This window comes from Lysobacter sp. GCM10012299, from assembly GCF_042649405.1.
In the GTDB taxonomy this organism is placed as follows: Bacteria; Pseudomonadota; Gammaproteobacteria; order Xanthomonadales; family Xanthomonadaceae; genus Lysobacter_J.
The window spans coordinates 55,774-110,092 of the sequence record NZ_JBHRZC010000007.1; the positions used below are offsets into that span (position 1 = coordinate 55,774).

Sequence of the window (54,319 nt, forward strand, 5' to 3'; positions counted from 1 at the left end):
GCCTGATCGCCCGCGTCCGCGGCAGCGACTGGGTCTACACCTACCTGAAGTCGTTCTACCTGGACGAGTCGCGTCCGCTGGGCTGGAACAACCAGTTGTTCCCGAACGCCTCGATGCCGAACCCGCTGTGGGAACTGCAGGGCCTCCAGCACGCCGAGTTCGGCGAAGCCGACAAGAAGACCGGCGAGCGTCCGGTGCACGGACTGAAGGTGACCCAGCCGGGCAAGCTCGACGAGCAGGGCTTCAACCAGGCCGTGCGCGACATCACCACTTTCCTCGAGTACGCCGGCGAACCGGCCGCCATCAAGCGCCAGAGCCTTGGCGTTTGGGTGATCCTGTTCCTGGCGATGTTCACCATCATTGCCTACCTGCTCAAGATCGAGTACTGGCGAGACGTGGACAAGCACTGATCGCTGCTGTATCCCTTGGAGCCCGCCCAGTAATGTGCGGGCTCCTTGGTTGATGCGGCGGGCTGCGCGATCGAGGCCGTGACGACCGTCCACACGGGGTGGATGGCGTCTTGCCACCGGCGGATTCCGGTGGCTGGGAGAGGTCGATAATGGCGGCGAGTCCACGTATGCGTAATGCCCTGACGCTGTTTTCCTCCACCGACTGCGTGCTGTGCCATCGCGTGCGCCTGGTGCTAGCGGCCAAAGGCGTCACCTACGATCTGGTCCCGGTCGACCCGCAGAATCCGCCCGAAGATCTCGTCGATCTGAACCCTTACCACTCGGTGCCGACCCTGGTCGAGCGCGACCTGGTGCTCTATGCGGCCAGCGTGGTCAGCGAGTACCTCGACGAACGCTACCCGCATCCCCCGCTGATGCCGGTCGACCCGCTTTCGCGCGCACGCCTGCGTCTGGCGATGCTGCGCCTGGAGCACGACTGGGTGCCGCAGGTGCAGGCCATCCAGCTGGGCAACAAGGCCCAGGCCGAAGCCGGCCGCAAGCGCCTGAAAGAGCTGCTCACCGCCTCGGTGCCGCTGTTCAAGGCAAGCAAGTTCTTCCTCAATCCCGAGATGAGCCTGGCCGACTGCGCGATGGCGCCGATCATCTGGCGCCTGGACGCACTGGGCGTGCCGATGCCGAAGGACGGCAAGGCGATCGAGGACTACGGCAACCGCATTTTCCGCAACCCCGGCTTTACCCGCAGCCTGACCGAGCAGGAACGGAAACTGCGCGAAATGCCGGCCTGATCCGCGGCCGCTGCACCGATTCGACGAGCGGGCCACACGGCCCGCTCATTTCATTCCGGCGCCGTTTTCCACCTGCCCGCGACGCGACCGGGCTAAACTCGGCGCATGAGTCAGGACAGTCCCCCGATGACCAGTCACCGCCCTTATCTGCTGCGGGCGTTGTACGAATGGATCGCCGATAACGGCATGACCCCGCACCTGCTGGTCGATGCCGCCCGGCCGAACGTGCAGGTGCCCATGCACGCGGTGAAGGACGGCAAGATCGTGCTCAACATCGCCGAGCGTGCGGTCTCGCACCTGGAAATGGGCAACGACGCGATCCGCTTCAGTGCGCGATTCGGTGGCGTCAGCTATCCGGTGAGCGTGCCGGTGCAGGCGGTGCTGGCGATCTACGCCCGCGAGACCGGGCAGGGCATGGCGCTGCCGGACGACGTCCATGCCGCGGGCGACGACGGCGACCTCGACAGCGACATCGACAGCGCCGAAGAGGGCGTGACCACCACCCTCAGCGCGGTCCCCAGCGACCCGGCACCCGAGGGCGACGACGACGGCCCGCAATCTCCGACGCCGACACCGCGCCGCGGCGGGCATCTGCGCATCGTCAAATAATCCGTCCGTCATTCCCGCGAAGGCGGGAATCCATGGACGTAGAGGGACCGCGGTGAGAAGCAACGTCCTTGGATCCCCGCATTCGCGGGGATGACGGATCGTCGGTCAGTGCAACTGCGCAGGCGCCCGCGTCACCGGCCCACTAAAGGCAATCAAGCGATCCCCGCGCAGGACCATGCGGCCGACATGCCGGTCCTCGCCGTCGATCGAGTAGTCGAAGCGGAACGTACGCTCCCAGCCCAGCCAGCCGTTGTCATGCCGGCACAGGCGGATGCCCGTCGCGTGCACGCTCTGGTCCAGCCACTGCACCCCGGCCGCCTTGCAGGCGTCCCGACCGACCGCTTCGGCGCGCTCGGCGGCAGCCCGTCCGGCGCTCCAGAATGCGAACACCATCGCAGCGGCAATCATCAGGATCAGTAAAGTCGGCATGCAATTCGGGACCGCGGGATAGGATATTCAAGGTCCTAAATGTGGCGGCGCGCCGCGCCGGCCGCAAGGGGTACAGGACATTGCTGACAGGGGAGCAGGTCCAACAATGAAACTCGTCTTTCCGGGTGGCGAACACCCGCAGGTTCTGCTGGGCCACGGCATCAATCGCGTCGGCTCCGATCCACACTCCACCATCGTCATCGACCGCCCCGGCGTGCTGCCGCAGCACTGCCAGCTGCACGTGACCGCCCAGGGCGTGATGCTCGACGTCCCGCCCGGCACGGCAGTCACCGTCAACGGCCGCAAGGTCGCGGGACTGATCACCCTGCGGCCGGGCGACAGCGTCGGTTTCGACCAGGTCCAGGCCAAGCTGGCGGCGTTGGGCCCGGCACCGGTGGTCAGCCGGCAATCGCCGCCGGCCGGTCCCGACCTGATGCCGGCCAACGACGACCCGGGCGTGACCGCGGTGCGTCCGGTGGTGCCGCGCTTCTTCCTGCGCGGCGTGTCGGCGGACGTGTCAGGGCGCAGCGAAGCGCTGGTTGGCGTGATCACGGTCGGCCGCAGCAGCGAGAGCACGCTGCGTTTCGACTCACCGGGACTGTCGCGCAACCATGCCCGCTTGATGCCTACCGACAGCGGCGTGCAGGTCGAAGACCTGGGCTCCAGCAACGGCAGCTTCATCAACGGCAAGCGGGTGCTGCGCGGCGAGGCCAAAGTCGGCGACGAGATCGCCTTCGATACCCTGCGCTTCCGTCTCGCCGACACGGCGAAGTCCGAGCCGGTGCAGGTGCATGCGGCACCGCGCCCGGCACCGCGCAAGCGCCCGGTCTGGCCGTGGTTGCTGGCCATCGCGCTGGTCGTGGCCGCGGCTGCGGGCGCTTACGTGGTGATGGCGCCGGGCGGCCTGCAGATGCTTTAAGCAGGCCAGCGCAATGAGCAGGCCGCCGCCTCAGGCGGGCGCCGGGCCGAGCTTGAGCGACAGGTCGATGGCGCGGACGTGTTTGGTCAGTCCGCCGATGGAAATGCAGTCGACACCGTCCTCGGCGATGGCGCGCAGCGTCTGCATGTCGACGCCACCGGAGACCTCCAGCGGGATGCGCCGGTTGAACGGCGCGCCCGACGCGATGCGCACGGCCTCGCGGCGCGTGGCCGCATCGAAGTCGTCGATCAGGATGCGGTCGCAGCCTTCGTGCAGCGCTTCTTCCAGCTGCGCGATCGTCTCCACTTCCACGATCAGCGGCAGTTGCGGATGCATCGATCGTGCGGCGCGAATGGCGGCGGTCAGCGAACCGGCGGCGCGAACGTGGTTTTCCTTCAGCATCACCGCATCGAACAGGCCGATGCGGTGGTTGACGCCGCCGCCGACGCGCACCGCGTACTTCTGCGCCAGGCGCAGGCCCGGGATGGTCTTGCGCGTGTCGAGGATCTTGGCGCCGGTGCCTTGCACCGCGTCGACGTAGGCCGCGGTGGTGGTCGCGGTGCCGGACAAGGTCTGCAGGAAGTTCAGCGAGGCGCGCTCGGCACTCACCAGGGCGCGCGAGCGACCCTGCAGGATGGCCAGCACCGTGCCCTTGCCGACGCGGTCACCCTCAGTCACACGCCAGTCGATGCGCACGTCCGGATCGAGCGCGCGATGGCAGGCGTCAAACCAGGGCCGGCCACAGACCACGGCGTCTTCCTTGCACAGCAGGTAGGCGCTGTCGGCGGTATCGGGCAGCAGCGAGGCAGTGACGTCGCCGCTGCCGAGGTCCTCGGCCAGCGCTCGGGCGACGTCGGCGGCGATGACCTCCGCCGGCGGCGGGGCGGCTTCAAACGGGGACGTCATGGCGTGGTCATGCGCCGGGGAAGTCGGCGACCTGGGCGGTGGCGATGGCCTCTTCGGCCAGCAGCACCGGGATGCCGTCGTCGATACGGTAGGCGAGCTTGCGGTCGCGGGTGACCAGCGCCTCCTTGATGGCGTCGGCCTGGGCGCTGCCGTCGCCGCGGACGACCCCACCGGCCTGGATCGCGGCGTTCAGGGCCTGCAGGCCTCGGCTGTCGAGCAATTGCAGGGGCTGGCGGGTGGTCGGGCAGACGAGCAGGTCGAGCAGCTTGCGATCCATACGGTGTGATGCCGGGAGAACGGAACAGGCGGTTAGAATACGTCTTTGCACCAAGGCTCGACCAATGTCCGCTTCGACAAGTGACGCCCCGCTGGTGGGCATCGTGATGGGCTCGCGCTCCGACTGGGAGACGATGCAGCACGCCGCCGCCAAGCTGGAGGCGCTGGGCGTCCCGCATGAGATCCGGGTGGTCTCGGCGCACCGCACCCCCGACGTGCTGTTCGACTACGCCGCGACGGCGCAGTCGCGCGGGCTGCGCGCGATCATCGCCGGTGCCGGCGGAGCCGCCCACCTGCCGGGCATGCTCGCCGCCAAGACCGCCGTGCCGGTGCTGGGCGTGCCGGTGCAGAGCAAGGCGCTCAACGGCATGGACTCGCTGCTGTCGATCGTGCAGATGCCGGCCGGCATTCCGGTGGCGACCTTCGCCATCGGCAACGCCGGTGCCGCCAATGCCGCGCTGTTCGCCGCCGCGATGCTGTCCGCCGAACATCCGTCGATCGCCGCAGCGCTCGACACCTTCCGCACGCGCCAGACCGACGACGTGCTCGCCAACGACGACCCGCGGAAATGACCACCGTAGGCATCCTCGGCGGCGGGCAGCTGGCCCGCATGCTCGCGCTTTCCGGTGCACCGCTCGGCCTGCGCTTCCTGGTGATGGACAACGTCGCCGATGCCTGCGCGGGCCAGTTCGCGCCGATGGTAGTGGGTGACTACCGCGACGAAACCACGCTGGCCGAGTTCGCCTCGCGCGTCGACGTGGCCACGTTCGATTTCGAGAACGTGCCGTCCGAATCGGCGCAGTGGCTGAGCGAACGCGTGCAGGTGTTCCCGAACCCGCGCGCGCTGGCGACGGCGCAGGACCGGCTGGCCGAGAAGACGCTGTTCCAGCAGCTGGGCATCCCGGTGCCGCCTTTCGCCGCCATCGACACGCGCGAGCAGCTCGATGCCGCGATCGCGACGATCGGCACGCCGTGCATCCTCAAGACCCGCCGCCTTGGCTATGACGGCAAGGGCCAGTTCCGCATCAAGTCGCCGGCCGATGCCGATGCAGCGTGGGACGCGCTGGGCGCGCAGGCGAGCAAGGTCGGGCTGATCCTGGAAGGCTTCATCCATTTTGAGCGCGAGCTGTCGGTGGTCGCCGTGCGCGGCCGCGACGGCGAATTCCGCGCGTGGCCGTTGACCGAGAACTGGCACGTCGACGGCGTGCTCTCGGCCAGCCTGGCACCGGCGCGCGTCGACAGCGCGCTGGCCGAGCTGGCCTACGAGCATGCGCGCAAGCTCGGCGAGGCCCTCGACTACGTCGGCGTGTTCGCGCTGGAGCTGTTCTGCCGCGACGGCGAACTGCTCGCCAACGAGCTCGCGCCGCGCGTGCACAACTCCGGTCACTGGACGATCGAAGGCAGCGAAACCTCGCAGTTCCAGAACCACCTGCGCGCAGTGCTCGGCCTGCCGCTGGGCGACACCCGCATGGTCGGCCTGGCCTGCATGCTCAACTGGATCGGCGAAATGCCGTCGGCAACGCCGGTGCTGGCCGAACCGGGTGGCCACTGGCACGACTACGGCAAATCGTCGCGCGCCGGACGCAAGGTCGGCCACGCCACCGTGCGCGCCGACTCCGCGCAGGCGCTGGCGACGTCGCTGCAACGCATTGGCGAAAGCCTGGGCCGACAGGAGCAGGTCGATCCGGTGATCGCGGCGCTGTCGCGTTCGTAGCACTCGCCGACACCGCCCTGAAACGCAAACGGCCGGGTTTCCCCGGCCGTTCGCTTTTGCAGCGTTGAATCGCGCGCGGTTACTTCAGGTTCGCAGCCACGAAGTCCCAGTTGACCAGGTTCCAGAACGCCTCGAGGTACTTCGGACGGGCGTTGCGGTAATCGATGTAGTACGCGTGTTCCCACACGTCGCAGGTCAGCAGCGCGGTGTCGTCGCCGGTCAGCGGGGTGGCGGCGTTGGAGGTGCTGACCAGGGCCAGCGAACCGTCCGGACGCTGCACCAGCCAGCCCCAGCCCGAACCGAAGGTGCCGACCGACACCTTGGTGAACTCTTCCTTGAACTTGGCGAAGTCGCCGAAGGCCTTGTTGATCAGCTCGGCGAGCTTGCCGCCGGGCTCGCCGCCGCCGTTGGGCGCCAGGCAGTTCCAGTAGAAGGTGTGGTTCCAGATCTGCGCGGCGTTGTTGAACATGCCGCCCTGCGACTTGCGGATGATCTCCTCGAGCGACATGCCGGCGAACTCGGTGCCCTCGATCATCTTGTTGAGGTTGTCGACGTAGGTCTTGTGGTGCTTGCCGTAGTGGAAGTCGATGGTTTCGCCGGAGATGTGCGGCTCGAGCGCGGTGCGGTCGTAGGGCAGGGCGGGCAGTTCGATGGCCATTGCGGGCTCCAGAGGGCTGGCTAAGGGGAGGGCCGGGGGCGAGTTCCGGGTGGCCGGAGCGTCCGCGGCTCGGGAAGGCTTACAATTGGACATTCTATCCCCACGCTTCGTTGCCGTGCCGTCAAAGGTTCGCAACGCACCATCGCAGGAGTTGCACCCATGTCCGTAATGGAGCGGATCCAGGCTGAAGTCGAAAGCCATCCGATCGTCCTTTTCATGAAGGGGACGGCGCAGTTCCCGATGTGCGGCTTCTCCAGCCGCGCGGTGCAGGCGCTGAAGGCCGCCGGTGCGGACGAGCTGCACACCGTCAACGTGCTGGAGGATCCGGAGATCCGCGCCAACCTGCCGCGCTATTCGAACTGGCCGACGTTCCCGCAGTTGTTCATCCATGGCGAACTGATCGGCGGTTGCGACATCACCATGGAGCTGTTCGAGTCCGGTGAGCTGGCGCGCATGATCAGCGAGACCCACAGCCAGTGAGTGCGGCGGTTGACCGTGCGCTCGACGGGCGCGTCATTTTGGTGACCGGCGCCCACGGTGGCCTCGGCCAGGCCGCGGCGCTGGCCTGCGCGCGCGCCGGCGCGACGGTGGTGCTGCTCGGTCGCAAGCTGCCCAAGTTGAACCGCGTGTACGACGCGCTGGCCCAGGCCGGCGCGGAGCCGCTGCTGTATCCGCTCGACCTTGAAGGTGCTTCGCCCGACGACTTCGCCGAACTGGCGCAGCGACTGGAAAGCGAAGTGGGCCGCCTGGATGGCGTGCTGCACTGCGCCGCCGAGTTCACCGGCCTGACGCCGCTGGCGCAGACCGACCCCGCCGTGTTCGCCCGTGCGATCCACGTCAACCTCACCGCGCCGTGGTGGCTGACCCAGGCCTGCCTGCCGCTGCTGGGCAAGGCGCCCGATGCCTCTGTCGTGTTCGTGCTCGACGATCCCGCCCGCATCGGCAAGCCCTACTGGGGCGGTTATGGTGCGGCCAAGCAGGGTCTGGCCGGATTGGTCGGCATCCTCCATGGCGAGCTCGCCAACACGTCCGTGCGGGTGGCCGGGTTGCAGCCCGGTCCGATGCGCACGGCGCTGCGGGCCAAGGCCTATGTGGAAGACAACGACCGCGCCGCGATCGAGCCGGCGGCCTATGCCCCTGCCTGCGTCACCCTGCTGTCGCCCGCCGGTGCCGCCCATCGTGGCCAGGTCTGGAGCCCGCCGGCCGCCACGGCGCTGCCGACCCTCCCGACCCTCGGCCTCTGACGCCGTACCGATGACGCCACGCCCATGACGATTGCCTCGGCGGCCCTGCTGCTGTTCCTGATCCTGGACCCGCTCGGCAACGTGCCGGTGTTCCTGAGCCTGCTGCGCGGCCTGCCGCCCAGGCGCCAGCGGATCGTGCTCGCGCGCGAGCTGCTGATCGCGCTGGCCGTGCTGATGATGTTCCTGTGGGGCGGCAAGTACGCCCTCGAACTGATGCACCTGCGCCAGGAGTCGGTTTCCATTGCCGGCGGCATCGTCCTGTTCCTGATCGGCATCCGCATGATCTTCCCGCCGCCGGAAGGTCTGATGGGCGAGATCCCCGATGGCGAGCCTTTCATCGTGCCCATGGCCATCCCGCTGGTGGCGGGGCCGTCGGGCATGGCCGCCGTGATGCTGATGGGCAGCAACGAGCCCACCCGCCTGGGCGAATGGAGCCTGGCCTTGCTGATCGCCTGGGGCGCCACCGCCGCGATCCTTTTCAGCGCCACGTTGCTCTACAAGCTGATGGGCATCCGCGCGCTGACCGCGATCGAGCGCCTGATGGGCATGCTGCTGGTGGCCATCTCGGTGCAGATGTTCCTCGACGGCCTGGGCACGTACCTGCAGATCGCCCCCCCGTAGCGCCGGAAGAGGGCACCGAATGCTGCTGGCGCAAGGCCAGCGGCCGCCGACCCGGTACTTTGCCGCCCATGGCGTTTCTTGACAGTCGTCACGACTCTGTCACAAGCCCCACCTAGCCTGTTAAACTACTGTTAACAAACGGGTAGGGGGCCCCCACCCACCGGGTGTTGGGGCAACGCAATCTCGAAGTATCCAACGCGCGGAAGTCGCCCCGCGCAGGCAACGCTTTCCTTCCTTTGATCTGCATGAGGCCATCTGCAATGACCCATCCGAACCGCGTACGCATGTCCAAGCTAGCGCTTGGCCTGTTCGCCGCCCTCGCCACTTCTTCCGTGTTCGCCCAGGCCACTTCGGCCGGTATCGGTGGCCGCGTTGTTGCCGCAGACGGCCAGCCGGTCGCCGGCGCCGAAGTCGTCATCACCCACACCGAGTCGGGCACGGTCAGCCGCGCCGTCACCGGTGCCGACGGTCGCTACAACGCCCGCGGCCTGCGCGTCGGTGGTCCGTACACGGTCACCATCAACAAGGCCGGTGCTGGCTCCAACAGCCAGGACGGCGTCTACCTCAACCTCGACAAGGTCAACCAGGTCGACCTGTCGTTGAACCCCGAGGTCACCACGCTGGAATCGGTCCAGGCGATCTCGTACGGCGGCTCGGAAGTGTTCAGCGCCAACAAGATGGGCGCCGGCTCGCAGGTCACCCGCGAGCAGATCGAGACGATGCCGAGCATCAACCGCAACCTGCAGGACTTCGCGCGCCTCGACCCGCGCATCGTGCAGAGCGACAAGGCCCGCAACGAAATCACCGTTGGCGGCCAGAACCCGCGCTACAACGTGATCCGCGTCGACGGCATCAGCAGCGCCGACTCCTTCGGCCTGCAGGGCAACGGCCTGCCGACCCCGCGCCAGCCGTTCTCGATGGACACCATCGATGAAATCGCAGTCGACGTCGCCAACTACGACGTCACCATCTCCGGCGGCACCGGCGGCGTGATCAACGCGGTCACCAAGTCGGGCACCAACGAGTTCCACGGCTCGGTCTACGGCATCTACCGCGACAACGACTGGTCCGGCAAGAACCAGAACGACATCCGTCCGAAGCTGTTCGACAACGAGCAGACCTACGGCATGACGTTCGGTGGTCCGATCATCAAGGACAAGCTGTTCTTCTTCGCCAACTATGAGAACTACACCGGCAAGGACCTGTTCACGGGCAACTCCGGTTTTGGTCCGAGCGGCTCGGGCGAGAGCAACATCGTCACCATCACCCAGGACCAGATTGACCAGGTCATCGCGCTGTCGAAGGCCAAGGGCTTCGATCCGGGCACGCTGGCCAAGCCCTCGCTCGACACCGAGAGCGAAGAGTACGGCCTGAAGATCGATTGGAACATCACCGACGCCCAGCGCGCCAGCTTCCGCTACGGCAAGACCGAGCAGAGCACGCCGTTCCTGCAGGGCTTCAACAACACGTCGCTGGCCCTGAACACGTACCACTACGTGCAGGACTTCGAACTGGAGACCTACAGCGCGCAGCTGTTCAGCGACTGGACCGACACGTTCTCGACCGAAGCCAAGGTTTCGTACCGTGACTACTCGGCCGTGCGCAACCCGCTGGCCGACCTGCCGGCGATTGCCGTGCGCATCGGCAGCAACACGCTGAACTTCGGCACCGAAGAGAACACCCACGCCAACGTCCTCGGCACGAAGACCTGGAACGGCTTCTTCGCCGGCAACCTGTTCCTCGGCGACCACACCGTCAAGTTCGGTGCGGACTACGAGTCGAACGAGGTCTACAACCTGTTCGGCCGTCGCGTGAACGGTGTCTACACCTTCAACAGCATCGCCGCCTACGCAGCCAACCAGTCCAGCCGTTACCAGCTGTTCTACCCGCAGGGCGGCGACCTGGACAACATGGCCGCCGTGTTCACCCAAGAAAACCTGGGCCTGTTCGTGCAGGACAGCTGGGCCGTCAACAGCAACCTGACGCTGACCTACGGCCTGCGCTACGACCATTCGATCGTCGACGACAAGCCGGTGTTCAACGCCGCTGCCTCGTCGCTGTTCGGCGTGCGTAACGACAACACCATCGACGGCGCCGACCTGTGGTCGCCGCGCTTCGGCTTCAACTACACCATGGACACCGAGCGTCCGACCCAGGTCCGCGGCGGCGTCGGCCTGTTCAAGGGTGCAGCGGCAACCGTTTGGCTTGCCAACCCGTTCGCCAACAACGGCGTGACTTACACCGACTACTTCGACTCCAACGGCACCACGCTGTTCTCGCCTGATCCGCGCGGCCAGCTGGCCGTTGCCCAGAGCGGCGGCACGCCGGGCCAGCAGTCGGTCGACTTCATCGATTCCGATGTCGTCCAGCCGTCGGTGTGGAAGTCCAACCTGGCATTCGATACCGAGCTGCCGTGGTGGGGCGTGGTCGCATCGGCCGAGCTGGTGCTGACTTCGGTCAAGGACGGCATCTACTACCAGCAGCTCAACCTGGGTAACAACACCCGCCTTGGCCAGGACGGCCGCGCGCTGTTCTGGAACGCAGCTGGCTACAACGGTGCCAACTGGAACCGCGACGGCGTCTCCAGCGGCGGCGCCCTCGCACGTGCCAACCGCTCCCAGGCGTTCAACGACGCCATCATTGCCAAGAACACCGGCAAGGGCGAAAGCCAGCAGCTCACCATCGGCCTGAACAAGCCGTTCAACGACGGCGACTGGGCATGGGCGGCGTCGTACACCTACACCAACGCCAACGAAGTCAGCCCGCTGACCAGCTCGACCTCGAGCTCGAACCTGGGCAACGTGTCGGTGTTCCAGTCCAACGAAGAAGTCAGCGCGACCTCGAGCTACGAGATCAAGAACCGCTTTCTGGCCACGGCCCAGTGGAAGCACGCGTTCTTCGGCAACAGCAACACCATCGTCTCGCTCGTTTACGAAGGCCGTTCGGGTCGTCCGTACAGCTACACCTTCGACAACGACGCCAACGGCGACGGTCGCGTCAACGACCTGCTGTACATCCCGACCGGTCCGGGCGACGTGATCGTCGGCCAGGGCGCGACGAAGGCTTCGGAAGAAGCCGCGTTCTGGACGATCATCAACAGCGACGAGTACCTCAACTCGCACCGCGGCCAGGTGGCCGAGCGCAACGCCGTGACCAGCGACTGGGTCAACCAGTTCGACCTGCACATCGCCCAGGAATTCCCGGGCTTCATGGATGGTCACAAGGCCGAGATCTCGATCGACATCCTCAACGTCGGCAACCTGCTCAACAAGGACTGGGGTCGCGTCGAGGAAGTGGCCTTCCCGGCGATGCGCGGCATGGTCGAGTACGGCGGCGTCGACACCGCGACCGGCAAGTACATCTACCGCGTCAACACCCCGGATGCGCTGACCGTCTACGACGACAAGGGCATCTCGCGCTGGGCCGGCCAGATCAGCCTGCGTTACAAGTTCTGATCCCACGCGGATTGTCTGAAGCACCTGAAAACGGCCGGGTTTCCCGGCCGTTTTCTTTTGTGGGGGAGGCAGGCTAGAGTCACACCGGTAAACAGAAGAAAAGAAGAGAAAGATGAGCGCCACCATTGAAACCACCCTTCCGACCGTCAACGCCCGGATCTACCCGAAGGGCGGGCTCGACGTCCTTTCACGCGACGAGGTCGCGCGCCTGCGCGACGTGTCCACCGGCATGCACGACCTGCTGCGCCGCTGCGCGCTGGCGGTGCTGACCAGCGGCAGCGCCTCCGACGACCCGCGCGCCGCGCGCGAGCTGTACCCCGAATTCGACATCCAGGTGCACCAGCAGGATCGCGGCGTCCGCATCGACCTGACCCATGCGCCGGCGATGGCCTTCGTCGACGGCGAGATCATCCGCGGCGTCGCCGAACTGCTGTTCGCGGTCGTGCGCGACCTGGCCTACACGGCGATGGAACTCGGTCCGGATTCGAACCAGGACCTGGAGTCCTCCTCGGGCATCACCGACTCGGTGTTCGGCCTGCTGCGCAACGCGCGCATCCTGCATCCGACCGAACCCAACCTGGTGGTGTGCTGGGGCGGCCACTCGATCTCGCGCGACGAGTACGTCTACACCAAGCAGGTCGGCTACGAGCTCGGCCTGCGCGGCCTCGACATCTGCACCGGCTGCGGCCCGGGTGCGATGAAGGGCCCGATGAAGGGCGCCACCATCGCCCATGCCAAGCAGCGTCGCTCACGCACGCGCTACATCGGCATCACCGAGCCGGGCATCATCGCGGCCGAATCGCCGAACCCGATCGTCAATCACCTGGTGATCATGCCGGACATCGAGAAGCGCCTCGAGGCGTTCGTCCGGCTGGGACACGGCATCATCGTGTTCCCGGGTGGCGTCGGCACGGCGGAGGAAATCCTCTACCTGCTCGGCATCCTGCTGCGCGAAGAGAATGCGCACCTGCCGTTCCCGCTGATCTTCACCGGCCCGACCGCCTCGGCGCCGTACTTCGAGCAGATCGACAAGTTCATCCGCCTGACGCTGGGCGAGGAAGCCACCAAGCGCTACGAGATCATCGTCGGCGACCCGGACAAGGTCGCCAAGCGCATGTCGACCGGCATCCGCAAGGTCCGCGAGCACCGCATCGCGCAGAAGGACTCGTTCTTCTTCAACTGGTCGGTCGACATCCCGCTGGCGTTCCAGCGTCCGTTCGTGCCCACGCACGAGGCGATGGCCGCGCTCGACCTGCACCACGGCCGCAAGCCGCACGAACTGGCCGCCGACCTGCGCCGCGCGTTCTCGGGCATCGTCGCCGGCAACGTCAAGGAAGACGGCATGCGCCGGATCGAGGCGCACGGTCCGTTCGAGATCCACGGTGACGCCGACATGATGCAGTCGCTCGATGCGCTGCTGCGTGCGTTCGTCGAGCAGCGCCGCATGAAGATCGCCGGCGAGTACAAGCCCTGCTATCGCGTGGTTGCGTGATCGCACCGCGCCCTTCTCCCGTTCTCGGGAGGGGGGCGAGCGAAGCGGGCAGGGGTTAGCCCGGCGACACCGGCAAGCGCACGGTCGCGATGAAGCGCTTGCCTTCCTGCTGCGTGATCACGCTGCCGCGGCCGCCAGTCAGCGCCTCGATCCGCACCTGCGAGGCATTGAGGCCGACATGGTGGCCGGGGTTCTGCCCGCCTCCCGACGCCAGCGGATTGATGATGCGCACGATGGTCGTTTCCGGCGTGGTCGTGACCGCGATCTCGATCTGGCCGCCCTCGGCGCGGCGCTCGATGCCATGGCGGATCGCGTTCTCCACGAGCGGCTGGATCGACAGCGCCGGCACCGTCACCGCGGGTATCTCCCGTGGCAGCTGCCAGTCGACCTGCAGGCGATCGCCGAAGCGCAGCTGCTCGATTTCGAGGTAGCGACGAGCTAGCGCCAGTTCGTCCTCGAGCGAGATGTCGTGCGGTCCCGCCAGCGCCGCCCGGAACAGGTCGGCCAGGTCGAGCAGCAGGCGTTCGACTTCTTCCGGCTGCCGATGGACCAGGGCCGCGCCGGTGTTGAGCGTGTTGAAGAGGAAGTGGGGGCGGATGCGGGCCTGCAGGGCCAGCAGTTCGGACTGCTTGGCGCGGACCGCGTGCAGTTTGCCGCGCCAGTGGTTCTGGAAGGCGGCCACGCCGAGGAAACCCACGGTCAGGCAGATGCCGGTCAGGCGCAGGAACAGTGACGTCCAGCCGCCCTGGGTCAGCGGCCAGAGCTCGCGCACGGTCAGCCACGACAGACCGGCCACCAGCCAGGTGCTCAGCAGCAGCAGGCCCAGGGCAACGTACGTGAGCCGCTGCGGTCTGTAATCGCTCAGCTGGTGGCGCAGGAGGTACAGCCCACCCAGGGTCAGCAGGGCGACCCACTGGATCACCATCGAAGTCAGGCCGAAATAAACCCAGCGGTCGAGCCCGATGCCAGGTGCCAGCGCCAGCACGACGGCCAGGCCTTCGCCCGCCAGGACCACCCAGATCAAGGCCGGGGCCTGCCATAGGGTGTCGAGTGGCCGTGTCGGAGCAATGGGTGGCATGCGCGCATGATGCACGTCCGCCAAGGCAAATTCACCGACCCGACCGCTGGCCGGACAAAACGCCCCGCTCATCCCGATCCCGCTGGCAAGCGGCCCCGGGGTGCAATAGCTTTGACTCCGGGCAATTGGGGAGTGCACCGCCTTGCATCATATTGATGGCCTGTTCCGGTCGAATCCGGAGCGGCAACGGCGAATAGCGGGATTCAGTCTGATCGAGCTGATGATCACGGTCGTGGTCCTCGGAGTCGTGATGGGCATCGCCATCCCGAGCTTCCGCTACGTCCACAACTCCGGGCGGATCACCGCGCCGTCGAACGAGCTGGTGGCGAGCATCCAGCTGGCGCGCGCCGAGGCGATGCGACGCAACGCGCGCGTCGTCATGTGCAGTTCTGCCAACAACACGAGCTGCTCCAACAGCAGTAGCTGGGCGGGCTGGATCGTCTTTGCCGATACCGACCGCGATGGCACGGTCGATGCCGGCGAAACGATCATCAAGGCGTTCACGGTGGCCGCGCCGGCCACCGTCACGTCGAGCAGCAATGTCACCCAGGGCAAGCTCGTGTTCCGCTCCGACGGATTCCCGCGCAACACCGGCGGGACCCTGCTGCAGGCCAAGATCGGCGTGTGCGCGGCGGTGACGATGCCGGCCGAGAACGCGCGCGACGTCACGATCGGCCAGGGTGGCAGCCAGATCTTCGTTGTTCGCCGCAATGGCGGTGGCGCCTGCGCCGCGCCTTCCAACACCTGATAGCGGGAGCGATGCCATGACTTCACGAAACACAAGGCGGTCGATCTCGCATCCGCAGTCCAGCGCCGGCATGAGCCTGCTCGAAGTGCTGATCGCGGTGCTGGTGCTGGCCATCGGCCTGCTCGGCGTGGCCGCGCTGCAGGCCGCGGCACTCAAGAACAGCCAGAACTCGCTCGGCCGCAGCCAGGCCGTGATCGAGAGTTACGCGATCCTGGACGCGATCCGCGCCGCCGTGCCGGGCAGCGGCATCAGCAATCCGACGGCCAAGACTGCCGCGCTCGATGCGTACGACCTGGCGCGCCAGTGCACCGTGCCGACCGCAACCACGACGCTGGCGCAAAACGATGTCCGGCTGTGGATGACCACCATGCAGGCCAGCCTCGGCAGCAGTGCCTGCGGCACGATCGTTTGCGAGACCAGCGTCTGCACGGTCACCGTGGAATGGGACGAAAGCCGTTCCGCCGGCGGTAGCCAGACCTACTCGATCACCACCAGGAGCCAGATGTGAGCGCCGCTACCCGTAAACAGCCGGGATCCGGCGCGCGCAAGATTCGCGGCGTAACCCTGATCGAACTGATGGTGGCGCTGCTGCTCGGCCTGCTCGTGGTCGGCGGTGCCATCGCCATGTTCATGAGCAACCGCAAGACCTATATGGCGACCGAAAGTCTCGGCCGCATCCAGGAAGGCGGACGCATCGGCTTTGAGCTGTTCGCCCGCGACATCCGCGAGGCCGACGGCACCCCGTGCCGGCAGCCGCAGCCGTCGCCACCCACGTCCGCTTCGGTGATCATGCTGCCGATCGCCAACCTGCTGACTTCCACGGCATGGTGGGCGAACTGGGGCAACGGCCTGCTCGGCTATGACAACGGCGGCTTCACCGGCAGCGTGGCGGGCACCGATGCGATCGAGCTGCACTCGGCCAACGTCAACGCGGTCACCGTAACCAGCTTCGCGTCAGCCACATTCACCGCGAGCACGACTACGCATGGCATCGCGGCCAACGACGTCGTCCTCGCCTGCGACGGCAACCAGGGCACGATCTTCGTCGCCGGCACGACCAGCGCAGCCAGCATCCCGGTGGCCACTTCGGGCAATTGCGGCACGGGGCTGGGACTGGGCGCGACCTGCGGCGGCACGGCCTACACCTACGGCGCGGCCGCCAATGGCCAGGCCATGCTTGCGAAAGTCCGCGGCGTGCGCTGGTACGTCAAGGCCAACGGCCATGGCGGCAATTCGCTCTACCAGCAGAACATGGGCGATGCCGAAATCGAGATCATCGACGGCGTCCGCGACCTGCAGTTGACCTACCTGCTACCGGGCGCGAACACCTATGCGACCGCCGCTTCCGTGACCACGCAGAACCGCTGGAAGGATGTCAGCGCCGTGCGCATCGTGCTCGACCTCGAAGGCCAGCAGAGCAACAGCGACGACCGCATCAAGGCCGGCACCGACGGCAACGGCCTGCGCCGCCGGATCACCCACGTTGTAACCCTGCGGAATCGCAACGCATGAACCGCATCCCGACTTCCCGCCGATCCAACCCTTCCATGGCCGGCCGCGGCCAGCAGCATGGCATCGCCTTGCTGGTGGTCCTGGTCCTGCTGCTGATCATGACGCTGCTCGGGCTCGCCAGCCTACGCGGAACACTGCTCGAAGAGCGCATGAGCGGCAACCTGTTCGATCGCAGCCTGGCATTCCAGGCAGCGGAAACGGCATTGCGCCAGGGCGAGGCCATCGCCGCCAACCCGGCAACGGTGATCCCGAGTGGTTCCACCTGCGCCAGCGGCGTGTGCGGTCCGCCGACGGCAGGCCTGGACCGCTCGCTGGGCACCACCGGCTGGGTCGATGCAGCCGCCCTGACCGGCAACACGCTTGCGGTGCCCAATGCATCCGACCTGCAGTACCTGGTCGAGTACCTGGGCGAATACAACACCACCGCCAAGTGCGACCAGATCCTGGGTCCGAACGGAAAGCCAAAGGACCCGCTGTGCAAGGCCAAGCTGTTCCGCGTCAGTGCCAAGTACCAGTCCGCCGGACGCGCCAGCGTGCTTCTCCAGTCCGCCCTCCGCATTCCCTCGCCTTGAGTCGGACCCTGACATGACCACTCCTGCACGCAAGCGATCGAACGGCGCCGGCAAGCACCTGCTGTCGGCGGCGACCATCACCTTCCTGGCGACACTGCTGGGCGCACAGAGCCATGCTGCGCTGGTGATCCCCCCCAATCCGCTGCAATCGGGTACGCCGGTTGCACCGAACATCCTCTTCATCCTCGACGATTCCGGCTCGATGGCGGAAGACGAGATGCTCAACCAGGACGTCACGCGCATCCGCACGTCGTCCTCGAACGGCGCGCGCCTGGACCTGTCGAGCGTGGGATCGCCGGTCAATGGCAGCGACTCCGACGATCGCCACTACGCGTCCACTTACAACACGCTCTACTACAACCCGCGAACCACGTATTACCCGTGGAAGCGCGCGGACAAGTCCTACACCGCCGCCGTAAGCCCGACCAGCACCTACACCGACGACAACCTGGCGGTCTCCGTTCCGGGTCGTACCGGCGCCGGCGCCACGGCCGAGAGTGCCAAGTCCAGCATCCAGGGCTCGCGTAGGAAGTTCTACGTCCCCAACGACGGCATCACCGATCTGGGCGACCTCAACCAGTACACCTATTACGAGCTGACCGACGCCAGCAACGCCAGGAAGTGCGTGCCGGGCAAGGACGGCAGCAACAACTGGCGCTGGACCTGTTCGGCCGTGACCTCGTTCACCTGGACGACCACGGACGGTTCGGTCACCCGCACCATCGCAGATGAATGGCAGAACTACGCGACGTGGTACGGCTACCACCGCACCCGCATGAAGGTCGCCAAGGCCGGCGCGAGCTATGCCTTCAGCGACCTCGGCGAGAACTACCGCGTCGGCTACCGCTCGATCTGGCAGCGTCGTGGATTCGATATTCCGGTCGGGACCGCGGGCGGCCTGTTCAAGGACGTGACCACCGGCACCACGTCGGAGAACCGCACGACCTGGTTCGATCGCCTGTTCTCGGCGCAGGGCAACAACGGCACACCGCTGCAGGGTGCTCTGCAGAATGCCGGCGAGTACTTCAAGCAGACCGGCGACACCGGCCCGTGGAGCTCCGGCACGGCTGGCGAAGAGCAACTGGCCTGCCGCCAGAACTTCGCGATCCTGACGACCGACGGCTACTGGAACGACCAGAGCAACTTCAACAACGTCGGCAACGTCGACAACACCGCCAAGGCCGCGATCACCGGCCCCAATGGCCGCACCTTCACGTACAACAACGTCGCGCCCTACGCCGATAGCAACAGCAACACGCTCGGCGACATCGCGATGAAGTACTGGAACACCGACCTGCGCACCGACCTGGACAACATCGTGCCGTCGTCGACCGCCAATCCGGCGTTCTGGCAGCACATGGTCACCTTCGGCATCTCCATCGGCCTGAAGGGACTGTTGCAGGAATCGGATCGCGCCGCGCTGACCGCCGGTACCCTCTCCTGGGGCGATCCGAGCGGTACCAACGACAAGCCGGAGAAGATCGACGACCTGCTGCATGCGTCGATGAACAGCCGCGGCAAGTTCGTTGCTGCAACGGACCCGAATGCCTTCACCACCGGCCTGCGCTCGGCGCTGGCGTCGATCGCCGAGGCGGTGGGTTCCGCCTCCAGCGTTTCGTTCAACGGCAGCACCTTGAACACGAACTCGCGCAGCTACGTGGCGAGCTTCGTTTCCGGACAGTGGACGGGTGACGTCAAGTCGTACGCGGTGACCCAGTCGGGCGTGTCCACCACCGCGCTGTGGAACGCAGCGGCGGGCATCCCGGCGACCCGCACCATCCTGACGTTCGGTTCCAACGGCCAGGTGCCCAGCACCTTCCCGACCACGGCGCAGGAGACGGTGCTGACCACGGCGATCGCCAACTACATCAAGGGCAACCGCGCAGGCGAGGGCACGACCTATCGCACGCGCAGCAGCATCTTCGGCGACATCGTCCATTCCTCGCCGGTGTACGTGAAGGAAGGCTCGACCGAGACCATCTATGTCGGCGCCAACGACGGCATGCTGCACGCCATCGACGCCACCAACGGGCAGGAGCTGTGGACGTATGTGCCGGGCCTGATCGACATGGCCCAGCTCAAGGAGCTCAGCCGCAACATCGATTTCGTCCACCAGTTCTTCGTGGACGGTCCGATCGTGGTGTCCACCCGCACCCAGACGCCGAACAAGAACATATTGATCGGCACGCTCGGCCGCGGCGGCAAGGGCGTGTTTGGCCTCGATGTCACGACGCCGGGCACGTTCAACACCACCGGCCGCGCCTGGGAATACGCAGGTGATGCGGATATGGGCCAGGTGCTCGGCAGGCCGCTGATCGTCAAGCTCAATGACACCGCCGGATCCACTGGCGTGCTGGTGCCCAACGGCATCAACAGCACCAACGACAAGGCTGCGTTGTTCATCCTCAACGCCGGAACCGGCGCGCTGCTGAAGAAGATCACCACCAACAACGAGACCGCCAACGGCCTGTCCATGCCGACCGCGCTGGACGTCGATGGCAACGGCACGGCCGACTACGTCTACGCCGGTGACCTTCAGGGCAATGTCTGGAAGTTCGACCTGACCAGTTCCGACGCCACCACCTGGAGCGCCACCAAGCTGTTCACCGCGACGCATTCCACTACGGTCGCCGGCGTCACCACCACCAAGCGCCAGCCGATCACCGGCGGCGTCACGATCGCCTACAGCCCGACCTCGTACGCGCCGTGGGTATTGTTTGGTACCGGCCGCTACATCACCGAGACCGATCCCGCAGACCGTTCGGTCCAGAGCTGGTATGGCCTGGAGGACAACGGCACCGCGATCACCGATCGCACCTCGCTCAAGCAGCGCCAGATCAAGGTGGCCGGCGTCATCAACAGCCAGACGTATCGCGCTTTCGAAGAGCCGGTCGCCGGCGACATGGCCAACAAGCGCGGCTGGGTGGTGGACCTGCTGATGCCGCCCAACAGCACCGCGGAGGGTGAGCGCATGATCGGCGACCAGTTCGTGATTGCCGGCAACGTGCTGATTGCCTCCAGCGTGATCCCCGGCAGCTCGGGCTGCTCGGTCGGCGGCACGGGTTACCTGAACTACATCGACGCATTCACCGGTGGTGCGGTATCCAAGCCGTTCATCGACGCGAATGGCGACGGCCTGTTCAATTCCGAGGACGAACTGCCGAGCGACGCCGACGGCGATGGCACCAACGATGGCACGACGCCGACGGGTTCGGCGGGCATGGACATCGGCATGATCAGTGACGCCGTGGTCGGCCTGCCTGGGCTCGGCGGTTCCGGCGGTGGCATCAGCACGCCGATCATCTGCGTAAACGGTGCGGTCGGCATGCCAGGCTGCAAGCGGTTCGACTGGGGTCCCGGTTGGGGCCGAGTTTCCTGGCGCGAAGCCCTCAAGGACTGATAGATGAAAACTGCAAGCAATCGTTACCGTGTGTCGGGCTTCACGCTGATCGAGTTGATGATCGCCGTGCTGGTGGTGGCCGTGCTGATGGCCATCGCCTACCCCAGCTACAACAATCATGTGGTCAAGTCGCGGCGCGCCGCGGCGGCTGCGTGCACGATCGAAGTGTCCCAGTTCATGGAGCGCTATTACTCGACCAACCTGAAGTACCGGGATGCGTCGAGTAACGCGCCTGCGATTCCGAACATGCAATGCCGGACGGATCTGGCTGCGCACTACACCATCGGTTTGGCGGGTGGAACCACCGACACGACGTATACGGCCCAGGCGGTTCCCGTGGCAGGCAGCCAGCAAGCGGCGCGGGACACCAAGTGCGCCACCATCGGCATCACGCAGGCGGGCGTAAAGACCGAGAGCGGCACGGCAGCCAGCGCCGCCGAGTGCTGGTAACAAGACAGGCCGTAGCAAAAAGGCTCGCAGATGCGAGCCTTTTTTGTGGCCGGCCTGCTGGCCGAATCAGTTGTGGCGCGCAAAAAAAAGACCTGCGACCTAGATCGCAAGTCTTTGATATCTGGCGCCCGAAGTTGGACTCGAACCAACGACCCCCTGATTAACAGTCAAGTGCTCTAACCGGCTGAGCTATTCGGGCGGGGACGGGCATTGTAAAGCCTCCGTCGGCAGGGTCAATAGTTCTGGCGGTAGTTCAGGGCGAATTACTGCTGATCGCGGTCTTTGGAATCCGTTCCGATCGGATCCGGCCTGTCTGGCTCACCTTGATCCAACCAATCAATGGCCCATCGCCGTCGGCGTGCACATACAAGGTGAGATTGCTGCCCTCGCTGAAGCCGTCCGGCTGGAACCGCATGCGTGGGCGATTGCTCCAGATCATCAGCCCGCGTCCACCGGACGAAGCGCGCACGAGCCTGCCGTCCCGCGGTGTCAGCGTGATCCAACCCTGGTCCCAGACGCTGTCGGGCCTGCAGCTGAGGCCATTCTGGCTCGGGCACACCACAACGGGCACGCCGCGAACCAGTGACAGCGTTCTGGCCATCGCCAGCGACGTCGTCAATTCGTGGAAAGCGCCATGAGCGCGGACGGCCAGCGTGACTTGCCTGAACGCGGGAACCCCCATGCCCAGGGTCACACCCAGTACGGCAACCGCCACCATCAGTTCCAGCAGCGTCAGCCCGCGCGAGTGCCGATCCATGGCGTCCAATCCTGATCCCGGCAGACGACTATCGGCGCGGGGGCAGCTGAATCCCGTCGGCGGGGCTTGGTGCGCGGGGGTAGGGAACGCCCGCCGCTGCCCCCATCTCCAGCACCGACTACACTGAAGGTTTAGCCCGGAGCCATCGCCTGATGAACGACAGCCTCCATCCCGCAGGCTTCCAGCTGGTATCGCCCTACGAGCCCGCGGGTGACCAGCCGCAGGCGATCGCGCGCCTGGTGGACGGCTTCGAGAGCGGACTGGCCTCGCAGACCATGCTCGGCGTGACCGGTTCGGGCAAGACCTTTACCGTCGCCAACATCATCCAGACGGTGCAGAAACCGACCCTGGTGATGGCGCCCAACAAGACCCTGGCCGCGCAGCTGTACGGCGAGTTCAAGGCGTACTTCCCGCACAACGCGGTCGAGTACTTCGTCAGCTATTACGACTACTACCAGCCGGAAGCCTACGTCCCGTCCAGCGACACCTTCATCGAGAAGGACAGCTCGGTGAACGAGCACATCGAGCAGATGCGACTGTCGGCGACCAAGGCGCTGCTGGAGCGCCGCGACACGATCATCGTCTGCACGGTCTCGGCGATCTACGGCCTAGGCGACCCGAACGAATACTTCCGCATGGTCCTGCACATGGTCCGCGGCGAGCGCATCGACCAGCGCGAGCTGATCCGCCGCCTGACCGAGATGCAGTACACCCGCAACGACACCGAACTGCGGCGCGCCACCTATCGGGTGCGCGGCGAAGTGGTCGATGTGCACCCGGCGGAAAGCGATTCCGAGGCCCTGCGGATCGAGTTGTTCGACGGCGAGATCGAGCAGCTCAGCGTGTTCGACCCGCTCACCGGCGAGACCCTGCGCCGCGTGCCGCGCTACACCATCTACCCGGGTTCGCATTACGTCACCACGCGCCGCACCGTGCTCGACGCGATCGAGACGATCAAGGACGAGCTGCGCATGCGCCTGGAGCAGCTGTACGCCGAGAACAAGCTGGTCGAGGCGCAGCGCCTGGCCCAGCGCACCCAGTTCGACCTGGAGATGCTGGCCGAAGTCGGCTACTGCAACGGCATCGAGAACTACTCGCGGCACCTCACCGGGCACATGCCCGACGAGCCGCCGCCGTGCCTGTTCGACTACCTGCCGCCGGACGCGCTGCTGGTGGTCGACGAATCGCACGTGACCGTCCCGCAGATCGGCGCGATGTACAAAGGTGACCGCTCGCGCAAGGAAACCCTGGTGCAGTTCGGCTTCCGCCTGCCGTCGGCGCTCGACAACCGGCCGCTGCGCTTCGAGGAATGGGAAGGCCGCTCGCCGCGCGCCGTTTATGTCTCCGCAACGCCGGGCCCGTACGAGCTGCGCAAGTCCGAAGACCAGATCGTCGAACTGGTGGTGCGCCCGACCGGCCTGATCGATCCGGAAGTCGAGATCCGTCCGGTCGGTACGCAAGTCGACGACGTCCTCGGCGAGATCCGCGAGCGCGTCGCAATGGGCGACCGCGTGCTGATCACCACGCTGACCAAGCGCATGGCCGAGAACCTCACCGAGTACCTCGGCGAGCACGGCGTGCGCGTGCGCTACCTGCACTCGGACATCGAGACGGTCGAGCGCGTGGAGATCATCCGCGACCTGCGCCTGGGCAAGTTCGACGTGCTGGTCGGCATCAACCTGCTGCGCGAGGGCCTGGACATGCCCGAGGTGTCGCTGGTGGCGATCCTGGACGCCGACAAGGAAGGCTTCCTGCGCTCAGCCGGCTCGCTGATCCAGACCATCGGCCGCGCCGCGCGCAACCTGCGCGGCAAGGCGATCCTCTACGCCGACCGCATCACCAACTCGATGCAGAAGGCGATCGACGAAACCGATCGCCGTCGTGCCAAGCAGGTCGAGTACAACCTTGAGCACGGCATCACGCCCAAGTCGATCGCCAAGGCGATTGTGGATGTCATGGAAGGCGCCCGCGCCGAACCCGGCGAGACGGCGAAGGGCAGGGGCAAGGCGCGCAAGGTCGCCGAGGACCTGGCCGAATACGCCCGCCTCAGCCCGAGCCAGTTCGCCGCGCGGATCAAGTCGCTGGAGCAGCAGATGTACCAGCACGCGCGCGACCTCGAGTTCGAGGAAGCCGCGGCGGTGCGCGACCAGTTGCGGCAACTGAAGGACGCCGGCTTCGCGGCCTGATTGTCATTCCCGCGCAGGCGGGAATCCATGGACGTCGAACGTGCGCAGTGCCATCGAGGCCCAAAGCAACGTCCTTGGATTCCCGCCTGCGCGGGAATGACGGAATTGGGGTGTTGCCGCCATCGCGCCGACGGGCTAAACTGCGCGCCCTCGTGAGCCACTTGTGGCGAAACGAAGGGCGGTTAGCTCAGCGGTAGAGCACTACCTTGACATGGTAGGGGTCACAGGTTCGAACCCTGTACCGCCCACCAATATGTTGCGAACGGCCGGGCTCTGCCCGGCCGTTCTGCTTTCCGGGACCGGATTTCCGCTGCCCGCACGCGCTCGGCGTTGACTTGCCGGCGCGAAGACCCAACTATTTCACCAGGCTCCGGCATCGGCCGGAGGCAGGACCCAGAGGTGGCCCGCGGCAACACCGCCGGCCGAGCGTGCGACATGAGCACTACCACTTCCCATCGCTGAACGCCGACGACGCCCCTGCAGGACGGCGCCGCGGCGCCGTTTTTCGTTTCCGGATGCCGCACCGCCTGTCGGCGGGCTTGATTGCCGCTTCCGACGATCCCCAACCGCCAAGCCGCGCACCCGCGCGCCAGCAAGACGCCCTCTCATGATCGCAATCACCCTCCCTGACGGCAGCCGCCGCGAATTCGAACAGCCCGTGTCCGTTGGCGAGGTCGCCGCCTCGATCGGCGCCGGCCTGGCCAAGGCCGCACTGGCCGGCAAGGTCGACGGCAAGCTCGTCGACTCCAGCTACCGCATCGACCACGACGCCTCGCTCGAGATCGTCACCGAAAAGCACCCCGACGCGCTCGAAGTGCTGCGCCACTCCACCGCGCACCTGCTGGCGCAGGCCGTGCAGCGCCTGTACCCGGGCGCGCAGGTCACCATCGGCCCGGTCATCGACAACGGCTTCTACTACGACTTCGCCTACGAGCGCCCGTTCACGCCGGAAGACCTGCCGGCGATCGAGGCGGAGATGCAGAAGATCGTCAAGGAGGCCCAGCCGGTCTCGCGCAGCGTGAAGTCGCGCGACGACGCCGTGGCCTTCTTCCGCGGCATCGGCGAGGCCTACAAGGCCGAGATCATCGAGTCGATCCCGGTCAGCGAAGACCTGTCGCTGTACAGCCAGGGCGAGTTCACCGACCTGTGCCGCGGCCCGCACGTGCCGTCCACCGACAAGCTGCGCGCGTTCAAGCTGATGAAGGTCGCCGGCGCCTACTGGCGCGGCGATTCCAACAACCAGATGCTCAGCCGCATCTACGGCACCGCCTGGCTCAACGACAAGGACCTCAAGGCCTACCTGACCCAGCTGGAGGAAGCCGAGAAGCGCGACCACCGCAAGATCGCCAAGCAGCAGGACCTGTTCCACCTGCAGGAAGAGGCCCCGGGCCTGATCTTCTGGCATCCCAAGGGCTGGTCGATCTGGCAGGTCGTCGAGCAGTACATGCGCAAGGTCTACCGCGACAGCGGCTACCAGGAAGTGCGCTGCCCGCAGATCCTCGACGTGTCGCTGTGGCAGAAGTCCGGCCACTGGGACAACTACCAGGAAAACATGTTCTTCACCGAGTCGGAGAAGCGCACCTACGCGCTCAAGCCGATGAACTGCCCGGGCCACGTGCAGGTGTTCAACCACGGCCTGCACAGCTACCGCGACCTGCCGATCCGCTACGGCGAGTTCGGCGCCTGCCACCGCAACGAGCCCTCCGGCGCGCTGCACGGCATCCTGCGCGTGCGCGGCTTCACCCAGGACGACGGCCACATCTTCTGCACCGAGGACCAGATCGAGGCCGAGGTCAGCGCCTTCCACCAGCAGGCCCTGGCCGTCTACGACGTCTTCGGCTTCAGTGAGATCCAGATCAAGATCGCCCTGCGCCCGGACAAGCGCCTGGGCGACGACGCCACCTGGGACAAGGCCGAGAACGCCCTGCGCTCGGCCCTGAGCGCGGCCGGCGTGCAGTGGGAGGAGCTGCCCGGCGAGGGCGCCTTCTACGGCCCCAAGATCGAATACCACCTCAAGGACGCCATCGGCCGCACCTGGCAGCTGGGCACCATGCAGGTCGATTTCATGATGCCGGGCCGCCTGGGCGCCGAATATGTCGACGAAAGCAGCCAGCGCCGCCACCCGGTGATGCTGCACCGGGCCATCGTCGGCTCGATGGAGCGCTTCATCGGCATCCTGATCGAGCACCATGCCGGCCAGTTCCCGGCCTGGCTGGCCCCGATCCAGGCGGTCGTCATGAACATCACCGACGCCCAGGGCGATTACGTGGACGAAGTCCGGAAAACCCTTGCAAATCAAGGATTCCGGGTCCACGCCGATTTGCGCAACGAAAAGATCGGCTATAAGATTCGCGAGCATACCCTGCAGCGCGTGCCCTACCTGCTCGTGGTCGGTGACCGCGAGAAGGAAAACGGCCAGATTTCTGTGCGCACGCGGGGAGGGGAGGACCTCGGGACGATGACCGTCTCCGAATTCGCCTCGCGTTTGCGCAATGAGGGCGTTCAATAAGCCCGTAAGCTGCCCAGGTCCGGCTGCCATCCCCCGGCGGCCGGCACGATCCATACCGGAGATTGCAACATCAGTACCCCCGAAAAGCCGAATCGCAAGAACCAGGAAATCCGCGTCCCGCGCGTGCGCGTGATTGGCAGTGATGGCGAGATGATCGGCGTGCTTACGCGCGACGAAGCGCTGCGCATGGCAGAAGACGAAGGCCTCGACCTCGTCGAAATCCAGCCCAACGCTGATCCGCCGGTCTGCAAGGTCATGGACTTCGGCAAGTTCCGCTTCGAGCAGCAGAAGAAGGCCAACGAGGCGAAGAAGAAGACCAAGCAGGTCGAGATCAAGGAACTCAAGTTCCGTCCGGTGACCGACGAGGGCGACTACCAGATCAAGCTGCGCAACATGCGCCGCTTCCTGGAAGAGGGCGACAAGGTCAAGGTCAACATCCGCTTCCGTGGCCGCGAAATGAGCCACCAGGAGCTCGGCCGCGAGATGGCCGCGCGGATCGAGGCCGACCTGGGCGAGGACATCGTGATCGAATCGCGTCCGCGCCTTGAAGGCCGGCAGATGGTCATGATGATCGCGCCGAAGAAGAAGATCTGAGGCGTTACCCCCTCTCCCGGCCGCGGAGAGGGACTCGGGGGCCCAAACCCCCTCAAACCTCTGATTCTGAAAGAAAACATTTGCAAGCCCGGCAGCCAGCCCGCATAATGTGCGGCCCGGTTCGCCGGGTTTGTTGTGTGCTGTACCAGGAACCTGTCGTAGAATCCTTTCAAGATCAACGACTTACAAGCCGGCAAGGGCAGGACGGAAAGAGTGGCGCAAGCCACCGCCCAGGCCAGTGACCAAACTCCGAAAGGACATCGCAATGCCCAAGATCAAGACCAATCGGGCGGCAGCCAAGCGCTTCCGGAAGACTGCTTCCGGCAAGTACAAGTGCGGCCACGCCAACAAGAGCCACATCCTCACCAAGAAGGCGACCAAGCGGAAGCGCAACCTGCGGCAGACGAACCATGTTCGTGCCGAGGACGCGGGCCGTCTGGACCGCATGCTGCCTTATCTCTGAGGAGGACTGAACAATGGCACGAGTTAAGCGTGGTGTTACGGCGCGCCGCCGTCACAAGAAAATCCTGAAGCAGGCCAAGGGCTACTATCACGCCCGTCGCAAGGTCTTCCGCGTCGCCAAGCAGGCGGTGACGAAGGCCCTGCAGTACGCCTACATCGGTCGTAAGCAGAAGAAGCGTCATTTCCGTTCGCTGTGGATCACCCGCATCAATGCGGCTGCCCGCATCAACGGCATGAGCTACAGCCGTTTCATCAACGGCCTGCTGAAGGCTGGCATCACCCTCGACCGTAAGGTGCTGGCGGACATCGCCGTGCACGACGCACAGGGTTTTGCAGCGCTGGCAGAGAAGGCGAAGAGCGCGCTCGCGGCGTAAGTTGCTCGCCCGGTGCCACGGTCCGCACGGCGGATCGTGTTGCCGCGGCACAACGAAGTACACGCATGGGGAAGGGCGCAAGTCCTTCCCCATGTTTCGTTTTGGACGATGCTTTTTGTCCGAGGGGTTGCTGGCACATGAGTGGAATCGAATCACTGACGCAGCAGGCGCTGGGCGACATCGCCGCCGCCGACACGCCCGACGCCGTCGAGGCGTTGCGCGTCGCGCTGCTGGGCAAGCAGGGCAGCGTCACCGCGCAGCTCAAGCAGCTGGGCGCACTGCCCGCCGACCAGCGCAAGAGCGCCGGCGAGGCCATCAACCGCGCGCGTGACGCGCTGACCGAAGCCCTGGGCGAGCGCAAGCGCGTGCTCGATGACGCCGCGCTCGATGCGCGCCTGGCCTCCGAGAGCATCGACGTCACCCTGCCGGGCATCAACGCCGGTCGCGGCGGCCTGCATCCGGTCAGTCGCACCATGGAGCGCATCGCCGAGATCTTCGGCCGCCTGGGCTTCGAGCTCAGCAACGGTCCCGAGATCGAGGACGACTGGCACAACTTCGAGGCCCTGAACTTCCCGCCGCACCATCCGGCGCGGGCCATGCACGACACCTTCTACTTCGGCGACGGCCGCCTGCTGCGCACGCACACCTCCGGTGTGCAGGTGCGCTACATGCAGGACACCCGACCGCCGCTGCGCATGATCGCGCTGGGCAAGGTCTACCGCAGCGACAGCGACCAGACCCACACGCCGATGTTCCACCAGTGCGAAGGCCTGCTCGTCGACGAGCACGCCAGCTTCGCCGACCTCAAGGGCACGCTGGCCGAGTTCGTGCGCGCGTTCTTCGAGCGCGATTTCGAGATGCGTTTCCGCCCGAGCTACTTCCCCTTCACCGAGCCGTCCGCCGAAGTCGACATCGCCTGGCAGCAGCCCGACGGTTCGACCCGCTGGCTGGAAGTGCTCGGCTGCGGCATGGTCCACCCGAACGTGCTGCGCAACGTCGGCATCGATCCGGAGAAGTACACCGGCTATGCCTTCGGCCTGGGCGTGGAGCGCTTCGCGATGCTGCGTTACGGCGTTGACGACCTGCGCAGCTTCTTCGACAACGACGTGCGCTTCCTGAAGCAGTTCGCGTAAGCGCAACAGCAAAATGGGTCCCGGCGTTCGCCGGGATGACGAAGCAGAATCCTCGGGTTATTGCCGCAAATGAAATTCTCCGAAAACTGGCTGCGACAGCATGTGCCGACCACCGCGACGCGCGACGAACTCGCCGCGACGCTGACCGCGATCGGCCTGGAAGTCGAGGAAGTGACCGCGCTGGGCGAATCGCTCGACGGCGTCGTCGTCGGCCACATCGTCAGCGCCGAAAAACATCCCGAAGCCGACCGCCTGCAGGTCTGCCAGGTCGACACCGGCAACGGCACCGTGCAGATCGTCTGCGGCGCGCCCAACGCACGCCCGGGCCTGAAGGCACCGCTGGCGATGGTCGGCGCGAACCTGCCCGGCGGCATCGCCATCAAGGCTGCCAAGCTGCGTGGCGTCGAGTCGTCGGGAATGCTGTGCTCGGCCAAGGAACTGGGCGTGGATCCCGATGCCTCGGGCCTGCTCGAGTTGCCGGTCGATGCGCCGGTGGGTGCGCCGCTCGCGCAGTACCTCGGCCTTCCCGATGCCAGCATCGAGATCAAGCTCACGCCCAACCGCGCCGACTGCTTCAGCGTGCGCGGCATCGCTTACGACGTCGCGGCCGCACTCACCAGCGAAGTGCGTGAGTTCGACACCACGCCGGTGGCAGCGCAGAGCGATGCGACCATGGCCGTCGAACTGCAGGCCGGCGCCCGCGTGCCCCGCTTCGTCGGCCGCGTCATCGACAACGTCGATGCCACCGTGGCGACGCCGGCATGGATGGCCGAACGCCTGCGCCGCAGCGGCGTGCGTCCGATCAGCTTCCTCGTCGACGTCACCCAGTACGTGATGCTTGAACTCGGCCAGCCGATGCACGCCTTCGACAAGGCGACGCTGGAAGGCGCCGTCGTCGTGCGTCCGGCGCGTGCGGGCGAAGAGCTCAAGCTGCTCGACGGCCGCACGGTTGCGCTCGACGAGGAGTTCCTCGTCGTCGCCGACAGCCGCGGCGGCCATGGCGCGCGTGCCGTCGCGCTGGGCGGCATCATGGGCGGCTTTGATACCCGCGTGACCGATAGCACCCGCAGCGTCTTCCTCGAAGCCGCGCACTGGGTGCCGTCGGCGATCATCGGCCGCAGTCGCAAGCTCGGCATGCACACCGACGCCGGCCATCGTTTCGAGCGTGGTGTCGATCCGGAGCTGCCGCGCATTGCAGTCGAGTACGCGACGAAGCTGATCCTCGACATCGCCGGCGGCGTCACTGGCCCGATCATCGAAGCCGTATTGCCCGAACACCTGCAGCCGTCGCAGCCGATCACGCTGCGCCGCGCGCGCCTTGCGCGCGTGCTGGGCCTGCAGGTCGCCGATGCCGAAGTCGAGCGCATCCTGCGTGCGCTCGGCCTGTCGGTCGAGAACATCGCCGAGGGCTGGCGCGTCGTTCCGCCGAGCCGCCGCTTCGACCTCGCGATCGAAGAAGACCTGATCGAGGAAATCGCGCGCATCCACGGTTACGACAAGATCCCGACGACGCTGCCGTCCGGCGCCGCGCGCCTGGTTGCGCCGAGCGAAACCCGCGTCGAGGATTCCAGCGCCCGTCGCCAGATGGCGTCGCGCGACTACCTGGAAGCGGTCAACTACGCCTTCGTCGACGCCGACCTGCTGGCGAAGTGGGGCAAGGCCGATGGCGCGGTGCAGCTGGCCAACCCGCTGAGCGCCGAGCTCGGCGTGATGCGCACGGCCCTGCTGCCGGGACTGGTCGCGGCGCTGGCACGCAACACCGTGCGCCAGCAGCCGCGCGTGCGCCTGTTCGAGCTGGGCAATGTCTTCAGCGCAAATGGTAGTGATGCACCGCGCGAGACGCCGCGAATCGCCGCCGCCATCTGCGGCGAAGCGACCGCCGAGCAGTGGGCGACGACCGCCCGTCCGGCCGGTTTCCACGACCTGCGCGGCGATCTGGACAGCCTGGCCGCGCTGGCCGGTGCCAACCTCGAGTACCGCCCGTCGCACCCCGCCTGGGCGCACCCGGGCCGCTCCGCCGACGTCTACCGCGATGGTGTGTACCTGGGCTGGATCGGCCAGTTGCATCCGCGCCTGCAGCGCTCGCTGGACCTCGACGTCGACGTGGTGGCATTCGAGCTCGATCTGGAGCCGCTGTTCAGGCGCGCAGTGGCCAAGGCCGGGGCGCTGTCGAAGTACCCGTCGGTGCGCCGCGACCTGGCGTTCGTCGTAGCTGAACCGGTCACTTGGGGCGCCGTCTCGGCCACCGTTCGTCGGGCCGCCGGCACCGTTCTTCGCGACCTCGTCCTGTTCGACAAATACCAGGGCAAGGGCGTGGAACCGGGTTTCAAAAGTCTTGCTATGGGCTTGATTCTGCAGGATGAATCGCGCACGCTCACTGACCGTGAGGTAGACGCAACGGTGGCTTCGGTGACAGAAGCCCTGCAGCGCGAACACGGTGCGGTGATCCGGGGCTGAGGTTGAAGGAAAAAAGATGGCACTGACCAAAGCTGAGATGGCCGAGCGCCTGTTCGACGAAGTCGGGCTGAACAAGCGCGAGGCGAAGGAATTCGTCGATTCCTTCTTCGACGCCCTTCGCGAGGCGCTGGAGCAGGGCCGCCAGGTGAAGCTGTCGGGTTTCGGCAATTTCGACCTGCGCCGCAAGAACCAGCGGCCGGGTCGCAACCCGAAGACCGGCGAGGAGATTCCGATCTCCGCGCGCACCGTGGTGACCTTCCGTCCCGGCCAGAAGCTCAAGGAACGGGTGGAGGCGTACAGCGGCGTTGATCAGACCGACGTGAAGCAGGCAGACGTGAAGCGCGCAGGAGTGAAGCATGCTTGATCCCGGCAGCAATCGTGAACTTCCGCCCATCCCGGCGAAACGCTACTTCACCATCGGTGAAGTCAGCGAGCTGTGCGACGTCAAGCCGCACGTGCTGCGCTACTGGGAGACCGAGTTCCCGATGCTCAACCCGGTCAAGCGTCGCGGCAACCGCCGCTACTACCAGCGCCACGAGGTGCTGATGGTCCGGCAGATCCGCGGCCTGCTGTACGAACAGGGCTACACCATCGGCGGCGCCCGCCTGCGCCTGGAAGGCGAATCGGCCAAGGACGAGTCCGCGCTGAGCTCGCAGATCATCAAGCAGGTGCGGATGGAGCTCGAAGAGGTCCTCACGCTGCTGCGCCGCTGATACGCGGCACCTTGCAGGTTCGCGGCCAGATGGATGGCCGGACAAGGCAACAAGCGGCTATACTTGCCGCCCGCCGCAAGGCGGAGATCGCAATACACGTCGGGGCGTAGCGCAGCCTGGTAGCGCATCTGCCTGGGGGGCAGAGGGTCGTCGGTTCAAATCCGGCCGTCCCGACCAATCTTTCAATGAGTTAGGTGTAGGTGAGTTGGCCCTACACCCTATTTCCACCCTAATTCCACCCTATAAAGAACTGAGTCGATAGACCAGGCGTTATCGGCCATGTGGGTCATTGAGCCAAATCGCCCGGCCGCCTAGCATGAGCGCACAGGAAGTTCCGGGGATAAGGCATGGCGGCGAAAGAGCGGCAAGCGTTGCGATTCACTCAGTGGCTGAAGGACTGGGACACACTTCAGTTCAGCGAGAACGAGTTCCGGCGAAAGCCATCGCCATCCATCTATCTTTTGAGCATGCCCGCGGCTGAGCTCCGCGCGCTAAGCGGTGTGTTCAGGCGCAGCCGTGAAGATGGTGTGGCATCTGGTATTCAACGTGGCCACGACAAGGATCGTTCAGTCCGCATTCGTGAATTCGTCCAGAACGGCTACCCCTATTCTGAAATGAGTGCCGCTCGGCGCAAGAGCTTCGACTCTGAGGATTTGCGTAAGCCTGGCTGGCTACCGACGGCAATCGTCGTGAACGTTCTTACTGAAGGAGACACCCGCCGCGGTCGCAAAGTCGCAAACGAAGATCTCGTTCGGATAAGTGACACCGATGGGTCCATTTCCCAAATCGAGCTTCCATCAAGCTTCTCCGGCGGAACATGGGCGCCGTCGGAGCTGGCTCCGATAGAAGTGATTGACGGACAGCATCGACTTTACGCGTTCGATGGAGCCGAGCTGCCGGGAGACTTTGAGCTTCCCGTGGTTGCATTCCATGGCCTTGATATTGGTTGGCAGGCTTATCTCTTTTGGTCCATCAACGTCTCTCCGAAGAAGATCAACCCGAGCCACGCATTCGATCTGTATCCACTGCTGCGCTCTCAGGACTGGCTGGAAAAGTTCCAAGAAAGCAATGTGTACAGAGAGGCGAGGGCCCAGGAGCTAACTGAGTTTCTGTATAGCCATCCTGATAGTCCGTGGCACAAGCGGATCAACATGCTTGGTGAGCGCGGCGTCGGTGGCGCAACGCAAGCGGGTTGGATTCGGGCGCTTTCTAGTACCTTCTTGGCTAGCGGCCGGGGTAAGGGAGCCAAAGGTTTGTTCGGCTGCGCCCTTTCCGACACAGTCGGCCCGCTCCCGTGGACTAGACCGCAACAAGCTGCGTTCCTAATCAAACTGTGGCAACTATGCGAACAAGCAGTTGCACATAGCAACGACACGTGGACCGAACAATTGCGTTTGCACGGCAAGGTCCAGTCAAATCTCATCCCAGAGGATGTTCCCGACCCCGCGTTTCGGGGGCCTCAGACCATGCTCAACCAAGAGCAAGGGATCCGCGGGCTGCTTAGCGTGTCCAACGAAATTCTGTTTGACCAAGCAGAGTCGCTTGGGCTCCAAGACTGGGAGACTGACGATAGCCGAGGATCCACAACCAGCATCGATGAAATCACCCACGCCTTGGATAGTCTAGCTAATCAGCCGTTTAGGGGTTTCATGGAGTCTTTGGCCTCTGCGCTCGCTACATATGATTGGCGGTCTGCCGATGCGAGCGGGCTGACTTACGATGAAAAGCTCAAGAGGCGAGCTTTCCGCGGAAGCGGTGGCTATGCGGCGCTAAGATCAGATCTGCTCATGTGGTTGTCTAAGCGTGATGACGACATCGGGCAAATGGCAAGCGGTTTGCTCCGGGCTGGCGGGTAGGTCGTTTGAGATGCCAACTCTAAATCCGACTGAAGAGAACGGACTCGACCAAGCGGATCGCGGTGCAGTACTGCAGGCGCTTTCCAGTCTTCAAAGTCCCGGGCACGGCGCATGGTTGGCGCCGACACACTCAATTCCTGATGGTGACGTCCCGAAGTGGAATAGGGTGACGACCCGAGCTGACCTAGTCGACCTAATTGCTGTGTCCGGCCCGAATCACTGTATCGACGGATGGGGATTTCTTGCGCGCGCTTTGAATAGCCTCATAGCGGGTGATATGCATGCGGCTCGCCATTTTGCCTACTACGCAGAATTGCGTGCTTCGCTCTCTATTCTGAGTGCTGCAGGCATCGGAGTTTTCAACTACTTCAATTGCATTGTTGATGCCCGCGGGACTGTCAAGAGGGTGGATCACGCGTCACGAACCCTTGGGACGCACGTAATGGCATGGCTTGCATTGGAACATTGGACCAGATCAGCTGTGGCCGGGTCTGAAATCGGCTCCGCCATGTCGATTCGTGGCGTGTCGTTCGAGGATTCGATTTCATCTCTTTGGCCAGGCTCCAGTAGCCGACCGCTCGCCTTTGATCTGATCCTTGCTTGGGGGGCTGACCTCAGGCTGGGAATGACCGACAAGATCGCCCGCAACCATTCAAGCTACACGCCGCAAGCACTGTCACCGCAGCGGAAGCCCGTCAACGAAATTGTAGATTTCGTGGCAGAGTTTTGGTCGAACTTCGAGCCTGCTGGCGACCCATTCCACTCGCTTGACCGCCATCTCTTTAGGTTGATGGTCGAAAAGCAGTACGAGGTTTTCACTGGGGCCAATCCGGTCGATGTGAATGCACGCCGAGAAGATTTGACCAATCGATATGGGAATTTGGATCCAGCTGTACAAGCTGTGATCACGCTTGAATTCCTCACGAGGCAAAGCGAGCCCGACGATGCAATGATCATCCAGTCGGCCAGGCAAAATTCGGCTACGCCCACCGCATTCGAGATGGTGTCTCGCGCGGGCTTGTTGCTGCGATCTGCCACAGCAATGGTTAGCCGCGCGTTGTTCGATGCCGGAATTCAACCTCATCGCGACTTGGCGTTCTGGTTCACCGAGCACGGCGAGTCACGGGGCTTCTGGGCTCCCGGAGCAGCGCTTGCCGACATGCAGGAGCTGTGGGACGACATTGCGCAGGCGATTTCCGATGTAAAGGGGCTACGGGATGCCGATCGCACCGCCTTTTCACATTACACCTGGTCAGAAGGGCCGGTGAACGGAATCCCACGGTTGGGAGAAGCGGAACGTATCGCACTCTGGGGGATCTGCGCTTGAAGTACATGGGTTCAAAGCGCGCCATGCTCACTAATGGACTAGGTGAAGTGCTGAGCTCAGAGGTTCCAAAGTCCCAGCGCTTCGTTGATTTGTTCACGGGTTCCGGTGTTGTTGCATGGTACGCCGCTACAAGGTGGTCAAAGCCAGTCATTGCCTCCGACCTTCAGTGCTATGCGGTATGTTTGGCCGAAGCGGTAGTAGCACGCGATGCTCCGCTGAAGGACGACAACATCTACGAACACTGGATTGACCGAGCACGGGTCCGGGCTCGGGAGAATCTGACGTATCACGCCGCCGATAGGCTGCAAACTGAGATTGCTAGCATGGGTGCCGCAGTCGCGGCTGGTGAAGCGCGTCTACTTTGCGAGTCCGCAGACTGTTCGCCTGTTCAAAGGGCGTATGGTGGTTACTACTTCAGTGCGCTGCAGGCGCTGGTTATTGACGCGCTTCGCGCAACATTGCCTGATCGGAAAGATGCTCGATCCGTATGCCTTGCAGCTCTGATCCAAGCGGCTAGCAGGATCGCTGCGGCGCCAGGACATACTGCTCAGTCGTTCAAGCCGAATGAAACGGCGGGACGATTTCTGATCGAGGCTTGGCAGAAGTCAATCGGGACTGAGCTGAGAAAGGCGTACATTGCCTTAGCTCAGCAGTGCGCGAAGACCGTTGGAAGTGTGGTTCAAGGTGATGCCGTTGATGTGGCGAGTGTGCTGCGCGAAGGGGATCTGGCGTTTATCGATCCACCATACTCCGCTGTCCATTACAGTCGTTTCTATCATGTCCTGGAGACAATCTCGTTGGGACAGTATGTTCAGGTGGAAGGGGAAGGTCGCTACCCCCCGCCGGAACTGCGGCCAAAATCCGATTTCAGCATCAAGTCGCAATCGGGCATTGCTCTAGATAGGCTGTTTGCGCAGCTGGCGAAAGTTGGGGCAGGCGCCGTAGTCACCTTCCCTGTTCACGATGCTTCGAACGGCTTGAGTGGATCGTCCGTGGTAGGAACTGCTTCTAAGCACTTCACGATTGAGGAAGAGAAGATCTCGTCTCGGATGTCGACGATGGGGGGGAACGCCAGAAGTCGCGATGCGAGACTGCACACAGAAGAACTAATCCTCAAGCTTAGGCCTCGCTAGCTCGTTCGTTCGGCCCCCGGGAGCTCAATCCCAGTCGAGACATGACACCAAGGCTGATCATGGCCATCAAGGTATCGCTGCGTCATGCTTTCACTGGAGTGCCCCATCAGCGCCTGGACCTGCTGCAAGGTCCACCCCGCTTCCTGCAGTAGCGCGCCGCCTAGGCTCCGGATCTCGTGGAAGGTCGGCGGGTTTTCGATCTTGATGCCCGCCTCATCACGGGCATCAGCGAACGCGCGAGACAGCTGCTCCGGCAGCACCTGCGTGTGGTGGCTGCGGTCCTTGGCGCGTAGCTGCTGCGGCCTGGCCTTGACCGGGAGGCGGTGCACCAGGAACGGCGACACGACGGCATCGCGGCAGCGCCCCAGCAGTTCGTCCAGCTCCGCGCTGACAGCAATTTTGAGCCGAACCCCGGACGTCCCTTCGGTCTTGGACGGCACGACCCATAGCGCGCCGTCGCGCACGTCGGCGAACCGAAGTGACACCACGTCCTCACGACGCAGTAGCGTGAGCAGCGACAGGTCCATTGCGTTGCGCACCCAGTCCGGAGCCTTCTTCCATATCGCCCGATAGGTCTCGATCGTCAGTCGCTCGCGCTGGCGTTCGTGCGTGAACTTTCGTGTCGACAGCGCCGGGTTGTCGTCGATCCATCCCTCTTGCAGCGCGCAGGCCAGAATCCACCCAAGCACCAGGCGAAACTGTTGCCTAGCTCGAGCTGACGTAGTGACCGTCCGCATGAACTCGGCGCAGTCCTTCACGGTAAGGCTGGCCAGCTGGCGCTCGCCCAGGTTCGCCTCGATGCGGCGGATGACGCTCTCGTAGACCTCGGCGGTCTTAGGTGCCCACTTCCTTCCCGGGATGTCGTCCTCTCGAAAGACCTTGATCGCATCGGCGATGGTCCTCTCGGTGCCCATGACCCGGGCGACCAGGTCATTCGCAGGAATCAGCATGGCATTGAGCTTCTTGGCCGCGGCGAACGCCTTGGCCTTGTCGCTACCCATCCAGACCTCTTTGCGAGTGACTGGGTGGCGGTACTTGAAGCCGGCCTTGTTCGGGTAGAGGTTCGGCGGCCACCCAATGCGGCTCCGCGATCGCGAACGTCCCATCATTTCAGCCTGCCTCCAATACTCGTTGGACCAGGTCATCCCCCTCGGCCAGCCAAGCGTGCTCGTCGACATACCAGGTGCCGCCCACCTTCTTCCCGGGGATCTTTCCTTGGCGAAGCCAGCGCTGCAGGGTGATCTCTGCTGGCCGACTTTCTTCGGCGAAGTACTTGTCCAACCACGCATGAGCAGAAAGCAACTTCACTTCTACTGCTCCTTGGTGGCAAGCCTATTGCCAGCCAACAGACGGTCGCAGCCTCCGAATCTGCCGACGTACGCGGCCGGCTTCGGGACTGCAGGGATAAACCGTGACGGGCTCCAGTCGCAGGATTCGTCGGCCGGGATGTGTCCGAACAACGCCACGCACTTCGGACAGTGGATGCAGTCGGCGCACGTCATGCTTTCCGGCAGGTCCATTTGATCGCCGCGGCGTCGGTACGGATCGCGCTCAGTTGCCATCTCCACCCCCTCGCTGGTCCAGTGCGGCGATACACCGCTCAGGCACATTCGTCACGACACAGCCATCGTCAAGCTGTATCCCGTACTTCCTGGTCGAATCGACCTTTGTCACTACGCCCGGAAAATTGGTCCCATAGACATCCCCCCAAATCACGCGGTCGCCAACGTTCAAGCTTTGCCGTGCGCGTTCGGCATTGAACTGGCGGCGGATGCGAACCGCCCACCAGTCCGGGCTGCTGATGATCGTTCCTGGTGCCACGTTCTCGCGCCACCAGACGTCGAAGCCTCGCGACTCGTCCCACGCCACCGGCTCAACCTTCCAGCCTGCGCGTGTCACCGGCTGAGGCTGGGTGCGGTCTAAGCCAAAGCTGCCAGCAGTGGTGACTTGACCTTCCTCTTTGGCGGCCATTCGGAGCGACCATTCTTCCAGCGACTCAGATGCCTGCGCCGGCTGGGTTGCGAGGGCGGCAACAAGACCAGCCCTGCAAGCGTCGCGAACTGCGTCACGGTGATAGCCACCAGCATTCGGCCGGCAGTCCTCTGACTCGATGACGCGACGCTGGGTTAGCAGGTAGGCATCAACCATGTCATCCGTGACAACCGCCTCCCCCTTCTCGCGCGCGTCAGCCTGGAGGGCGGCTTTTCGCCCTGACGAAGCGCGGCGGCATTCCTCAAGGTCGACAGCTTGCAAGGCATTCTCTAGCTCGTCAGCGCAGTTCATGAGAGCCATCCTGCATCCGACTTCGGAGCGGTTTGCTTTTCACTGGGGTTACCTCCTTTGGCTACGGAGATGACTTAGGCGGCTTGCTGCTGCGCCGCGTGCTGTTCGGATGCCTGCGCGATCACGCGGGTCAGGGCGGCGCAGATGGCGGGGAATGCCGCTGCGGAATACAGCTTGGCGGCGCGCTCGGTACCGACCGGATGGAAGCCCATGGACGCGAGTCCGTCGGCAGTGATCGACATCGGTCCGATCCGGGCATTGATGTCGCCGAGCTTGATGCGGGCTCCGGAGGGGGCGGCCGCGGCGCTGCAGGTGCTGGCAAGAGCTGCAGGTGCTGCAGGCGCAGTGCACGCAGCGGCAGCGGCAGCGGCTGGCGCTCGCTCCGTCAGCTTCGCCTGCGCTGTGCAGTGCTCCGCGATGCGCGCGGCGATAAGGTTGCGCAGGTCTTCCGGTGTCTTGCTCGAGCAAAGGGCCACGCGATCGGGGAATAGCGACTCGTGGCCGCTCGCCTGTTCAAGGAGCACAGCGATGCATGCACGCACCCGCTCCGCCTGCTGGCTAGCGGCGATCTTGGCCGACGCGACTGAACTGTCGACGGCGTCGCTGATGCTGCTCAGCGACTTCTTTCCCTTGATGGCCGCCCCAATTTCAGTTGCAAGGGATGCCGGAACTCCCAGGGCGTGCTCCCCCATCGTCGTATTGATGGTGACGTAGTGCTCTCGTACCTCCATCACGCCCGCGTTGACTATGTCGGCGCGACGGGTTTGCTCCTCGCGCGCGAGCAGCTTCTCGATCTCTAGGCGGACTCGCCGCGTCTCGGCGCTGACCTCGTCCATTGTGCGGAAGACCGCATCGATGTCGGCCGTCTGGCCTAGGACCTGTTGCTTCGTCGCTTCCAGACGCTCCTCGACGCCCTTGCACCACTTCACGGTCTGCTTGGCGTTGGCGAAGTCCTCATCGGTTTGCAGGTCGCGGTTGATGCTTCCGAGCACTGCCAGCGCATTCGTCTTGAAGTCTGCGAGATTGCTGGCCGTCACCATGCCGGTGACCTGGATGCTCAGCGCCGGCAGTTGGTCCGGCGCGCGCCCCTCTGGTGCCAGCGCCGCAGCCGGCTCCGACCGATAGGCGGCGACGTCGGCAGCGAACTGCTCCCAACCGGCGAGGATCTCGGCGCGTAGCTCCTGGTCTGGGTAGTACCAGCAGTGCCGCTCATCGACCAGATCGTCGACGCTGTTCCACTTCGATGCCATGAACAGCACGCGGTCGCCGCCGGAGACCAGCAGTTGCTGCTCCATCTGGACGCGGTATTGCTTCGGCAGATCGGCGCCGGTGCAGCCTTCGAACATCGCCGCGCGCAGGACATCGTTCAACGCCTTATGCTCAAAGGCCTCGTCCTCCATGAGGGTCAGGCCGTCGAAGCTGGCGGAGTGCGGGCTGTCGTCCGCCACGCCCACGCACGGGTACAGGTCCTGGCCGATGATCTTCTCGGCGAGCGGCCGCGCCAGCGCCTCGGCGCGGTGGCCGCGGTCGAAGCGTGCCTGCGTCGCGTCGTCGATTTCGGCGCTGATGCCGGTTGCGGTCTCACGCAGCAGCTCGGAGCGCGTCTTGTACTGGCTGCATCCGAGCATCGCCGGCGCGTCACTGGCGTTGAAGTGCTGGGCGCGGTGAGCGTGCCACTCCGGTGTGCCCTGGATGAGCTGGACGATCTTCATGCCTGACCCTCCGTGCCGCCGTCTTTGCCGACCTCGTCGCCTTCCTTCGGCGGGTTCCGGATCTCCTTCAGCTGGCCGACCGTGAATCGCGCCTTCGTCTGCAGCATCGCGATCAGGTCATCGGCATTCTTTCTGCCGCTGGTGATGAGGTGCCACCACTTCGGTAGGTTCGCTGCGAAGTCAGCCTCGGAGTAAAGCGGCAGCTCCTGTGCGATCGCCGGCGTTGTGCTGGCCGTCGAAACGCGCGAGGCCTGGACCTCGATCACGTCCTTGCCTTCCATCTCTTCGGCCGTCGGCTGTGAACCGACCGCCTCAGGGAAGGCCTTGCGCAGCGCCTGGGCCTCGGTGCACTTCGCCAGCTGCCCGAAGGCGCGCTTCTCCCACATGGCGTTCGGGCCGCCGTCGCCCTTGCTGGCGTAGTTTTCGATCCAGTACTCCTTCGCGGAGAACTCAACCACTTGGCTACCGAGCAGCTTGCGCACCGTGACGCGGCACCACTCCGGGTACTGGAAGGTCGTGGGAACGAGTCGCTTCTGGCGGCGACCGTTCGCGCCGTCTTCCCATACCTCCCGGTTTACCTCCATGGTGCAGGTGGGGCCGAACTCGGGCTCGCTGCAGCCGGCGTACTGGCCAGTGCGTGCGGCGTTGATGCGGTAGAGGCCGATGCCGGGCATGACGACGTCGCGGTCTTCCTTGATGTCGTATCCGCGTTCGTCCTTGCGACCGGTGCTGACCTTCATCGGTACGATGTGGACGGGCTTCGTCATGGGGTCGAGGCCGGCGGCCTGGCAGTACGCCAGCACCATGTCGATCGAGTCCTCGTTAGCGCCGGGATAGAGACTCGATTTCATCGCGCGGCGGATGGCCTCTGCCTGCTCGCCTGTGACCAGTGCTCCCTCGCGCTTCGGGGTGCGTGCAATTGCGTTCATTGGGCTTCCATCTGTTCCATGACGGCGTGGAAAGTGGTGTCGGAGACCGTCTCTTCGTCGATGCGCGTGAAGGGGTGACGGTCCGCGAACGGCTTGATGTGCGTGCCGAAGTGACGGCCAAGACTCTCGGCGCCCTTGAACGCTTCGAAGTCGGCGACGGTGAAGTTCGCGTAGTGATAGAGCGGGCCGGCGAGCTGGTCGCGACCGAAGCCGCGGAAGAAGCGAATGGCGAGCGTGTTTGTCTCGGCGTCGTGGCCGATGCTGTGGATCTGGGACGAGTTCGCGTCCTGCATATCGATGGTGCGCACGGTGTTCTCGCAAAGTGGGGGAATAGGTGCCCGGCTGCGGTTCGGGCGGTGGAGCGGGGGCCGGCGCAAGGAGGGGGAGCGCCGGGGCGCCGCAGCTCGCCAGGGGATCAGTGGCGGCGTTTGCGCTTGTGTCGCGCGGCGGCCCATCGAATCGCAGCGACGAGGAACAGCAGCGCAAGGAGGACGGCGGCATCAGCGGTAGCGATCATTGGCAGTCCTCGGACGCGCGATGGTTCGCGGGCCTGTGAAGTTCGACAGTGCTGGGAGGCAGGTGTCCGGTCTCGGACAAGACGCGAGCGCGCCGCGTGTTGTCGAGCGACTGGAACGCTTCCGGGTCCATGTCTTCGAACGGGAAGATGTCTGGGTCGGGTTCCTCGGGCAGCAGCAGGAACCACGTGTAGACCACGAGCGTCAGTGCGCCGGCGGCGATGACCAGGATCGAAAGCGCGAGCAGGATCTTCACTGCGCACCGCCGAGATGCAGCGATGGCAGGAAGTAGATCGCGGCGGGGAGCACAACGAAGACCAGCGCGTAGCACGCGGCCATGGCGAGGCGTTCGCGCATGCTCACGGCGCCACCTCGCGCAGCTCACGAACCGTGATCGGCAGACCCTTGGGGAACGTCTCGGTCCAATGCTTGACGAACCGATCCACCGCCTCGGGCGAGTGCTTGATGGTTTCGTAGCCCTGCGAGTCGGTGCACAGGAACCAGGTGCGCGGGAAGAGCTCCGCCTCCGGCTTCATGACGGCGCTCACGAGCGCACCGCCTTGAACCGAGTCTCGAACTGCCACTCACGGAACTGCTGGAACAGGCCGCGAGCGTCCAGGAAGGTGACGAAGTCGTCGACCTGCTGGCCGTCGGTGCGGGTGTCTTCCCATGCTTCGAACGCTTCCCAAGCGGCCTCGCGGGCCAGCTCCGCGCGCTCAGCGGCCAGCGACGGCGAGCAGTCACCAGCGCCCGGCATGCGGCTGTAGTTGATGGCGTTCATGCCAGCACCGCCTCGACGGTGAATCGGATGCCACCGTGCGCAGCGTTCCGGCGATCAGCCGCGCTGCAGGCAATGCGAAGGGTGGGGTAGCTGGCGACCGCGTGGCCGGTCTGGCCGTCGATCAGCTCGTAGGAGAGGGACATTGCTGGCTCCGTCTGATGCCCGATGCGTGGGCGACGGAGTAAATGTAAGCAGACTTACTTATATGCGCAAGCTGAAATGTAAGTGAGCTTACATGTGTTCAGCTTGCATTTATAAACAAAAGGCCCGCGGTGAGCGGGCCTTGAAATCGAGAGAGCAGGGGGCTGGCTATCTATTTCTCTCATGCAGGGGACTAGCTGGGCAATGCGCAAGAATGTCGCGCACCGCCCGGATCTCCGCATCCGTAAGAGGGGCTTCGCCCGTCTTCCTTCGCGGGAAATCCACTACTGGACAAGCCTCCGAGGTCCGCCTATCTGACGGGCTTGGTTCCGGAGGCCTCGAGGGTTCTCTCATGGGGAGCCTCTCTGGCTACGGGGTTGCGCGCGTACGCGGCATTCGTGATCTCTAGGAGCTTATCCCTGGGGACTTTGCCGCCATTCTCGACCGCTAGGTTGTACATAGCGATCAGTCGCATTAGACGCTCATTCCCAGCAAACGCGGCGCCCTGCATCAGCTCCTCGTGCCGGACCATTTCGTCCGCGTACAGAAAGAGTTCTAAATCTATCAAGGCCAGGTCGCCCGGGTGAGAACTTGGCTCCGGTGTGCTTCCGATTCGACCGGTACGGATGTACTCGGGATCGAGGCCGCTTAGTTTTGCCATCTGAGCAAGCGTTCCAGCCTTCAGGGACCGGGTTTTACCGCTTTCAATCTGATAGATGGCAGCGGGCTTCACCCCAATACGCCTCGCCCACTCCGCCGCATTGTCAACGCCGGCCGCAAGGCGCGCTTCGATCGCTCGGTCTTTCAGTTCGCTCATGTAAGCCAGCTTACCTGCGCGAGTAGAAAGTGCGCTTGCAATTTGAATGTAAGTGCGCTTACTCTTCTGGTCCATGGACATCAATGTCATCAAAGAAGACGCGGTCGCCGCATACGGGAGTGTCAAGGCGCTGGCGCAGGCACTCCGAATTTCTGGTCAGGCGATCTCCCAGTGGCAACCTGGCGAGCCGATTCCCGAAAAGCAGGCGCTAAAGCTGGCGATGCTGCGGCCCGACATCTTCGGCCCCGCGCCGGCTCCGGCCGATAAGGCGGAGGCGGCGTGATGTCAGCGAATCACAGGGCCGCCAACGAGGATCGGCGCATTGCCGATCTGCGCCGATCTCTTGCCAGCCTCACTCACCTTGAGCGTGCGCTTCTATCAGATGCGACCAATTCGCCGCGGTGCATTGAAAGCCATGCCGGAAGCGCTCGTTCTGAAAGCTCTCGGATTCCATCCATCTATCGACGAACGCTAAGACGTTTGAGTTCCACAGCCTGTTCAATTTGGCGGGGTCGGGGTGCGTCGAAATGAGCACATTCAACAAGCACTCCATTGCCCTGAGCCTGCCTTGCGTCAGAGCGATCAAGCGTTCAAGCGTGGCGATGTTGGCGGCAACGAGCTCGGCTTCTTCTTTCTTCATTCTAAGTCCCCTAAAGAGCGTGGGTGAAGCGGCCCCAGACAAAGCGGAGGCGGCGTGAGTCAGGCGATTGGAAATGCGCTCATCTGCTTCTCGGCACTGATGTTGGTGATCGTCAGCGTCCTCCTGACGCGCCATGGGAATCGGCTCGTCGAGGCGATCAACGAGATCCGTGCATTGGTGTCTGAGTTGGGTGTGGTACGCAAGAACAGATCGAAGGACTTAGGGCCTTCCTCCCTGGGCGAGAACCAGCCGAGCTCGCAACCCGATTGCGCTCCAGCCAGTTCATACACACCTGCGCCCCGATCGTTCACCTCGATGGACCAGGGGTGAAGCTTCGTGCCTCTCTTTCCTACTGCCTTGAGAAACACAGTGTCCTGCTGTGGATCAGGCGAGACCCGAACGTTCACGCGAACAGCGCCATCTTCCCTGCGATGGGTCCAGTTCACTCGCAACGTCATGCTATTTCGCAGCGCTAGCCACGCGCTGGTTGCCGTGGATAGTGCCGCCACGGCGGTAAAGAAGATCGTCAGTGCGGCGTCAAGTTTCATGGCCAGTTGTCCCGTAGTAGGGGGAGGGGGCCTCATGGCGATGTTCAATCTCCACGGCTACGTGCGGACAGAGGAGTCGTATTCATCAGTTCAGCGTCTCGCTTGACAATTGCCGAGCTGATCACGATCCGAAGCTCTTCCGTGAAGTTTGCAACTGCCTTGAACGCTTCGGCACGACTTTCCGGCTCGCCAAACAGCATTAGGCCTTCGATCTCGTATCGGACATCAAGAAGGAACTCGGCCGCAATCTCATCCCATTCGTCCCGCAGCTTTCGAGGGTCAGGATGCGTCCTAATCAACGCCGTCAGCATTGCGCGTTGTAGGGAAATTCGTAGAGGTAGAGGTAGCTGGTGCTCTTTCACAAATCGCTCCGTGATTCGTTGCTGATGTTTGTCCATGGTAAGGACGTCAGGAACCTATCACGGAGCACCTTTTCACCGCAGCGCAATGTGCGTGCGTTTGCGTGATGCGTTGTTTGTCTACACGACCGCGCATCAACTGATGCGGGGATTGGTCGTTGTGTCGCGCCGAATGTTCCGCGTGTCACCGGTTGAAGCTGCTGTGCCGACCCACGATGCACATAACACCCGATGGGCTACCTGATTGCTATGTCGTACTTTCAACTCCAGACCGAGCCGCGCTCGCGCACGATGCTTCGCCACACACGTCAGGCCGTGAGCGATCGCGCGCTCAACGTGCTTGCGTTCTCGGAACGCGTAGCTGATCGCTACTTGAGTGCGGTCGCTCCGGAAGATCGCGTGGTCGGCCTGAAAGAGCAGGGTGACACGATGGCGACTGCGTTGGCTGCGAAGAAGCACAACGGCATCGTCGTAGATCGCTTGATCAAGGGCGTTGTGAAAACCTTCCCGGCCGATCTCGAGGATGCCTGGGTCGGTGAGTTGCCGCAGCCGTACCGGCAGCGCTGCGAGCAGGATCTGGCTGCTCGTCGTGGTCTGCTGCCAGTGAAGGATCCGCGCGCCAGTACGGCGCCCGCGCAGCAGGGCGGCGAGCTATCCGCGTTGCTTACGGAGGTTGGCGACGTCGCTGCTGCGCTGGCGCCCATCTTCGCCGACGGGAAAGTCGACGCGGGCGACATGCCCTACATCGCCCATGCGCTGCGCCAGTTGGGTGAGCTGTTCACCGTGGGCCTGCAGCTGCACCAGCGGTTGACCAACGTGGCTGTCGAAGAAAAGGGCGCCACGCCGTCCGTAGCGCCCTTGAGGAGGGTCTGACTATGCCCTCGCGCAACTCATCACTTGAGCACGCAGTCTTTGAGATTCACGGTGGTCACGATCAACCCGCCGCCCGTGCAGACTGCAGTGACAATCTGGCCCTTCTTGAGGCCAGCGGCGACGTTATTGGCCAAGCCATACAAATCAACACTGTGGAAGTTGTCGCCGGCTTCCAGTTTCACGTAGGACGAATCAGTAAATCCCTTGTAGATTCCGTCGACCTTGCCGCGCACTTCAAGGCGCTTGCCTTTGTACAGCGCTTCGGCGGCCACTTCGTTCGCGTCGTAACTTTCGAAGAGATCGGAGGCGGAAACCGCTGCCACGGGCGCCGACGCCATGACTTCGGTCCGCTGCTGCTCCAACTGTGCATTTGCGCTAGCCGCCGTCGCCGCGACACCTCCCGCGAACAGCGCAAGCCCAATGAAATAGACGACGGGCGAAACGATCAGCGACGCGATCAATGGCCACAGGCCTGCGCGTGCGCCGAGCTTTGACATGGCAACGATCGCCAGGACAAATCCGACAGCGTTTAGCGGCCAGCCAACAATCCAGCTGGTTAGGGGTAGTGGCGCGAGAAACGCGACCCAAGCAATGGCGAGGCAGATCCAGGCTGCCTTGCCGGCAGTGTTGGGAGCGGATGTGACTTGTGCATTCATAGCGGTGAAGCTCCTTCGGTTGGGTAATCAACCAGCGTATGAAGCGCTGATCGACGAATGCCATACGAAGGTGCCGAGATGTGGCGTGGAATTGTCTAGAGCGGGCGCAGATTCATCGCGCACGGATGTGCCTGACATGCCGAAGGCAATGGGAGTCGTCGAATGAAAAGCCCCATCAGCCGCCTGGTGCGCAACGCCACACCAGTGAACAAGGACGCCGCCCGAGTGGCGTTCTTCCGCGGCGAGCGCTTCTCCCCCCCGTCGTGCGGTGTCGGCGCGGCGACGCACACTTGGCGCTATCCGCCGGATGTCGTCGGCGTGATGCCGGTGTGGGACCGAGACTGGAAGGGCTACCGCTTTGGGCGCATGACTGCGCTGTACTGGTATCGCCCCGGACGCGGCAAAGGTCCTAGCGTCTGGATTGCCCGCTGCGACTGCGGCAACTACGAAGCGCGCCGACCAGAGCGCTGGCATTCCGACGTTCCGACTCGATGGCGAGGCAACGACGCTTGCGCTGCATGTCGGGACGTCGACTTCGCAACTGGAAAAGCACTCAAGACGAGTCGCGATACGCGTAAGGATCGGCTGAATGAATGGCACCAACGCATGCTACGGCTGGGCCTGGACACGGCAGAAGTAATCGCCGTGATGCAGGCAGGCGATGTCGACACCGCTGGCAAAGATGCCGATCAAATCCGCGCCGAGTTGGCCGCGCGAGAGGTGGTGGCATGAACCGCTTGACAGCGGGCCTCGCTAGCGAGCAACCTAATCTCGTGCCCCATAAAGCGGGCACCAGTGGGTTTGACAGCCCCAGCTCAAAGGCGCAAGAAGCGCCCATCGTCGATGTCGGCGCTTTTTTCATGCCCGCGACGCGGGGCATGCGTAACGCAGCTCGTCTATGGCGGGCGGCGTGGGGGCACCGCAAGGTGCGCCGGCCCTTTGACCGGTCTGTCAACCCTGCGCCGTCCGTCACCTCGTTTGACAGCGCGGTGGCGGGCTCCAACTATCAAAGGAGCCCCCATGGCCCGTTGCGCCACCTGCGCCTGCGCGCACTGCCGCGTTGCAGCGCATCAGCAGAATCAGCCCAATCTGTCGGCGGAAACGTCTCAATCACCCTGCGTCACGTTGACGCAGGCCGCCGCGTGTCCGTCTGTCGATTCGGATTCCCCATTCAGAAGGAATCGATCGATGGCGAAAGAACCCGACACCAACTGCGCATGCGTGGTGGTCGCCTTCACCGCTTCACGCAAGCCGCCGACCAGGCGCGAGCAGAGCATCATCCAGGAACTCTTCGAGCAAAGCCGCGCGAAGTTTCCGGGCGAGAGCAATCGGCACCACATGGCAGTTGCACGCCGCATCGTCGAGTTGAGCAGCCGCGTTCTGACCAGGCGCGAGCGCTAACTCGCGCACTCCCTTACCGCACCCCCTCACTGCCGGGTAGCTCCCAGCAGGACAGCCCGAGACCAGCGGGTTGGGGGTGCTTCTTTGCCTGGTGTTCTGGCGGTCGTTCATGAAACGTAATCTCAGCCTGCGCGAGTGGGTCAACGATGCTTGGCGGATTTTCCTCATAGCTCGGCTTCGACAGTTGGTATGGCTTTCCTTCTGGTCCTACCGCGGGCTCCAGTGGTGCGTTGCGCACGGGCAGGATGTGACCCGTTGGGCGTTGCGCGAACGCTTCAATCAGTGCGGTCGCCTGTCCGGGCCGCGGCGCGATCGATTGGAGCGGGAATTCTTGGCTCGAGCGCGGAGGAGTGATGGCCTCTGAGAACTGGTCATGGTGCCGCTGGCATCACGGAACGGTAAACGATCCCAAGTGGCGTGTTGTTGCGTCACGCTGCGTCACAAGCGTCACAAGCGTCACAAACGTCACCGTTGGTCACGTCGTCGCCGTTTGGGCAGCGATGGTGGAAAACGCCTCCCAGTCGCCAAAGAGGGGGGAGTTAGCGGGGTGGGACGATGAAGACGTGGCAGCGGGCCTGGGCTTCACGACCGAGCAGGTTCGAGCCATCCGCGAGGCAATGCAAGGGAAGACTTTGGAAGGCGGGAAGCTCTCTGGCTGGGAAAAAAGGCAGCCAAAACGGGAGGATAGCTCCGCAGGAAGGACGAAAGCGTGGCGCGAACGCCACCGTGCCAACGGCGACACTGGTGACGCAAGTGTGACGCATGGTGACGCGCGTGATGACGAAGAGACGCACGGTGACCATAGAGGAGAGGAGAAGAGAGAAGAGAAAGAGCAAAAGAAATCTTCGTCATCTGGCGATGACCAGCGGGTGGCTGCGTTCGATGCTCGCCTTGCGGAAGTGGCGCGGGACGCGATCGAGACGTGGAACGAATCCACGCTGGTGACCGAATGCGGACTGCCGTCGGTCAGGGCCAAGGTCGGGTTCGACAAGCGCAAGGAACAGGTTCGCCGAATGTTGCGAACGGCCCGGGATATCTGCCAAGAGCAGCTCGGCTCTTCCACAGTCACCAGGCAGTTCTGGGTCGGGCTTTGGAAGCTCTACGCTGCCGATGAGTTCTACTCCGGCCGCATTCCTGGCGGGAAGGGCCATGAAAACTGGCGGCCTGATTTTGAGTCACTGACACAGGAAAAGTGCGTCCTCAGGATCTATGACCGGGCGGCGCCCGAGGCTCCGGTAGCGGAGGCCCAGGCATGAACTTCGACGAGATCGATTCGCTCCACGTGCCGCCGCAGTCGATTGAGGCCGAGCAACGGGTGCTTGGTGTCGTGATGGCGTACCCGTCGACGCTGTGGCAGGCGATGGACGTTCTTGAAGCAGACGACTTCTACCGCGGCGATCACCGGCAGATCTGGGAGGCGATCGCCGACCTTGCCGATCGCAAGCGACCCTACGATAGCTTGGCGATCAGCGAGTGGTTCGACTCCCGCGGCCTGACAGAGCAAGTCGGTGGCGCATACCTGATCGGCCTTCAGGCCCATGCGTACAGTGCCGCGAATGTGACCGCTTATGCACGGATTGTGGCGGACAAGGCCTTGTTGCGGAAGTTGATCGACGCGGGCACGGCGATGGTCAATTCGGGGTTCAAGCCAAACGGCAGGGATAGTGACGAACTAGTCGCCGAGGCCCAACTTGCCATGCAAACGTTGCAGCCGAAGCAGCGCGGTGGCTTGCAACCGGCAAAGGATTCGTTGCTGGACTGGTACAACGACCTTGAACGTCGCTACGAGCTTGGCGACCGGCTGACGGGCATGCCGACCCCGTGGGCTGAGCTGAACAAGTCCACGCACGGTCTCCAAAAGGGCGAGCTGATCCTGCTGGCGGCCAGGCCGAGCATGGGTAAGTCGATTGCAGGAATGAACCTTGCGCTTTTTGCTGCCCTGCGCGGGCACAACACGGCAGTGTTTTCACTGGAGATGAGTCGGCGCCAGATCCACCGCCGCAACATCGCATCGCTCGGAAACGTGCCGCACGACTGGCTTCTGGCGCCGCGAGACAGCCACGGAGAAGATCACTGGGCAGCGATGAACGCGGCCCTGAAGCAGATCAAGAACGCAAAGCTCCATGTCGACGACACCAGCGACTTGACGATCGGGCAGGTGATGTCGCGTGCGCGCATGCTCCACATGCAGGACCCCATCGAGCTGATCGTGGTCGACCACGTCCACGACTTCAAGATCAAGGCAAACGAGGCTCGTTTCGAGTACGGCAAGGTCGCCCAAGGGCTTAAGACGCTGGCAAAGGAATTTGACTGCCCTGTCGTCGCACTTGCGCAGCTCAACCGCAACGTGGCCACGCGCGGTGAAAAGATGCCGACGCTTTCGGATCTGCGCGAGTCGGGCGAGCTCGAGCAAAAGGGTGACCTGATTCTGTTCCTGCATCGCGAGGAGTACTACGACGCAAGCATCGAGCCCGGCGTGGTCAAGATGAAGATCGCCAAGGGGCGTGACATCGAGGCAGGCAAGACAATCTACCTGCGAAATGACTATCGGCACATGGCGCTGAGGGATCAGCCGGATGGGTTTGAGCTGCCGACGACGACTGTCCGAGACCGAACCGGGTGGGGGCAATGAAACAGGTCTTCATCAGCAAGCGCGACAACCCTGCGCGCCGCGCGGTGGTCGACCGCGCGATCGGCACGATCAACGCCCTGGCCAGCGGCGATGACTTCCAGGTCACCATTTCCGACGTGGCGCGCACGCTCGATCAGAACGCGGCAATGTGGGCGTCGCTCCATGACTTCGCGTCGCAGATCGACTACCCGGTGATCAACCCGGACGGCAGCCGAGGCCGCGCCGGCGAGGATGACCTGAAAGCGATCCTGACGGCGGCATTCGAGCAGGAGACGCGCATGGCGCCAGGGCTGCACGGAGGAACCGTCTTCCTCGGCGCGCGCACGTCGAAGTATGGAAAGAAGAGGATGGGCCAGTTCCTGAGCTTCGTGCACGCCGAGGGCGCGCAGCGAGGCGTGGTGTGGAGCGAGAAGGCTAAGGATGACCTGGCGTTCTACACGCGAGGTGCCAAGTGAGGCGTGCAATCAAAGCCGCGACGAAGGCTGAGCTGGCGTACCAGGACGCGGCGCGTGCGCTCGGTTGCGTGGTGTGCCGGTACCGGATCGAGCACGGCCTGCAGCCGCGCGTCGCCGGTCAGTGCGGGCCCACGCGGATCCACCACCGCAATCTAGGCGACCTCCATGGCCAGCGGCAGCTTGGTCAGCACGCGGTGGTCGCCCTCGGCGACTGGCATCACCAGGGAATCACGATCCCGAACGTGTCGGCCAAGGGGATGTACGCGGTCTACGGCCCGAGCTTCCAGGCGCAGGCGCGCGAGTTCCGCGCATGGACAGCAGACGTACTGCCGGGCTACGGACGCGGCACCGAGGCGTGGCAGCTGTGGCAAGACGAGTTGATCAACGGAGCACGAGCAGCATGAGAGTAATGCCGACCTTTCCCGGCGGGATCGCCAAAGTCGGGGTGCGCAAGAACTGGCTTGGCAGGCCAGTAGTCGTAATTCAGCGGCATGAGGAGCGAACGCGGTTCCCCGCACCTGGCGTTGCGTTCACGGAAATCTGCGGTCTGATGCCAGCGCGGGACGCCACCTGCCACGACATCCCGGAACTGGCTGCCCTTCTGGCAAAGCAGGATGGCGCGACGCGAGGCCACGGTGATGAGTGAAGCACTGGAACTCGAGATCGAGGCCGCCTGGGTCGAGCTGACTAGGATGCGGGCCGGTCGTCAGCGCACGCTGTACCTCACGCCAAGACGGCATGTTGAGTGGCGTCCGAAAAAGCTGGAGTCGCCAAACTGCATCGAGATCGGCACATACAGCAACGGGGCGACGCTGGCCGACCTGCGTGACGACGTTTTCTGGACTCACGAGCAGAGACGGAAGGCGGCCTAAGCCATGGCGCGGAATCAAATCGACACCTTCGGCGCATACGTGCGCACTCGCCTCGAAGACTGGGGTAGGGAGTTCGCCCTACATCGTGACTGTGAGTACCTCGGCCACCAGTCCAAGAACATGCTGCAGGTGCTCATTGAGCACCGCGGAGAAATGCCCCCGCGGCTGACTGGCTTTAAGCCCTTGGAGATCCCCGCTGGCCCGCAGCAAATCGAGGACATCGTCTTTGAAATCGCACGGTTGAACGTGGCGCGGGCGACGGTGTTGCGCGCCTACTACTGTGGCAAGGGGCGGCGCGGGGCGGAGAGGCTCGAGCTGGCCAACGAGATGCTGGCCAGCCTTGGTGGCGAGCGGCTTTCCAGAGGCAGGTACTTCACCGAGCACGAACTCGGCGTTGCAGAAGTCCGCGGAGTGCTGGTTGGTATAGCAAGAGCGGCATAGTGACAATTTACTGTTTGGTGAGCATCGGCCTTGCGACCGCATCAATCAATTGCTTTGCACTTGCTGGCAGGAAGGTGCCGTTGGCGACTTTGTTCTGGATGTACTTCGGAAACTTTTGAGGCACGTAGTTTTCCTCCAACCAGCCGCGGAATTCGCCCAGCGCGGCGGTTGGATAGATCCAGGCTTCGACCGGGTTAACAGCGGCCTGGGGGAAGGTGTCGGGAAAGATATGCCCATGCTTTTGGCGTTCGCCGTAAGTGCCGTCCAAAGCATTCGCGCGCCAATGGTTCGCCCAAGTTTGCCCCACACTGATGTCTGGGACGGTGTGGCCGTCAAACGGACAACCAGTGCGAATCAGATGCACGACGAGATCGGCAATCTCCCTAAATACAGAGAAGTAGCCGCGAGGAATCTGGTCATTTAGCAGAATGCGCTCGTGAAACACTTTCCACGAGTCCGGAATTGCGGCGGCCGGGTCGTAGTTGCAGCCCTTGTAGATAAACGCGCGGAACGACGAACGGGCGAGAATTCGATAGTTCCTAAGCGCCGTTTCATTTGCACCTTGGCCGCCCTCGAAAGCGTAGTATTCCAGGATGGCCATGCAGACCGCGTCGGTATACGCATGTTCGCCGCTGGCGATGTTGCGCAGATTGAGTGCGGTACCGGTAAAGCCCTGGGCCACGAGGAGCTCAGAAATCTTACGACCGCGAGGCTTGGCCTGCTCCTCTGACCAGTTGTTCGCCATTCGAATCAGCACGGAGTTGTCGATGCCACACATCCGCGCCAAACCGCGCGCCGTGAGGTATGGCGTTCCATCGTTCAGGACACCCATTGGGATGCCGTCGATTTCCACCTGCTTTATGGCGAAAAGCTCGCCCTGCGGATGCCGCTGCTCAACTAGGCCATTCAAGTACCTAACTCCTTGATATTTAAAAACTTTAGGTGCTGCTCTAATTGTTAAACGCTGCGTCAAAGTGCGACGAACAGCAGCCTAGCCAAAATATCGGGGTCTGTCTCGACTTGACACAGTCAGACTTGCCTCGCAGTATTTCCGGCACGATGTGATACGAGCCCCTGGCGAAAGCCGGGGCTTTTTAATTCGCGGACTTGGTCGAGTTGCCCGGCACCAGTACTGCTTCACGCACACTTCGTCCTGCCTTCACACGACTCCTCGAAACTGCTGCATGTGGCAACTGTGCCTGCAGATGAAGGAGTGACAGGAATGATTGGTAGGTTTTCGGTAGCGTCGTTGGGGCTTGGCGTCTTCTGCCTTGCTGCATTTCAGATCATCGGCTCGACGGTGGACAGCAGTGGTCTGTTACACGAGGCGTTCGCCCTGATTCCAGTCGGAATGGTTCTCTTGGTTATTGGCGGAGCGCTCGGTATTGCCTGGTTTGCGAAGCGGCATAGACGCACAGCTCCATAAGGCGATCGATTCTGCAGTGCTGTCCTCGCGTCACGGGGAATCCGCTTTTTCGGCCTGGC

Annotated in this window: 62 protein-coding genes and 3 tRNA genes (1 of these 65 cut by a window edge); 42 read left to right on the forward strand and 23 right to left on the reverse strand. The window is 64.0% G+C overall.

The features are described 5' to 3' along the window. From ACFOPO_RS16125 to ACFOPO_RS16135, 3 genes are all read left to right on the forward strand, one after another. Positions 1-410, forward strand: partial view of a cytochrome c1 gene (locus ACFOPO_RS16125; protein WP_386704528.1) — the 3' portion only. 373 nt of this gene lie to the left of the window's left edge; the window shows 410 of its 783 coding nt (coding positions 374-783); its start codon lies beyond the left edge, outside the window; its stop codon occupies positions 408-410. 149 nt (positions 411-559) lie between these two features. Then, complete coding sequence (locus ACFOPO_RS16130; RefSeq protein WP_158733116.1) at positions 560-1,195, forward strand: glutathione S-transferase N-terminal domain-containing protein; 636 nt, start codon at positions 560-562, stop codon at positions 1,193-1,195. Between the two features lie 105 nt (positions 1,196-1,300). Next, positions 1,301-1,804, forward strand: coding sequence for a ClpXP protease specificity-enhancing factor (locus ACFOPO_RS16135; RefSeq protein ID WP_386704529.1), 504 nt, complete (start codon positions 1,301-1,303; stop codon positions 1,802-1,804). Positions 1,805-1,909: 105 nt separating this feature from the next. Here the strand turns inward: ACFOPO_RS16135 and ACFOPO_RS16140 are convergent, their stop codons facing one another. Further along, a complete protein-coding gene (locus tag ACFOPO_RS16140) occupies positions 1,910-2,233 on the reverse strand; it encodes a DUF3301 domain-containing protein (protein ID WP_158733118.1) in 324 nt (107 codons plus the stop codon). 106 nt (positions 2,234-2,339) lie between these two features. Here ACFOPO_RS16140 and ACFOPO_RS16145 point away from each other — a divergent pair, with 106 nt between their 5' ends. Further along, on the forward strand, positions 2,340-3,152 hold the full coding sequence (locus ACFOPO_RS16145) for an FHA domain-containing protein (RefSeq protein WP_386704531.1): 813 nt from the start codon (positions 2,340-2,342) through the stop codon (positions 3,150-3,152). A 30-nt stretch (positions 3,153-3,182) separates the two neighbouring features. Here ACFOPO_RS16145 and nadC read toward each other — a convergent pair whose 3' ends face one another. Together nadC and ACFOPO_RS16155 are read right to left on the reverse strand one after the other, a co-directional pair. Continuing rightward, positions 3,183-4,058 (reverse strand): carboxylating nicotinate-nucleotide diphosphorylase, encoded by an 876-nt coding sequence (gene nadC, locus ACFOPO_RS16150; protein ID WP_386704533.1) that lies wholly within the window; start codon positions 4,056-4,058, stop codon positions 3,183-3,185. Between the two features lie 7 nt (positions 4,059-4,065). Next, complete coding sequence (locus ACFOPO_RS16155; RefSeq protein ID WP_386704534.1) at positions 4,066-4,335, reverse strand: Trm112 family protein; 270 nt, start codon at positions 4,333-4,335, stop codon at positions 4,066-4,068. Positions 4,336-4,399: 64 nt separating this feature from the next. Between ACFOPO_RS16155 and purE the strand changes: the two genes are divergently transcribed. Next, on the forward strand, positions 4,400-4,906 hold the full coding sequence (purE, locus tag ACFOPO_RS16160; RefSeq protein ID WP_386704536.1) for a 5-(carboxyamino)imidazole ribonucleotide mutase: 507 nt from the start codon (positions 4,400-4,402) through the stop codon (positions 4,904-4,906). After that, entirely contained in the window at positions 4,903-6,048 is a 1,146-nt protein-coding gene (locus tag ACFOPO_RS16165; RefSeq protein ID WP_386704537.1) for a 5-(carboxyamino)imidazole ribonucleotide synthase, read from the forward strand. Before purE ends, ACFOPO_RS16165 begins: the two co-directional genes overlap by 4 nt. Before the next feature lie 79 nt (positions 6,049-6,127). Here ACFOPO_RS16165 and ACFOPO_RS16170 read toward each other — a convergent pair whose 3' ends face one another. After that, the gene (locus tag ACFOPO_RS16170; RefSeq protein ID WP_386704539.1) at positions 6,128-6,706 is read right to left on the reverse strand and encodes a superoxide dismutase; all 579 of its coding nucleotides are present in this window, start codon (positions 6,704-6,706) and stop codon (positions 6,128-6,130) included. Positions 6,707-6,865: 159 nt separating this feature from the next. Here ACFOPO_RS16170 and grxD point away from each other — a divergent pair, with 159 nt between their 5' ends. The 5 genes from grxD (at position 6,866) to ppnN (ending at position 13,518) form a co-directional block, all read left to right on the forward strand. After that, positions 6,866-7,186 (forward strand): Grx4 family monothiol glutaredoxin, encoded by a 321-nt coding sequence (grxD, locus tag ACFOPO_RS16175; protein WP_200604401.1) that lies wholly within the window; start codon positions 6,866-6,868, stop codon positions 7,184-7,186. Continuing rightward, positions 7,183-7,950 (forward strand): SDR family NAD(P)-dependent oxidoreductase, encoded by a 768-nt coding sequence (locus ACFOPO_RS16180; protein ID WP_386704542.1) that lies wholly within the window; start codon positions 7,183-7,185, stop codon positions 7,948-7,950. The genes grxD and ACFOPO_RS16180 overlap by 4 nt, the downstream gene beginning before the upstream one ends. 24 nt (positions 7,951-7,974) lie before the next feature. Next, positions 7,975-8,571: a YhgN family NAAT transporter gene (locus tag ACFOPO_RS16185; protein ID WP_386704543.1), complete on the forward strand. Its 597-nt coding sequence runs from the start codon at positions 7,975-7,977 to the stop codon at positions 8,569-8,571. A 260-nt stretch (positions 8,572-8,831) separates the two neighbouring features. Continuing rightward, complete coding sequence (locus tag ACFOPO_RS16190) at positions 8,832-12,026, forward strand: TonB-dependent receptor domain-containing protein (RefSeq protein WP_386704545.1); 3,195 nt, start codon at positions 8,832-8,834, stop codon at positions 12,024-12,026. Between the two features lie 112 nt (positions 12,027-12,138). After that, the gene (gene ppnN / locus ACFOPO_RS16195; protein ID WP_386704547.1) at positions 12,139-13,518 is read left to right on the forward strand and encodes a nucleotide 5'-monophosphate nucleosidase PpnN; all 1,380 of its coding nucleotides are present in this window, start codon (positions 12,139-12,141) and stop codon (positions 13,516-13,518) included. Positions 13,519-13,573: 55 nt separating this feature from the next. Here ppnN and ACFOPO_RS16200 read toward each other — a convergent pair whose 3' ends face one another. After that, a complete protein-coding gene (locus tag ACFOPO_RS16200; RefSeq protein WP_386704549.1) occupies positions 13,574-14,596 on the reverse strand; it encodes a sensor histidine kinase in 1,023 nt (340 codons plus the stop codon). 142 nt (positions 14,597-14,738) lie between these two features. Between ACFOPO_RS16200 and ACFOPO_RS16205 the strand changes: the two genes are divergently transcribed. Genes ACFOPO_RS16205 through ACFOPO_RS16230 form a run of 6 tightly spaced genes read left to right on the forward strand, consistent with a single transcriptional unit; the run spans position 14,739 to position 21,278 of the window. Further along, positions 14,739-15,344, forward strand: a complete 606-nt coding sequence (locus ACFOPO_RS16205) for a GspH/FimT family pseudopilin (RefSeq protein WP_386704551.1) — start codon at positions 14,739-14,741, stop codon at positions 15,342-15,344. Positions 15,345-15,360: 16 nt separating this feature from the next. Next, complete coding sequence (gene pilV / locus ACFOPO_RS16210) at positions 15,361-15,852, forward strand: type IV pilus modification protein PilV (protein WP_386704552.1); 492 nt, start codon at positions 15,361-15,363, stop codon at positions 15,850-15,852. Beyond that, a complete protein-coding gene (locus tag ACFOPO_RS16215; RefSeq protein ID WP_386704554.1) occupies positions 15,849-16,856 on the forward strand; it encodes a PilW family protein in 1,008 nt (335 codons plus the stop codon). The genes pilV and ACFOPO_RS16215 overlap by 4 nt, the downstream gene beginning before the upstream one ends. Beyond that, complete coding sequence (locus ACFOPO_RS16220; protein WP_386704555.1) at positions 16,853-17,428, forward strand: PilX N-terminal domain-containing pilus assembly protein; 576 nt, start codon at positions 16,853-16,855, stop codon at positions 17,426-17,428. Before ACFOPO_RS16215 ends, ACFOPO_RS16220 begins: the two co-directional genes overlap by 4 nt. A 13-nt stretch (positions 17,429-17,441) precedes the next feature. Next, a complete protein-coding gene (locus tag ACFOPO_RS16225; RefSeq protein WP_386704557.1) occupies positions 17,442-20,828 on the forward strand; it encodes a pilus assembly protein in 3,387 nt (1,128 codons plus the stop codon). A 3-nt stretch (positions 20,829-20,831) separates the two neighbouring features. Then, positions 20,832-21,278 (forward strand): type IV pilin protein, encoded by a 447-nt coding sequence (locus tag ACFOPO_RS16230; protein WP_386704558.1) that lies wholly within the window; start codon positions 20,832-20,834, stop codon positions 21,276-21,278. Positions 21,279-21,400: 122 nt separating this feature from the next. On the opposite strand, the gene ACFOPO_RS16235 is transcribed toward ACFOPO_RS16230, so the two are convergent. Both ACFOPO_RS16235 and ACFOPO_RS16240 read right to left on the reverse strand, forming a co-directional pair. Next, positions 21,401-21,477: transfer RNA gene (locus ACFOPO_RS16235), tRNA-Asn, on the reverse strand. Positions 21,478-21,531: 54 nt separating this feature from the next. Further along, positions 21,532-22,035 carry a GspH/FimT family pseudopilin gene (locus ACFOPO_RS16240; RefSeq protein WP_386704559.1) on the reverse strand — a complete coding sequence of 168 codons (504 nt, stop codon included), beginning with the start codon at positions 22,033-22,035 and terminating at the stop codon, positions 21,532-21,534. 152 nt (positions 22,036-22,187) lie between these two features. Here ACFOPO_RS16240 and uvrB point away from each other — a divergent pair, with 152 nt between their 5' ends. From uvrB to ACFOPO_RS16310, 14 genes are all read left to right on the forward strand, one after another. Next, positions 22,188-24,221, forward strand: a complete 2,034-nt coding sequence (gene uvrB / locus ACFOPO_RS16245) for an excinuclease ABC subunit UvrB (protein WP_386704561.1) — start codon at positions 22,188-22,190, stop codon at positions 24,219-24,221. Between the two features lie 176 nt (positions 24,222-24,397). Beyond that, a tRNA-Val gene (locus tag ACFOPO_RS16250) sits at positions 24,398-24,472 on the forward strand. A 356-nt stretch (positions 24,473-24,828) separates the two neighbouring features. Then, the gene (thrS, locus tag ACFOPO_RS16255; protein WP_386704563.1) at positions 24,829-26,730 is read left to right on the forward strand and encodes a threonine--tRNA ligase; all 1,902 of its coding nucleotides are present in this window, start codon (positions 24,829-24,831) and stop codon (positions 26,728-26,730) included. 69 nt (positions 26,731-26,799) lie between these two features. Beyond that, complete coding sequence (gene infC, locus ACFOPO_RS16260; protein ID WP_233264853.1) at positions 26,800-27,324, forward strand: translation initiation factor IF-3; 525 nt, start codon at positions 26,800-26,802, stop codon at positions 27,322-27,324. A gap of 265 nt (positions 27,325-27,589) precedes the next feature. After that, positions 27,590-27,787: a 50S ribosomal protein L35 gene (gene rpmI, locus ACFOPO_RS16265; RefSeq protein ID WP_027083463.1), complete on the forward strand. Its 198-nt coding sequence runs from the start codon at positions 27,590-27,592 to the stop codon at positions 27,785-27,787. A 13-nt stretch (positions 27,788-27,800) separates the two neighbouring features. Next, positions 27,801-28,160, forward strand: a complete 360-nt coding sequence (gene rplT, locus ACFOPO_RS16270) for a 50S ribosomal protein L20 (protein WP_158733136.1) — start codon at positions 27,801-27,803, stop codon at positions 28,158-28,160. 137 nt (positions 28,161-28,297) lie between these two features. Next, the gene (gene pheS / locus ACFOPO_RS16275; RefSeq protein WP_386704566.1) at positions 28,298-29,293 is read left to right on the forward strand and encodes a phenylalanine--tRNA ligase subunit alpha; all 996 of its coding nucleotides are present in this window, start codon (positions 28,298-28,300) and stop codon (positions 29,291-29,293) included. Positions 29,294-29,362: 69 nt separating this feature from the next. After that, the gene (gene pheT / locus ACFOPO_RS16280) at positions 29,363-31,750 is read left to right on the forward strand and encodes a phenylalanine--tRNA ligase subunit beta (RefSeq protein ID WP_386704568.1); all 2,388 of its coding nucleotides are present in this window, start codon (positions 29,363-29,365) and stop codon (positions 31,748-31,750) included. 16 nt (positions 31,751-31,766) lie between these two features. Next, on the forward strand, positions 31,767-32,114 hold the full coding sequence (locus ACFOPO_RS16285; RefSeq protein ID WP_386704570.1) for an integration host factor subunit alpha: 348 nt from the start codon (positions 31,767-31,769) through the stop codon (positions 32,112-32,114). Beyond that, positions 32,107-32,463, forward strand: coding sequence for a MerR family transcriptional regulator (locus ACFOPO_RS16290; protein ID WP_158733140.1), 357 nt, complete (start codon positions 32,107-32,109; stop codon positions 32,461-32,463). The genes ACFOPO_RS16285 and ACFOPO_RS16290 overlap by 8 nt, the downstream gene beginning before the upstream one ends. 100 nt (positions 32,464-32,563) lie before the next feature. Continuing rightward, positions 32,564-32,640 (forward strand) — tRNA-Pro (locus tag ACFOPO_RS16295). 170 nt (positions 32,641-32,810) lie between these two features. Continuing rightward, complete coding sequence (locus ACFOPO_RS16300; protein ID WP_386704571.1) at positions 32,811-34,319, forward strand: DGQHR domain-containing protein; 1,509 nt, start codon at positions 32,811-32,813, stop codon at positions 34,317-34,319. 442 nt (positions 34,320-34,761) lie between these two features. Continuing rightward, complete coding sequence (locus ACFOPO_RS16305; RefSeq protein ID WP_386704572.1) at positions 34,762-35,646, forward strand: hypothetical protein; 885 nt, start codon at positions 34,762-34,764, stop codon at positions 35,644-35,646. A 5-nt stretch (positions 35,647-35,651) separates the two neighbouring features. Further along, a complete protein-coding gene (locus ACFOPO_RS16310; RefSeq protein WP_386704747.1) occupies positions 35,652-36,779 on the forward strand; it encodes a DNA adenine methylase in 1,128 nt (375 codons plus the stop codon). Here the strand turns inward: ACFOPO_RS16310 and ACFOPO_RS16315 are convergent. From ACFOPO_RS16315 to ACFOPO_RS16365, 11 genes are all read right to left on the reverse strand, one after another. Beyond that, entirely contained in the window at positions 36,776-37,924 is a 1,149-nt protein-coding gene (locus ACFOPO_RS16315; protein ID WP_386704573.1) for a tyrosine-type recombinase/integrase, read from the reverse strand. The genes ACFOPO_RS16310 and ACFOPO_RS16315 overlap by 4 nt on opposite strands. Next, entirely contained in the window at positions 37,890-38,087 is a 198-nt protein-coding gene (locus ACFOPO_RS16320) for a hypothetical protein (protein WP_386704574.1), read from the reverse strand. The genes ACFOPO_RS16315 and ACFOPO_RS16320 overlap by 35 nt, the downstream gene beginning before the upstream one ends. A gap of 243 nt (positions 38,088-38,330) precedes the next feature. Beyond that, positions 38,331-39,062, reverse strand: a complete 732-nt coding sequence (locus ACFOPO_RS16325; RefSeq protein WP_386704575.1) for a hypothetical protein — start codon at positions 39,060-39,062, stop codon at positions 38,331-38,333. A 74-nt stretch (positions 39,063-39,136) separates the two neighbouring features. Then, positions 39,137-40,774 carry a lambda-exonuclease family protein gene (locus tag ACFOPO_RS16330; protein ID WP_386704576.1) on the reverse strand — a complete coding sequence of 546 codons (1,638 nt, stop codon included), beginning with the start codon at positions 40,772-40,774 and terminating at the stop codon, positions 39,137-39,139. Beyond that, positions 40,771-41,703 (reverse strand): phage recombination protein Bet, encoded by a 933-nt coding sequence (gene bet / locus ACFOPO_RS16335; RefSeq protein WP_386704577.1) that lies wholly within the window; start codon positions 41,701-41,703, stop codon positions 40,771-40,773. Before bet ends, ACFOPO_RS16330 begins: the two co-directional genes overlap by 4 nt. After that, positions 41,700-42,011, reverse strand: coding sequence for a KTSC domain-containing protein (locus tag ACFOPO_RS16340; protein ID WP_386704578.1), 312 nt, complete (start codon positions 42,009-42,011; stop codon positions 41,700-41,702). The genes bet and ACFOPO_RS16340 overlap by 4 nt, the downstream gene beginning before the upstream one ends. A gap of 205 nt (positions 42,012-42,216) precedes the next feature. Further along, on the reverse strand, positions 42,217-42,474 hold the full coding sequence (locus tag ACFOPO_RS16345) for a hypothetical protein (RefSeq protein WP_386704579.1): 258 nt from the start codon (positions 42,472-42,474) through the stop codon (positions 42,217-42,219). Between the two features lie 103 nt (positions 42,475-42,577). Further along, positions 42,578-42,766, reverse strand: a complete 189-nt coding sequence (locus ACFOPO_RS16350; RefSeq protein WP_386704580.1) for a hypothetical protein — start codon at positions 42,764-42,766, stop codon at positions 42,578-42,580. Continuing rightward, positions 42,763-42,999 (reverse strand): hypothetical protein, encoded by a 237-nt coding sequence (locus tag ACFOPO_RS16355; RefSeq protein WP_386704581.1) that lies wholly within the window; start codon positions 42,997-42,999, stop codon positions 42,763-42,765. Before ACFOPO_RS16355 ends, ACFOPO_RS16350 begins: the two co-directional genes overlap by 4 nt. Then, positions 42,996-43,142, reverse strand: coding sequence for a hypothetical protein (locus ACFOPO_RS16360; protein WP_386704582.1), 147 nt, complete (start codon positions 43,140-43,142; stop codon positions 42,996-42,998). Before ACFOPO_RS16360 ends, ACFOPO_RS16355 begins: the two co-directional genes overlap by 4 nt. 308 nt (positions 43,143-43,450) lie before the next feature. Further along, entirely contained in the window at positions 43,451-43,957 is a 507-nt protein-coding gene (locus ACFOPO_RS16365) for a helix-turn-helix domain-containing protein (protein WP_386704584.1), read from the reverse strand. Between the two features lie 73 nt (positions 43,958-44,030). Here ACFOPO_RS16365 and ACFOPO_RS16370 point away from each other — a divergent pair, with 73 nt between their 5' ends. Then, positions 44,031-44,240 carry a Cro/CI family transcriptional regulator gene (locus ACFOPO_RS16370; RefSeq protein ID WP_386704585.1) on the forward strand — a complete coding sequence of 70 codons (210 nt, stop codon included), beginning with the start codon at positions 44,031-44,033 and terminating at the stop codon, positions 44,238-44,240. A 69-nt stretch (positions 44,241-44,309) separates the two neighbouring features. Here ACFOPO_RS16370 and ACFOPO_RS16375 read toward each other — a convergent pair whose 3' ends face one another. The 3 genes from ACFOPO_RS16375 to ACFOPO_RS16385 are packed head-to-tail and all read right to left on the reverse strand — an operon-like array spanning position 44,310 to position 45,507. Then, on the reverse strand, positions 44,310-44,597 hold the full coding sequence (locus ACFOPO_RS16375; protein ID WP_386704586.1) for a hypothetical protein: 288 nt from the start codon (positions 44,595-44,597) through the stop codon (positions 44,310-44,312). Between the two features lie 59 nt (positions 44,598-44,656). Further along, positions 44,657-45,145 carry a hypothetical protein gene (locus ACFOPO_RS16380; RefSeq protein WP_386704587.1) on the reverse strand — a complete coding sequence of 163 codons (489 nt, stop codon included), beginning with the start codon at positions 45,143-45,145 and terminating at the stop codon, positions 44,657-44,659. A 44-nt stretch (positions 45,146-45,189) separates the two neighbouring features. Continuing rightward, positions 45,190-45,507, reverse strand: coding sequence for a hypothetical protein (locus ACFOPO_RS16385; RefSeq protein WP_386704589.1), 318 nt, complete (start codon positions 45,505-45,507; stop codon positions 45,190-45,192). 228 nt (positions 45,508-45,735) lie between these two features. On the opposite strand from ACFOPO_RS16385, the gene ACFOPO_RS16390 reads away from it, so the two are divergent. Next, positions 45,736-46,377, forward strand: a complete 642-nt coding sequence (locus ACFOPO_RS16390) for a hypothetical protein (RefSeq protein ID WP_386704590.1) — start codon at positions 45,736-45,738, stop codon at positions 46,375-46,377. Positions 46,378-46,397: 20 nt separating this feature from the next. Here ACFOPO_RS16390 and ACFOPO_RS16395 read toward each other — a convergent pair whose 3' ends face one another. Further along, positions 46,398-47,033, reverse strand: a complete 636-nt coding sequence (locus ACFOPO_RS16395) for a hypothetical protein (RefSeq protein WP_386704592.1) — start codon at positions 47,031-47,033, stop codon at positions 46,398-46,400. 162 nt (positions 47,034-47,195) lie between these two features. Between ACFOPO_RS16395 and ACFOPO_RS16400 the strand changes: the two genes are divergently transcribed. The 8 genes from ACFOPO_RS16400 to ACFOPO_RS16435 all read left to right on the forward strand — a co-directional run bounded on the left by ACFOPO_RS16400 (position 47,196) and on the right by ACFOPO_RS16435 (position 52,834). Continuing rightward, a complete protein-coding gene (locus ACFOPO_RS16400; protein WP_386704594.1) occupies positions 47,196-47,765 on the forward strand; it encodes a hypothetical protein in 570 nt (189 codons plus the stop codon). A gap of 456 nt (positions 47,766-48,221) precedes the next feature. Next, positions 48,222-48,434 (forward strand): hypothetical protein, encoded by a 213-nt coding sequence (locus tag ACFOPO_RS16405; RefSeq protein WP_386704595.1) that lies wholly within the window; start codon positions 48,222-48,224, stop codon positions 48,432-48,434. A gap of 353 nt (positions 48,435-48,787) precedes the next feature. Next, complete coding sequence (locus ACFOPO_RS16410; RefSeq protein ID WP_386704596.1) at positions 48,788-49,690, forward strand: hypothetical protein; 903 nt, start codon at positions 48,788-48,790, stop codon at positions 49,688-49,690. Continuing rightward, positions 49,687-51,066, forward strand: coding sequence for a replicative DNA helicase (locus ACFOPO_RS16415; RefSeq protein ID WP_386704598.1), 1,380 nt, complete (start codon positions 49,687-49,689; stop codon positions 51,064-51,066). The genes ACFOPO_RS16410 and ACFOPO_RS16415 overlap by 4 nt, the downstream gene beginning before the upstream one ends. Next, on the forward strand, positions 51,063-51,521 hold the full coding sequence (locus ACFOPO_RS16420) for a recombination protein NinB (protein WP_386704599.1): 459 nt from the start codon (positions 51,063-51,065) through the stop codon (positions 51,519-51,521). Before ACFOPO_RS16415 ends, ACFOPO_RS16420 begins: the two co-directional genes overlap by 4 nt. Continuing rightward, on the forward strand, positions 51,518-51,925 hold the full coding sequence (locus ACFOPO_RS16425; protein WP_386704600.1) for a hypothetical protein: 408 nt from the start codon (positions 51,518-51,520) through the stop codon (positions 51,923-51,925). Before ACFOPO_RS16420 ends, ACFOPO_RS16425 begins: the two co-directional genes overlap by 4 nt. 234 nt (positions 51,926-52,159) lie before the next feature. After that, positions 52,160-52,393, forward strand: coding sequence for a hypothetical protein (locus ACFOPO_RS16430; RefSeq protein ID WP_386704602.1), 234 nt, complete (start codon positions 52,160-52,162; stop codon positions 52,391-52,393). Positions 52,394-52,396: 3 nt separating this feature from the next. Beyond that, the gene (locus ACFOPO_RS16435) at positions 52,397-52,834 is read left to right on the forward strand and encodes a hypothetical protein (protein WP_386704604.1); all 438 of its coding nucleotides are present in this window, start codon (positions 52,397-52,399) and stop codon (positions 52,832-52,834) included. A gap of 7 nt (positions 52,835-52,841) precedes the next feature. On the opposite strand, the gene ACFOPO_RS16440 is transcribed toward ACFOPO_RS16435, so the two are convergent. After that, positions 52,842-53,744 (reverse strand): hypothetical protein, encoded by a 903-nt coding sequence (locus tag ACFOPO_RS16440; protein WP_386704606.1) that lies wholly within the window; start codon positions 53,742-53,744, stop codon positions 52,842-52,844. Between the two features lie 312 nt (positions 53,745-54,056). On the opposite strand from ACFOPO_RS16440, the gene ACFOPO_RS16445 reads away from it, so the two are divergent. Further along, complete coding sequence (locus ACFOPO_RS16445; RefSeq protein ID WP_386704608.1) at positions 54,057-54,260, forward strand: DUF3955 domain-containing protein; 204 nt, start codon at positions 54,057-54,059, stop codon at positions 54,258-54,260. The last annotated feature ends 59 nt before the right edge of the window (positions 54,261-54,319 follow it).

Coding starts and splice junctions, on each gene's coding strand:
- ACFOPO_RS16415 (WP_386704598.1), top strand. CDS start 49,687: ATGAACTTCGACGAGATCGATTCGCTCCACGTGCCGCCGCAGTCGATT.
- ACFOPO_RS16400 (WP_386704594.1), top strand. CDS start 47,196: ATGAAAAGCCCCATCAGCCGCCTGGTGCGCAACGCCACACCAGTGAAC.
- pheT (WP_386704568.1), top strand. CDS start 29,363: ATGAAATTCTCCGAAAACTGGCTGCGACAGCATGTGCCGACCACCGCG.
- ACFOPO_RS16190 (WP_386704545.1), top strand. CDS start 8,832: ATGACCCATCCGAACCGCGTACGCATGTCCAAGCTAGCGCTTGGCCTG.
- nadC (WP_386704533.1), bottom strand. CDS start 4,058: ATGACGTCCCCGTTTGAAGCCGCCCCGCCGCCGGCGGAGGTCATCGCC.
- ACFOPO_RS16380 (WP_386704587.1), bottom strand. CDS start 45,145: ATGAAACTTGACGCCGCACTGACGATCTTCTTTACCGCCGTGGCGGCA.
- ACFOPO_RS16170 (WP_386704539.1), bottom strand. CDS start 6,706: ATGGCCATCGAACTGCCCGCCCTGCCCTACGACCGCACCGCGCTCGAG.
- thrS (WP_386704563.1), top strand. CDS start 24,829: ATGATCGCAATCACCCTCCCTGACGGCAGCCGCCGCGAATTCGAACAG.
- ACFOPO_RS16430 (WP_386704602.1), top strand. CDS start 52,160: ATGAGTGAAGCACTGGAACTCGAGATCGAGGCCGCCTGGGTCGAGCTG.
- ACFOPO_RS16445 (WP_386704608.1), top strand. CDS start 54,057: ATGATTGGTAGGTTTTCGGTAGCGTCGTTGGGGCTTGGCGTCTTCTGC.
- ACFOPO_RS16395 (WP_386704592.1), bottom strand. CDS start 47,033: ATGAATGCACAAGTCACATCCGCTCCCAACACTGCCGGCAAGGCAGCC.
- ACFOPO_RS16220 (WP_386704555.1), top strand. CDS start 16,853: ATGAACCGCATCCCGACTTCCCGCCGATCCAACCCTTCCATGGCCGGC.
- ACFOPO_RS16365 (WP_386704584.1), bottom strand. CDS start 43,957: ATGAGCGAACTGAAAGACCGAGCGATCGAAGCGCGCCTTGCGGCCGGC.
- ACFOPO_RS16305 (WP_386704572.1), top strand. CDS start 34,762: ATGGCATGGCTTGCATTGGAACATTGGACCAGATCAGCTGTGGCCGGG.
- rpmI (WP_027083463.1), top strand. CDS start 27,590: ATGCCCAAGATCAAGACCAATCGGGCGGCAGCCAAGCGCTTCCGGAAG.
- ACFOPO_RS16300 (WP_386704571.1), top strand. CDS start 32,811: ATGGCGGCGAAAGAGCGGCAAGCGTTGCGATTCACTCAGTGGCTGAAG.
- ACFOPO_RS16310 (WP_386704747.1), top strand. CDS start 35,652: ATGGGTTCAAAGCGCGCCATGCTCACTAATGGACTAGGTGAAGTGCTG.
- ACFOPO_RS16355 (WP_386704581.1), bottom strand. CDS start 42,999: ATGAACGCCATCAACTACAGCCGCATGCCGGGCGCTGGTGACTGCTCG.
- ACFOPO_RS16285 (WP_386704570.1), top strand. CDS start 31,767: ATGGCACTGACCAAAGCTGAGATGGCCGAGCGCCTGTTCGACGAAGTC.
- ACFOPO_RS16155 (WP_386704534.1), bottom strand. CDS start 4,335: ATGGATCGCAAGCTGCTCGACCTGCTCGTCTGCCCGACCACCCGCCAG.
- ACFOPO_RS16225 (WP_386704557.1), top strand. CDS start 17,442: ATGACCACTCCTGCACGCAAGCGATCGAACGGCGCCGGCAAGCACCTG.
- ACFOPO_RS16315 (WP_386704573.1), bottom strand. CDS start 37,924: ATGACCTGGTCCAACGAGTATTGGAGGCAGGCTGAAATGATGGGACGT.
- ACFOPO_RS16360 (WP_386704582.1), bottom strand. CDS start 43,142: ATGTCCCTCTCCTACGAGCTGATCGACGGCCAGACCGGCCACGCGGTC.
- rplT (WP_158733136.1), top strand. CDS start 27,801: ATGGCACGAGTTAAGCGTGGTGTTACGGCGCGCCGCCGTCACAAGAAA.
- uvrB (WP_386704561.1), top strand. CDS start 22,188: ATGAACGACAGCCTCCATCCCGCAGGCTTCCAGCTGGTATCGCCCTAC.
- ACFOPO_RS16325 (WP_386704575.1), bottom strand. CDS start 39,062: ATGAACTGCGCTGACGAGCTAGAGAATGCCTTGCAAGCTGTCGACCTT.
- ACFOPO_RS16290 (WP_158733140.1), top strand. CDS start 32,107: ATGCTTGATCCCGGCAGCAATCGTGAACTTCCGCCCATCCCGGCGAAA.
- bet (WP_386704577.1), bottom strand. CDS start 41,703: ATGAACGCAATTGCACGCACCCCGAAGCGCGAGGGAGCACTGGTCACA.
- ACFOPO_RS16200 (WP_386704549.1), bottom strand. CDS start 14,596: ATGCCACCCATTGCTCCGACACGGCCACTCGACACCCTATGGCAGGCC.
- pheS (WP_386704566.1), top strand. CDS start 28,298: ATGAGTGGAATCGAATCACTGACGCAGCAGGCGCTGGGCGACATCGCC.
- ACFOPO_RS16390 (WP_386704590.1), top strand. CDS start 45,736: ATGGGCTACCTGATTGCTATGTCGTACTTTCAACTCCAGACCGAGCCG.
- ACFOPO_RS16240 (WP_386704559.1), bottom strand. CDS start 22,035: ATGGATCGGCACTCGCGCGGGCTGACGCTGCTGGAACTGATGGTGGCG.
- ACFOPO_RS16330 (WP_386704576.1), bottom strand. CDS start 40,774: ATGAAGATCGTCCAGCTCATCCAGGGCACACCGGAGTGGCACGCTCAC.
- ppnN (WP_386704547.1), top strand. CDS start 12,139: ATGAGCGCCACCATTGAAACCACCCTTCCGACCGTCAACGCCCGGATC.
- ACFOPO_RS16165 (WP_386704537.1), top strand. CDS start 4,903: ATGACCACCGTAGGCATCCTCGGCGGCGGGCAGCTGGCCCGCATGCTC.
- ACFOPO_RS16145 (WP_386704531.1), top strand. CDS start 2,340: ATGAAACTCGTCTTTCCGGGTGGCGAACACCCGCAGGTTCTGCTGGGC.
- ACFOPO_RS16410 (WP_386704596.1), top strand. CDS start 48,788: ATGGCCTCTGAGAACTGGTCATGGTGCCGCTGGCATCACGGAACGGTA.
- ACFOPO_RS16420 (WP_386704599.1), top strand. CDS start 51,063: ATGAAACAGGTCTTCATCAGCAAGCGCGACAACCCTGCGCGCCGCGCG.
- ACFOPO_RS16375 (WP_386704586.1), bottom strand. CDS start 44,597: ATGAAGAAAGAAGAAGCCGAGCTCGTTGCCGCCAACATCGCCACGCTT.
- ACFOPO_RS16185 (WP_386704543.1), top strand. CDS start 7,975: ATGACGATTGCCTCGGCGGCCCTGCTGCTGTTCCTGATCCTGGACCCG.
- ACFOPO_RS16135 (WP_386704529.1), top strand. CDS start 1,301: ATGAGTCAGGACAGTCCCCCGATGACCAGTCACCGCCCTTATCTGCTG.
- ACFOPO_RS16370 (WP_386704585.1), top strand. CDS start 44,031: ATGGACATCAATGTCATCAAAGAAGACGCGGTCGCCGCATACGGGAGT.
- ACFOPO_RS16230 (WP_386704558.1), top strand. CDS start 20,832: ATGAAAACTGCAAGCAATCGTTACCGTGTGTCGGGCTTCACGCTGATC.
- ACFOPO_RS16130 (WP_158733116.1), top strand. CDS start 560: ATGGCGGCGAGTCCACGTATGCGTAATGCCCTGACGCTGTTTTCCTCC.
- ACFOPO_RS16405 (WP_386704595.1), top strand. CDS start 48,222: ATGGCGAAAGAACCCGACACCAACTGCGCATGCGTGGTGGTCGCCTTC.
- ACFOPO_RS16435 (WP_386704604.1), top strand. CDS start 52,397: ATGGCGCGGAATCAAATCGACACCTTCGGCGCATACGTGCGCACTCGC.
- grxD (WP_200604401.1), top strand. CDS start 6,866: ATGTCCGTAATGGAGCGGATCCAGGCTGAAGTCGAAAGCCATCCGATC.
- ACFOPO_RS16140 (WP_158733118.1), bottom strand. CDS start 2,233: ATGCCGACTTTACTGATCCTGATGATTGCCGCTGCGATGGTGTTCGCA.
- purE (WP_386704536.1), top strand. CDS start 4,400: ATGTCCGCTTCGACAAGTGACGCCCCGCTGGTGGGCATCGTGATGGGC.
- pilV (WP_386704552.1), top strand. CDS start 15,361: ATGACTTCACGAAACACAAGGCGGTCGATCTCGCATCCGCAGTCCAGC.